We start from the raw sequence: 55750 nt of genomic DNA, 5'->3' as shown, positions 1-55750 counted from the left end.
TCCCCGCTACGTCGTCGAAGACGAGCGTCTTCGTGTTCAGCACGAACTGCGCGTCGGGAAACCGAGACGGCGGCCGCTCCAGGCCGACTTCGTCCAGCCAGAGGTCGTACACCGCGTCGTACGAAAGGAACCCGACGAGTCCGCCTTCGAGATGCTGACGGTCGTGGTCCGGGAAGCCGACCGGGTCGGCGTCCGGCAGCGCTGACCGGAGGCAGTCGACCGTATCGCCGCCGTTCGGGTCGATCAGGTCGGCGTACCGGTCGTCGGTCAGCACGTCGACCGTCGTCTCCTCCGAACCGACCGTGACGGCGGCGACGGGGTCGTACCCCACGAACGAGTAGCGGGCGTGACGGTCGGCGGTCGACGACGTGGGGCGGAACGCCCCGTCCGGGTCGCTAGACGCGGTCTTCCCGGCGCTCTCTAGCAGAAACGAGTACTCCGCTGCCTCGGTGTCGGCCGACCGTCCGGTCAACGCGGCGTAGGCCGAAAGCGGCGACGTGTCGACGTCGAGTTCGGCGGCCGCGCGAACGACGACCGGGCCGTCCGCGTCCGCCATGTCGACGAACGCCTCGCGGTCGACGTTCACGCTTCGGACCCCCGTCTCGCCGGTTCGGATCTCCCGGTCGCGGAGTCGACGAACCCGCTCACTGCGTCGTGGTCCTTGCGCCCCGGTGCGTTCGCTCGCTCGACGCCGCTCGCGACATCGACGGCGTACGGGTCGACGGTCCGGACCGCCGCCGCCACGTTTTCGGGCGTGAGACCGCCGGCAAGAACCAGCGGCGTCTCGAGGTCGGCCGTCGCGTCACGGGTTCGCTCCCAGTCGTGTGTCTCGCCGGTTCCGCCGCCGCCGTCCTCGCTGACGGAGTCGACGAGCAGGGCGTCAGCGACGCCGTCGTACTCGGCGGCGCGTTCCGGTTCCGCGGCGTCGACCGATTTGATCACGTCGGCGTCGACGGCGTCGCCGAGCGCCGCGACGGCCTCGGCCGAGAGGTCGCCGTGTTCCTGTACGGCGTCCGGGCCCACGCGGCCGACCAGTTCGGCCGCCGACTCCCGGTCCTCGACCATCGTCACCAGCACGCTCGTCACGAACGGCGGAACGGCAGCGACGAGTTCCGCAGCGCGGTCGGGCGAAACCTCGCGCGGCGTATCGACGGGAACGTCGCAGATCACTCCGATGGCGTCCGCGCCGGCGTCGACGGCCGCCCGGAGATCCGTCTCGCGGGTGATCCCGCAGATCTTCGCCCGCGTCATTTCGCTACGCCGGCGCAGAGGTCAGCGAGTTTCTCGGCGGCGGCGCCGGAGTCGATAGCCGCTCGCGCGGCGTCGACGCCTGCCTCCAGGCTCTCGGCCTCGCCCGAGACGTAGATCGCCGCGCCGGCGTTCGCCAGTATGATATCCCGTTTCGCGCCCGTCACCTCGCCCTCGACGATGCCGCGCATGTCGGCGGCGTTCTCCTCTGGAGTGCCGCCGGAAACGGCCTCTATCGGGTGGGCGTCGACGCCGAGGTCGGCGGGCGTCAAGGTGTACTCGGTCGTCTCGTCGCCGCGAACCTCGGCGACGGTCGTTTCGGCGTGGACGGCGATCTCGTCCATCCCGGAACCGTGGACGACCATCGCGCGCTCTACGTCCATCTGCGCGAGCGCTCGGGCAAGTACGGGGACGAGGTCGGGGTCGTACACGCCCACGACCTGCGCGTCGGCGCCGGCCGGGTTGGTGAGGGGGCCGAGTACGTTGAACACCGTCCGCACGCCGAGTTCCTTCCGCGGCCCGATCACGGCTTTCATCGCCGGGTGGAACACCGGCGCGAGCATGAACCCGATGCCGTCGGTCTCGATGGCGTCCTTGACCGCCGGAGGTTCGGCTTCGATGTGGACGCCGACCGTCTCCAGAACGTCCGCGCTTCCCGAGGACGAGGAAACGGAGTAGTTGCCGTGCTTGGCGACCGGCACGCCCGCGCCGCTGGCGACGATCGCGCTGGTCGTCGAGACGTTGATCGTGTTGTAGTCGTCGCCGCCCGTTCCGCAGGTGTCGACCAGCGGCGTCCGGTCGGGGTCTATCGTCCGCGCGGCGTCGCGCATCCCTTCCGCGAACCCGGCGATCTCGGCCTCCGTCTCGCCTTTCGCGCGCAGTCCCGCTAGCAACGCGCCGATCTGTGCCTCCGTCGCTCCCTCGAAGACGGCGGTCGCCGCCTCCCGCGCCTCCGCTTTCGTCAGGCCGGTTCCGTCGGTGACTCGTTCGATATGTTCCTGCATGTTAGGGCACCAATGGACTAGTCCGTGTTAGAATGTACAAATGAGTACATCATATTAAGGCTGTCGGCGCGTCCGGAGGGCCGGAACGTTGGCGATCCACATACGGCGGCCCAATTCGAAACCTTCAATTAGGGTCGCCGGATACAAAGAAGTGGAAGCAAGCGCCAGACCGGGTTTGTGGTCTAGTCTGGTTATGACACCTCCTTGACATGGAGGAGGCCGGCAGTTCAAATCTGCCCAAACCCACTTTTCCGAACGCTTTACGACGAGCGAAGCGAGTCATTAGCATTCAGTAGACGCGATCGTAGATTTGAATAGGAGAGTCCCGGCCGCCGAACGAAATGAAGCGAGCCCTTTCTTCAAAGTGCAGGTGTGAGCATCGACTCCACCGAGGACTATCGCGATCCGGAGAAACTCCGAGGCATACGAGCGCTACGACGGCAATCACAGCGGTGGAAAACCTTCACCGCGACACCGAGCAACGGAGCGGAATTGCGGAGGAGCGCCGTCCGAGACCGACGTTGCGCCGACGGTCGAGACCGAAGGCGTTTTGCACACCCCGCGACGACGATATCGCATGGAAAGCGGCGGAGACGGCGAGATGACCCTCGCGTTCGAACTCGCTGCACTGCAGGAACTGGCGAGTCCGTCGGCCGTGTTCGACGGCGCACGCCGGTGGAGCAAGTACGTGGGCGTCGTCTCGGACAAGCCGACGTACGTGGTAACGAACTTCACGCGGAAGGAGCGGATCCGCCAGGACTTCTTCTCGGGCCCCCGCGGGAAAGCCGAGAGCCTGGAGAGCGTGCGAGAGCAGTTCGACACCGACCGCCACGTGTTCGTCGGGGCGACCGACGAGGACAGGGAACTCGCCGAGGAGGTCGACTGGGAGTACCTCACCGTCGAAGACGCAGCCGAAGCCGCCGGGTGGGACCTCGCCGACGAGGTCGAGGAACCCGAGACGGAGACGGACGACCGGGACGACTGGCCCTGAGATGGACGTCGTCGAGACGCTCCGTACCGGGTTCGACCGCACGGCGTCACGGACCGGCGCGGCTCTGATTCTGGCCGCCTTCGTCGCGCAACTCGCCAGTACGGTCGCGCTCCACAGCCAGCCGCCGGAGGCGACTGCGCCCATCAGAGAGGAGTTTCCGGCGCTCGCCCCGCCCGCGGAGTCGCCGCTCGCGTTCCCGCTGTCCGCACTCGGCGCGGCGGCGCTGTCGTTCGCGGCGATGGTCGCCGCGGTCGCCGTTTTCGTCGTCGGGTTCCGGGCGCTCTCCGACGACGGTATTCCCTCACCGAGGACGGTGACGCGCAACGTCGGGTGGGCGACGCTCCACGGGATCGCCGGCTATCTGCTACTGTTGGCGCTCACCAGCGTCGGTATCGTCCTGTTCGTCCTCCCTGGCGTGTTCGTGCTCGTCACCTTCGCCTTCTTCGTCGGGTTCGTAGCACTCGAAGACGACGGCGTCGTGAGCGCGTACCGGGAAAGCTGGGCGCTGACGAGCGGCCGTCGCGTCGGTGTCTCCCTGTTTTTCGGGGTGCTGCTCGTCGTGGTGCTACTTGGCAACACCCTGGCCGGGATCCCGGTGACGCTGCTGTTCGGCGTCTCCGAGATGCTGGGGTGGATCGCGAACGTTGCTGTCAGCGCCGTCACCATGGTCTACACCGCCGCGGTCCTCGCGGTCGGCTTCGTTCAGTTACGCGACGGGGACGAGGACGACGACGAGTTCAGCGACATCGACGACGAACTGTTGCCCTGACGGTCGTCCCGGCCGATATCGCTGTCGTCGCCGCCTTCCCCCGCGCTTTTTTCGCCGGCCGCCGTTGTCTCGTCTATGGCACCGGAGACCGAAGTCGACGTGGAGGTCGAAGTGGAAGTCGACAGCGACGAACTGGAGATAGAGGTCGGCGAGACGACCGAGGCGGAGGCCGAACTTGAGACCGACGGCCTGGAGATAGAGGTAGAGGTGGAAGTCGAAATCGAAGAGGAGGAGTCCGACGCGAGCGGCGACGAGGAGGGGGAATCCGACACGAACGGCGACGAGAAGTACGAGGACCCGGAGGCGACCGGGTTCGACGGGTCGGACGAAGACGAGGACGCCGGCGTTTCGGAGTGATCGATTCGGGGCGCTTTTACCCGTGAACGACCAATCACCGGACATGGCTGAACCGCGCGTACCGGGCGAGTCGCCGGACGGCGACGTGAGCCTCCCGTGCGGGGAGACGATCCGGATCCGCGACCTCGACATGGGTGTACGCGACTTCGACTGCGCCTGCGGAGCGACTCACGCGGTCGTGATGGACGTCCACCCGCCGTCGCGGTTCTTCCCGGAGTTCCTGGTCGAGATACTCCGGGAGACGATAGAGACCGACGAGGACGACATGGGGGAGTTCGGGACGACTCACCTCATGGGGATCGTCATGGAGGAGTTTCCCGACGAGATAGTCAGCGAGGACCTCTCGGAGAACGGGGACGTCGGGTACTCGCTGCTGTGGCTCACCGACTTCGACTCGCGCCGCCTCCACGAGATCGCCGTCGAACTGGTCGTCGAACTGATGGAACACGCGATCAGTCACGCGGACGACGACACCGCGATGACCGAGTTCGAGGAACAGATGCTCGACTTCGATGTCGCGGAGTTCGTCGCCGAGTACCGCCGACAGCGGGATTTCGCGGACGAACACGACACGGCGGTGTAGCGGCGGGAACCGGCGCTGTCACCGCTGACAGACCGCACCCGCCGAAGTGACGGGTGCTAACAGATCGCACCGGCTGACAGTATATGTCATATTACTTGACGGTTGTCTGACGATCTTTTATTACAGGTGACGTGGTAGCGTCGCTCATGCGCTCTCACTGGGGGAAAAGCGAGCACATCAGAGAGGTACTCGCGGAGGTGGATCCGGACGAGGCGATGACGGCGAGCGAGATACGCGAACTGCTGGCAGACCACGGGGTAGACGTCGATAGCTCGCACCGCGTCGCAACAGTGCTCGGCCGGTGGGCCGAACAGGGGGAGATAGACGTGATCCGCGACCGCCCCTACCGGTACCGGTTCGACGACTGGTCCTGACTCCCGTGGCGTTACAGTCCGCCGCCGGCGGACACACGCCGGTGGACGAGTCGGTCTATGGAGCAGAGAGCGACCCGAATTCTCCCGTCGAATACGGTCCCGTTCATCGGCGTCACACTGCCGTTCGCTGTCGGCGGTACCTGACCCGGAGACGCGCCGTGATAACCTTTATTGTGTAACTATACCGATTGATTCGCATGGAATATTGTCCCGAGTGCGGAACCGAAGTGCGGGCCGGCGTGGCGTACTGTCCGGGGTGTGGGACCGACCTCACCGAGTATCGGGAGTGGGAGTCGGCGACCGGCGTCGGGACGGACATCGATGGGCTGGACGACAGATCGGAGACCGACGCGAACGGTTCGGATAGCGGAGTCGCGGCCAACGACCGTGCCGTTTCAGACGAGAACCAGCCCAGTGAACGGCAACGGGACAACCGGGGACAGGACGCGGGACAGCCGACAGCCGGTCGGGAACAGGATACGGGACAGTCGCAACCCGGACGAGGACGTGACGGTCGAGACGGACGCGGTGCCGGTGGGTCCCGAAGGCAACCGCAGAGCGGTCACCCCCGGCAAAACGCACCGGACGAACAGTCCCACGGGGGCGCACGCGACGGTCATACCGCCCCGCCACCCCAGGGGAGCCAGTCTGAACGCGGCCGTCAGGCTGGCGCGCCGGCCGGCACGGACCAGCAGTGGCACGGTCAGGACAGACGTACTCCTACGGGGGCTGATGCCGCCCCAGCCACGGGTGCCGTCAACCGGGGGCCGTCGCTGTTCGACCGGATCAAATCCCTGCCGTTCAAACGGAGCGCGGCCGCGGGCACGGCGCTGTACGTCGTCACGTTTCTGGTGACCTACGTCACGTTCGTCGTGGACGCGCTGGTGATACACTCGGACCACGACCTCTCGGTGTCGACCTTTCTGCCGCTGACGGATATTACGTCGTGGATGTCGCTAGATATGTGGCAGTTCGTCGGCTGGCTACTGTACAGCGGTCACAACGTACCGATAGAGCGGACGGCCGGCGATAGCGCGGAACCCATCGAAGTGCTCGGCGCTGACTTCTGGATGCAGTTTCCCCACGTCCCGCAACTCGTGACGCCCGCGCTGTACACGCTGATCCCGATCGTCGTCCTCGCCGCAGGCGGTCTCGTGTTCGTCAGGCGTCTCGACGCGGACGGGACGGCGGTGTCGGAAACGTCCGACGCGGCACTACTCGGCGGCAGTGTTCTCGTGGGGTACGTGGCGCTTGCCGCCGCCGGAACGTTCCTCGTCGGAATCAGCGACGGCGCTACGTCGTCCGGACCTGTTCTTCAGGACGCCGTCCTCTGGACCGCGCTGTTCGCGGGCGGCGCTGGAGCGGCCGGCGGCGTCGCGGCCCACTCGCTCGGCGACGACGCGTCTGTCGAGACCGCTCCGTCGAGCGACTCGGGATAACGGAACCACTGTTTTCCGCATCCACAGCGCGGCCGTGTTTTCCGACGACGACCGTTCGCGTGGAGCGGCGACCGCGATCCTCGTCTGTTCGAAATTCGAAATTCTATTTCGCCTCTCGTAATCTATCGTGTGGCTTATTACGATGTACGAACTTCGAACAGGTAAGCATGACCGGCCAGACAGAAGACAGAACGATCCTTCTAATCGGAAGTGGGCCGATACAGATAGGACAGGCGGCAGAATTCGACTACTCCGGGGCGCAGGCGTGCCGGGCGCTGCAGGAGGAGGGCGCGCGCGTCGTCCTCGTGAACTCGAACCCGGCGACTATCATGACCGACCCGGAGATGGCGGACGAGGTGTACATCGAACCGATCACGACCGAGGCCATCGCCGAGGTCATCCGGATGGAGGAACCCGACGGCGTCATCGCCGGCCTGGGCGGCCAGACCGGCCTGAACGTCACGGCCGAACTCGCCGAGGAGGGCATCCTCGACGAGTACGACGTCGACATCATGGGCACCCCGCTCGACACCATCTACGCGACGGAGGACCGCGACCTGTTCCGCCAGCGGATGCGCGAGATGGGCGAGCCGGTGGCCAAATCGACGACTATCTCGCTCGACGAGGACGAGTCGGTCTCCGAACTGACCGAGGACGACCTCGAAGAACGCGTCCACGCCGCCGTCGACGAAGTCGGCGGTCTCCCCGTCATCGCACGCACGACGTACACGCTTGGCGGCTCCGGGTCCGGCGTCGTCGAGGAGATGGACGAACTGCTCCAACGCGTCCGGAAAGGCCTGCGCCTCTCGCGTAACAACGAGGTACTCATCACCGAGTCCATCGCCGGCTGGGTCGAACTGGAGTACGAAGTGATGCGCGACGCCGACGACTCCTGTATCATCATCTGCAACATGGAGAACCTCGACCCCATGGGCATCCACACGGGCGAGTCCACGGTCGTCACGCCCTCGCAGGTCATCCCGGACGAGGGCCACCAGGTGATGCGCGACACCGCGCTCGACGTGATCCGCGACCTTGGCATTCAGGGCGGCTGTAACATCCAGTTCGCGTGGCGCGACGACGGCACGCCCGGCGGCGAGTACCGCGTCGTCGAGGTCAACCCCCGCGTCTCCCGCTCCTCTGCGCTCGCCTCCAAGGCGACCGGCTACCCGATAGCCCGCGTCACGGCGAAGGTGGCGCTCGGCAAGCGCCTCCACGAGATCGACAACGAGATCACCGGCGAAACGACCGCCGCCTTCGAACCGGCGATCGACTACGTCGTGACGAAGGTGCCGCGCTGGCCTATCGACAAGTTCCCCGACGTCGACTTCGAACTCACGACGGCGATGAAATCGACAGGGGAAGCGATGGCTATCGGCCGGACGTTCGAGGAGTCGCTGTTGAAGGCGCTTCGCTCCTCCGAGTACGAACCGGACGTCGACTGGGCCGACGTGGACGACGACACCCTCGAAGCCCACTACCTCGAACGGCCGTCGCCCGACCGCCCGTACGCGATGTTCGAAGCGTTCGAGCGCGGCTACACAGTCGAGGAGGTCGTCGACCTGACGGGGATCTACGAGTGGTACGTCGAGCGCTATCAGAACATTTCCGACGCGGCCGTCGCCGCGCAGGACGGCGACTTGGCGTCGGCCACGGAACTCGGCTTCACGAACAGTCAGGTAGCAGCGGGCGTCGACCCGAGCGAGGCCTCCGAGCTACCGCAGACCGACGGCGGACAGGTTGACGAGGTAGAAGCGTCCGCGCCCGACCGCTCGTTCAAACAGGTCGACACATGCGCCGGCGAGTTCGCCGCGTCGACGCCGTACTACTACTCCGCCCGCGAACCCGCCGCGAGCGGAACGTCGACGGGGTACGACGAGGTGCAGGTCGACACGGACGCCGAGAGCGTCGTCGTGGTCGGCGGCGGTCCCATCCGCATCGGGCAGGGCGTCGAGTTCGACTACTGCTCCGTCCACGCCGTTCGCGCGCTGCGCGATCAGGGTATCGACGCCCACGTCGTCAACAACAACCCCGAGACGGTCTCGACCGACTACGACACCTCCGACGGCCTCTTTTTCGAGCCCATAACCGCAGAGGAAGTGGCCGACGTCATCGAGACGACGAGCGCCGACGGGGTGATGGTGCAGTTCGGCGGGCAGACCTCCGTCGACATCGGCGAGCCGCTGGAAGCGGAACTGGAACGCCGCGACCTCGACTGCGATATCATGGGGACGAGCGTCGAGGCAATGGACCTCGCGGAGGACCGCGACCGGTTCAACCGCCTGATGGACGACCTCGGTATCGCCCAACCAGAGGGCGGAACCGCAACGAGCGAGTCGGAGGCCCTGGAACTCGCCCACGAGATAGGCTACCCCGTTCTGGTCCGCCCCTCCTACGTGCTCGGCGGCCGCGCGATGGAGGTCGTCGACGACGACGAGGAACTCGAACGGTACATCGAGGAAGCCGTTCGGGTCAGCCCGGACAAACCGATCCTCGTGGACGACTTCCTGGCCGATGCCATCGAACTCGACGTCGACGCCGTTGCGGACGGCGAGAACGTCGTCATCGGCGGCGTCATGGAACACATCGAGAGCGCGGGCGTCCACTCAGGCGACTCCGCCTGCATGATCCCGCCGCGCTCGTTAGACGACGAGACGATGGCTCGCGTGCGCGAAGTGACCGAAGACATCGCCACCGCACTCGACACCGTCGGACTGCTGAACGTTCAGCTCGCAGTACAGGACGGAGAGGTGTACGTCCTCGAAGCCAACCCGCGCTCCTCACGCACCGTTCCGTTCGTCTCGAAGGCGACTGGCGTTCCCATCGCCAAACTCGCGGCGAAGGTGATGGCCGGAACGACGCTCGACGAACTGGACGTGCAAGAACAGGTGCCCGAGCGGACCAGCGTCAAGGAGGTCGTCCTCCCGTTCGACCGCCTGCCGGGAAGCGACCCGCGCCTCGGCCCGGAGATGAAATCGACCGGCGAAGTCATGGGGACCGCCGACACGTTCGGCAAGGCGTACGACAAGGCCCAGGACTCGACGGGGAAGCCGATCCCGCGCGAGGGGACCGCCGTTGTCGACCTCTCGGCCGACGAGTTCCCCGACCCTGACACCGAGGCGGGCGAGGCGCTCGTCGAGGGCTACACGGACCACTTCTCGCTGTCCGAGGCCGTCGACCTGCAACAGGCCGTCCGTGACGGCGAGGTAGACATCATCATCTCGCGCGACCGCGACCTGCTCGAAGTCGCCGTCGAGGAGGAGATCACCTACTTCTCGACGGAGGCGAGCGCCAAAGCGGCGCTGGAGGCGCTGGACGCGGCCGACGACCCGCTCGACGTCGCGTCGGTCGACAGCCGTCCGAAGACCCGCGCCGACTGGGGCGAGTAACGCCGCGTCTCGCGGTTTTCGCACGTCTGATTTCGTCCGCTGCCGGGGTCAGCGTCGATCGTAACCCCTAACCGTTGGATTAGGGTAACCTAAAACAACATGGGTAGTTCGGAGACGGTCGCGACCCCTACGTCTATCGAGGACCGACGGGGGTGGTTCACTCGGACGCTCGCGCTGTTCTGTCTCGGGTGTACGGCGATCACGGTCGCAAGCGGACTAGCACAGGTGACTTTCGGGGCGTACACGATGAGCGTCAGCGACGCGTGGCGGACGGTGTTCGACCCCGGCGTCGTGTTCAACCTCCGCTTCTGGAACGGGTTCTTGCTCGGGGGCGACCTTCCGGAGATGAGCCCCGAGACCGTCGTCGTCTGGACGTTGCGTCTCCCGCGAGTGTTCGTCGGGATCATCGCCGGCGCGTCGCTGGCGGTCTCCGGAGCGGTGTTTCAGGCGGTGACGCGCAACGAACTTGCCAGTCCCTTCGTCCTCGGGGTGAGTTCAGGGGCCGGGTTCGCCGTGCTAATGACGCTCGTCCTGTTCACCGGGTTGGCCCCGTTCCTCCCGCTCATCGCGGCGGCGGGTGGGGCGGCCGCGTTCCTGCTCGTCTACGCGATCGCCTGGAAGGGCGGGACGAGTCCGGTCCGCCTGGTGCTTGCCGGCGTGGTCGTCAACATGGTGTTCCAGTCGCTCCAGCGCGCGCTGTTTTTCTTCGCCGACGACATCGGCGTCGTCCAGACGGCCATCGCGTGGACCACCGGGTCGCTCACCGGCACGGGCTGGGAGCAGGTCCGGATCGCTATACTGCCGGCGTCGATCGCTATCGTCATTGCGCTGGCGGGTGCCCGGCAGCTGAACGTCCTGTTGCTCGGCGAACAGACGGCGGCCTCGCTCGGGATGCGGGTCGAACGCGTCCGGTTTCTCCTCTCCGGCGTCGCCATCCTTGCGGCGAGCGCCGCCATCGCCGTGGCGGGGATCGTGGGCTTTTTCGGCCTCGTCGTCCCCCACATCGTCCGGAACGTCGTCGGGAGCGACTACCGGCGGCTGATGGTCGGCTGCCTGTTCGCCGGCCCCGCGCTGATGGTGTCCGCTGACGTGGGCGCGCGCCTCGCACTGGACACCGTCCAGATGCCCGTCGGCGTCGTCACGGGGCTGGTCGGCGGCCCGTACTTCCTCTATCTGATGCGGAAACAGCAGTCAATGGGTGAGCTCTGATGGCACGAAAGAACGCGAAAGCGGAACCGGAACAGACTGAGGAGGAGACACGCGTCACCGACGGAGACGGCGCAGTCGTAAAGAGCGCGCTCGTCGGGGACGACCTCGCGCTCAGCTACCCGTCCACCGACGGCACCGTCGTCGACTGCGCCCGCCTCGACATTCCTGAGGGGGCTGTCACGGCGCTCGTGGGACCGAACGGGAGCGGGAAGAGTACGCTACTGAAGGCGCTCTCCGACCGCCTCTCGCCGGACGAGGGGGACGTGCAGGTTCTCGGGGACGACCTCGACTCGTTCGGAAAGAAGGAACTCGCGCGTAAGCTGGGCGTTCTCTCGCAGGAGAACGATTCCTTAGAGAGCATTAGCGTCGAGGACCTGACCTATCACGGCCGTTACCCCTACCGGGGGTTCTTCGACGGCACCACGGCGGAGGACCGGGAAGCGGTCGAGCGCGCGCTCGACCTTGCAGGTATCGACCACCTTCGGGACGCCGAACTCGGACAGCTCAGCGGCGGGCAGAAGCAACTCGCCTGGATCGCCATGGTGTTAGCACAGGAGACTGACGTGCTGTTGCTCGACGAGCCGACGACGTTTCTCGACCTGTATCACCAGTTCCGTGTGTTAGAGACCATCCGCCAGCTAAACGAGCGCGAGGGCGTCACCGTCGCGGTCGTCCTCCACGACATCTCGCAGGCCGCCCGCTTCGCCGACTACCTCGTTGCGATGGACGACGGGGAACTGTACGACTGGGGGCCACCCGAGGAGGTGGTAACCGAGCAGCTACTGGCCGACGTGTTCGGCGTCGAGGCCACAGTCGAATACGAGCCGGAACTGCAGGTGTTGCCCCGGCGAGCGCTCCCCGACGACCGGACGTGACCACCGGGAGATTTCAGAACGCTTAAGAACATTTAGGCCGGCCTAAAAATTGATGACCGACCAACGCAGTTTGACGAGACGGAACGCGCTCCGAGCGACTGTCGCCGCCGCCGGGATCGGTTCGGTGGCTGGTTGTACGACGTACGGCAGCACGGACGACGAAAACGACGACTCCAGCGACGACGGCGACAACAGCTACTCGGTGACGATGGAACCCGTCGGCACCGTCGAGTTCAACGAGGTCCCGGAGACCTGGGTCGCCAACAACGGGAGCTGGGCGGACATGGGCATTGCGCTCGGCGTCGAACCACCCGAGGGCGTCTGGCTCCCGTCGCGGTATCACGCCCAGTACTACGATGAGATCCCGGACGTCAGCGTCGACATCGAGGAGATAACGCGGCTGTCCGACGACGGCGTCGACCCGGAGAAGTTCATCGAACTCGACGGCGATGTCCACGTCATCGACCCGAACTTCCTCATGAATCGGTTCAAATCGTGGGACCAGAGCGACATCGACGATATCGAGGAGACCGTCGCCCCCTTCTTCGGCAACAGCATCTTCTCGACGGGGTACGAGTGGCACGAGGACTACCGGTATCTCTCGCTGTACGAGGCGTTCGGGAAACTCGCGGAAGTGTTCCAGCGGGTCGACCGGTACGAGGCGTTCGTCGACCTCCACGACGAGTTCCAGTCGAGCGTCGAAGAGATCGTCCCGCCCGAAAGCGAGCGTCCCGCGGTCGCGACCATGTGGGCCGGCGGCAACGAGCCCGATGCCTTCTCCCCGTATCTGATCAGCGAGGGGACCAGCTTCAAGCAGTGGCGGGATCTGGGCGTTCGCGATGCCCTCGCCGAGACTGACGTACAGGACTTCCACTCGACTCGCGGCCAAGTCGACTACGAGACGCTGCTCGAAATCGACCCCGACGTGCTCCTGTTCCGCGGTCACGAGGGCCAAACACAGGAGGAGTTCCAGAACACTATCGTCGCGTACATGGAGGACCACAACGTCGCCAGCGAGTTGACTGCCATACAAAACAACGACGTGTACCGCGGCGGTCCGCTGTACCAGGGACCGATCACGAATCTCGTCGTCACCGAGCGCGCCGCGCAGCAGGTGTACGACGTCGAAGCGGAACTGTTCGACCCCCAGCGCGTCGCCGACATCGTCGCCGGAGACCTGTAACGTCTCGCGATTCCACTCCGATTCCGAATTCCGTCTGTACCGAAAGCGCTGCCGACCGAGAAACTGGTACGTGCGACCGCCTCAGTATGCTTCTGACTGTTCGACCGGCCCCCAGATAACGTACTCCTCGCACTCGGGACAGCGAAGCGGCGGCATCTCGTGGACGCTGCCCGAAAGCTGTCTGTTGTCGACGACTACCCCGCAGTTCGCGCACTGTTTCGCCATACGCGATCAGTGCGTACGGGCCGGGTTAATCCGACCACATCGTTGCACTCTGTTCCGTCCGTTTCAGGCAGAACGACCGTCTGGGAACGGCCATATGTAAGGATGGAACCGCAAGAAAATCCGCAAGCACCTTCACCGCCGGAGCGTGTTCGAATCGCCGGAGCAGCGACGGGAAACCGCTGTGAGCGCAGACTACGTCAGTCGTCGGCGGGCGCGGCCTCGATGTGGTGATTGGTCATCGCCAGCACGTCGTCGAAGAAGTCGAGGGAATCGTTGGGTCCCGGGTTCGCCTCGGGGTGGTACTGGCGCGTGATTACGTCCAGTTCGTCGCTGTCTAAGCCCTCCGGCGTGTCGTCGTTGACGTTTCTCTGCGTCACTTCGAGGACATCGCCGGGGTCGCCCACCGTGTAGCCGTGGTTCTGCGTGGTCATTACCACGCGGTTGGTCTCCAGGTCGCGAACCGGCTGGTTGACGCCGCGGTGTCCGAAGTCCATCTTCTCGGTGGTGCCGCCGAGCGCGCGGGCGACGACCTGCTGACCGAGGCAGATGCCGGCGAGGGGAACCTCGCCGACGAACGCGTCGACGAGTTCCTCGGCGGCTTCGAAGTTCGCAGGATCGCCGGGCCCGTTCGAAACGAACAGGAGGTCGGGGTCGACCGCCTCGACGTCCGCTTCGGTCGCGTCGTAGGGGAGTACGTGAACGGTGGCACCGCGAGCAACCAGCGAGTCGACGATAGAACCCTTCGCGCCGCAGTCGACCAGTGCGACGTCCGTTCCGGCGTACTCGCCGTCGGCGTCGCCCTCGTGAACGGTCGCGTTCGCGACGCTGACCTGCGCGCCGATGTCTTTGTGTTCGCTCATCCCGCGACAGGATTCTAGTTCGGCGAGCGCGTCCGCTTCGGTGACGTCCTCGCCGACGGCGATACCGCATTTCATCGCTCCACCTTCGCGGATGTCGGTCACCAGGTCTCGCGTGTCAATGTGGTCGACGGAGGGAACGTCCTCCTCGGTCAGCCACTCCGCGACGTCATCGGTGAGTTCGCGGGCGACGACAGCACGCGGGTGGACACGGTCGGATTCGAAGCGGTCCTCTCGCACACCGTAGTTGCCGATCAGGGGGTAGGAGAAGGTGAGCACCTGCTCCTCGTAGGACGGGTCGGTGAGGCTCTCCTCGTATCCCGTGTACGCTGTCGTGAAAACCAGTTCGCCGCGGGTAGTCCCCGGGGAACGGCCGCGTGCCTCGACCACGCGACCACCTTCGAGCGCTACGTAGGCGTTCATCGTTACGAAGTGCGTACAGGTCCGGGCGTCATAAACCTTGCTTTCGAAGCTATGTTACGAATTTCGTAATCGTCAAGTGAGGGGACACGGTACGTACACATCTCAATGGACAGCCTGGACCAGGAGATACTGAACGTGCTTCGACGCGACGCGCGAACGCCGTACACCGAGATCGCGAACGAGGTCGGAACGTCGGAAGGGACGGTCCGCAACCGCGTCGAACGGATGACCGAGGAGGGAGTCATCGAGCGGTTTACGGTCGCCACCCGGACGGGCAACGTGAAGGCGATGATCGAGGTCAGCGTCGCCGTGGACGTGGACACGACGGCCGTTTCGGAACGGATCGCCGAGTGGGAGGAAGTCGATTTCGTCTGGCAGGTCAGCGGCGAGGAAGACGTCGTTCTCATCGTCGACGCCTCCGACACGCAGGGCGTGAACGAACTGATCACGCAGGCCCGCGAACTGGAGGAAGTCGTCAACACGAAGACGCGGCTGATCCTGAACGAGAAACGGGGGTGAGGCCGGTAGAAATTCTGGCTGGGGCTGTTCACGAAGATTCAGTACGGGTGTCGCCTCTCGAACCTTGATCGGGACGTTTCCCGTGTTTGGTAGGGGCCTTTAATGCGCTTCTCCGGGGATTATATCTACGGATTTCGGCAATCCTGCTGGCTTCGACATCGCAACAGTCCAGACTGGATCGGGTGTGACACTACTGGTATCTGCCGGTATAACCAGATACGGCGAACAGTTCCAGTACACCGCGGCCGAACTGTACGGTCTGAGCGGTGCCGTACTCGTCGTACTCGGCGTCGTCTTCGGACTCGTTCTGGTCGTGAGCGGCTACCGATAGCTCGCGCGCTCGTACGTCGTCACGGCTGGTTTTCCTGTTCGCCGGGCGGCGCGCCGACGCCGGGGGTCAGCCACTCGGGCTTGTCGAGGTAGCCTTTCCACTCGTGGATCTTCCGGTAGGCCGGCCTGAGGAGTCCGTTCGGGAACCCGTGGCCGACCTGCGCCTCGATCCTCCCGTCCCGGATGGCCGCCACGACGCTTTCCGGGGTGAGTTCCGTGGTGTCGACGGTCGTGAAGGCCCGGCCGACCTCGAACGGGTAGTGCGCGTCGCTGCCGCCGGTCATCGGGAGGTCGTGCCCTCTGGCGAGATGCTCGACCCACGGTCGCGTTCTCGGGTGCTTGCCGTTGATTTCGATAGCGTCGAACGGCGCGTCGACGTCCCGAACCGTGCTGTTCCGGTAGGGGTGCGCGATGATCGCCGCACAGTCACGTTCGTGGGCTAAATCGACGGTTTCACGGGGAGTGAGCGTCTCCGGACGCATCTCTTTCGGCGGGTCGGGACCGATAACGAGAACGTGTCCCCGAGTCGTCGTCACCTCGATTCCGGGGATGACCACGAAGTCATCCGGCGTCTCGAACTGCCGATAGTAGTCGTGATTTGTCGTGGCGAGGCCGTGGAGGCCGCGGCGCTTGGCCGCCCAGACCAACATCCGGAACCCGGTCGGATCGTAGAACTCGCCGAGGCGCGGTCGACCGTGGAAAAACCGCGTATGGGAGTGAAGGTCGATGGCGAACACGCTAGCCGTACGACCGCGGTAGCCTTAACTGTCGGTTGGTCCGCTCTCCGGCAGCCCCCGGCCCATTTGCACGTCGACCACGTACGTCCGGTCGAGGGGATCGGAGTGAGTGACACAGAAGCGGCCGACGAACGACGCGTGCTCGTGATGAACCCACAGAGCGGTAGCGCCGACCATGGCCCGGAAATCCACGGCCGGGCCGCCGACCACGGGTTCGACGTGCGGGAGACGGAGGGTGAAGGAGACGCCGCCGATCTGGCGGCCGAGGCGGCCGAGGCGGGAGCCGATGTCATCGCTGCGGCCGGCGGGGACGGGACGCTGAACGAGGTGGTCCGCGGCATTGACCGGGCCGACGCTTTCGAGGACGTGACGTTCTGCGCCGTTCCCGCGGGCACTGGCAACAACTTCGCGGGGAACGTCGGCGTGACGAGCATCGCCGACGCGTTCGACGTGATAGAACGTGGTGAGGAGCGCGTGATCGACCTCGGACGAGCGAACGACGAGCCGTTCATCAACTCCTGTGTCGGCGGCCTCACGGCCGACGCCAGCGTCAACACCAGTTCGGAACTGAAAGAGCGGATCGGCGTCGTCGCGTACGTCGTCAGCACGCTACGAACGCTGCCGGAGTTCGACGCCGTCCCGCTGCAGGTCCAGACGAGCGACGAGATCGCCGAACCCTGGAGCGGCGAGGCGCTGATCGTCTTCGTGGGGAACTGCCGTCGCCCGATGCGAGACGGCCGAACGCAGGCGAACGTCGAGGACGGCCTGTTCGAAGTGACCGTCATCGAGGACGAACCGGCGATAGACCTGGTCGGGGACGCTGTCGGACGACGGCTGTTCGGCGGCGACGCCGTCGACATCGTCCAGCGCCACACGCCCGAACTGACGATCACGACCGACGCCGACGAGTCGATAAATTACAGCCTCGACGGGGAAATGATCTCGGCGGCCGACCTCCATCTCGTCACGGAACGCCGCCGTCTCAAAACCAGAGTGGGCGAAACGTACGACCCTAACCCGGACTGATCCGAAGACTGTTTGACCCACCCAGACAATCTGTCTGCCATGAGTGCCAACGAGGGGACTGCGGACGAGGCAGTCCACGAGAACGCCGGACAGGATGTCATCGGCGTCGACGCGGACGACAACGAGCAAGGACTGGTTAACAGATTAGCGGCCCACACTGGAGACGGTATCCGCCACCGCGCGTTCACCGCTCTCGTCTTCGACGAGGATGGACGGATCCTGCTGGCACAGCGGAGTCCGGACAAGCGTCTCTGGGACACCCACTGGGACGGTACCGTCGCTTCGCATCCGGTCGAGGGCCAGACGCAGAAAGAGGCGACGCGCCAGCGCCTCGAAGAGGAACTCGGGATCACGCCGGACCAGTACGGCGAATTACGTCTGACCGATAAGTTCGAGTACAAGCGGTACTACGAGAACGCCGGCGTCGAACACGAGGTCTGTGCGGTCCTTCAGGTAACACTCAGCGACACGACTCTCGACCCCAACGAAGAGGAGGTCGCCGGCCTCATGTGGGTCCCCTACGAGCGCCTTCACCGGAACCCCCAGTGGTATCGACAGCTCCGTCTCTGCCCCTGGTTCCAGATCGCGATGCGCAGGGACGTAGAGTGACTGAAGGGAACTGATCGACTGGTTTCGGCATCACCTTGTAACCATACATTCGTATTAATCAAACGAACTAAAACGCCTGTACAGTCTGAAAAAACTCAAATTACTTCGGGATAGTAAGACCTCAATGACAGGTTTAATAGTCCGCCGGCCCGTAGGAGAGCGTAGGGAACCATCCCTGATAACCAATGAGTACGACCACGCCGGACACTGGCGCAGAACCGCTCGATCTGACGCGGGCGGAGCGGTGGGTCCTTCACGACGTGATGCTCCGCGAACTCGAAGCGGCGGCAGAAGCAGAGGAATCGCCGCCGTGGTGGGCTCACGCCGTCCTCGAACAGGTCGAAGCGAACGACCTGGCACTGACGTGCTTCGAAGCCTGGCGGATCAAGCGGGCGCTCGAAACGTACGTCAAAGATGCGCCCGAACGGGACCTCAAGCCGACGGCATCCGTTATCGACCAACTGGACGCCGCGTACGAAGCGCCGCCGGCCACGGTTCTGGGGTGACGAACATCCGATTTTCTCGGGTTACAGCGTACACGCCTCGCCTGTGACCCTCTTTTAGGCGACAGGACCTCCTCACGACAGGTAGGAACGCTAATCGTTCGTTTTTCCACGGCTCGGTACGTCTCATCGGCCGAGTAACACCGAATTACCGGGTTCTGACGGCCGTATACGCTGTTACCGATGGTCCGAACTGCATCGTTCAGCGGTCGACCACGCCGACGACACCGGACGAATCGAACTACTGTCAGTGTTACGTCGCAGTTTATCTCCGCGGTCGATCTAAACGTTCGACGGCGTTTATTTTCGTCGTCGTGGACCGTTTCAAGCGCGCATGAGACGAAAAACAACCAAATTCAGTGCCGTTTTTGTAGCCGTCTTGATGGTCCTATCGACGGGGGTAGCAACCGCTGCCGCCGCACCGACAGCCCAAGACGAGTCGCCGAACGTATCGATACAAGATCAGACAACGGCGGGAGATTCGATCCAGATCGAGTCCGCATACGTCCCGGAGGGGGGCTTCGTCGTCCTCCACGAGGGGTCAGTGGACGGTGAGGTCATCGGTGTCTCCGAGTTCCGGCCCGCCGGCGAGCACAACGACTTCCAGATCCAGCTAGACCAGTCGATAGAATCTGACACGACCGTGGTCGCGGTGCTTCACCGGGACACGAACGTTAACCGCGTGTTCGATGGAGTCGACGCGTCGACGGACGACGCGTACACTACCAACGGCGAGGTAGTCACCTCGATGGCAGGCGTAACGGTCGAAACGGAGGAAGACGGAGCTATCGAGGATGAAGAGACTGGGGAAGGGAACGACACGGAGACCGTGACCGAGTTCGAATCGACTGCCAACGTCACCTTCGAGAACCAGAGTTCTGAGGGGACGAGCGTGGTGATCGATTCGGTCAACAGCACGAACGGGACGTTCGTCGCCATCCATGACGCAACCCTGTTAGAAGGGAACGTCATCGGTAGCGTCATCGGCGTCTCCGAGTTCCTCCCCGCCGGCGAGCACGAGAACGTAACAGTCGAACTGTTCGACGTGCCCGGTGCGGAGTTCGAAGAGACGGAGCTGACGGAGAGCCAGACGCTCATCGCGATGCCGCATCAGGACACGGACGACAACCGGAACTACGACTTCGTCGCCTCGAACGGCAGTGAAGACGGCCCGTACGTCAACGAAACCGGTGTACCCGTCACTGACGACGGGTTCGTTCTGGTCGAGGTGCCCGGTGAAGACAACGTGACGGAGGACAACGTTACCGAGAACATCACCGAAGACAACGTCACCGAGAACGTCACTGAAGACAACGTGACGGACAATGTCACCGAGGACAACGTAACTGAAGCCATCACTGAAGAGAACCGGACGGTCGAGAACGTCACTATCGAGAACCTGACCGTCGAAAACCTCACCATCGAGAACGTTACGGTCCAGAATCTCACCGTGGAGAACCTCAGTGTCGAAAACTTCGTCGTCATCATCGACCTTGGAGACGGACCGATGAACTTGACGGACAATATCCCTGCGAACTTGACAGAGAACATTTCCGCGAATCTGACGGATAACATCACCGCAAACCTGACGGACAACGTGACTGAAGACAACGTGACTGACAACGTCACCGAAGACAACGTCACCGAGAACGTCACGGACAACGACAGTGAAGAAGCACCGACTGCGAACGTCACCTTCGACGATCAGATGTCGAACGGGACCGCAGTCAATGTCAACTCGACGAACCTCTCAGACGGGGGTTTCATCGCCATCCACGAGGTGACCGAATCCGACGAGACGACCCCGGCGGACGAGACTGACGACTCAGACGACCGTGACGTCAGTGTCCAACCCGTCGGCGAAGAGGACGACTACGAGATCGGGGCCGTCATCGGTTCCTCGGAGTACCTGACCGCGGGTGCACACGAGAACGTGACGGTCACGCTGAACGAGACGCTTAGCGAGGATCAGCGACTCGTCGCGATGCCGCATCAGGACACCAACGACAACCTCGAGTACGATTTCGTCGCCACGAACGGCAGCGAAGACGGCCCGTACACCTACGAGAACGGCACGCCCGTCACGGACGACGGATTGGTGACAATCGAGGACGACGTAGCGGAGGACAACGCCACTGAAGACAACGTGACTGAAGACAACGTGACTGAAGACAACGTGACTGAAGACAACGTTACCGAGGATAACGTCTCTGAGGACAACGTTACCGAGGATAACGTCACCGAAGACGGCGAAGAACAGCAGATAGCTACTGACGACGCCTTCATCACCATCGAAGTACCCGGAGCGGACAATGTGACGGAGGACAATGCGACGGAAGACAACGTGACGGAAGACAATGTCACTGACGACAACGTCACCAACGTGACACAGGACAACGTGACGGACAACGTCACCGAGGACAATGTCACTAACATGACCGAGTTCGAACCGAACGCCAACGTCACGTTCGAGAACCAGAGTTCTGAGGGGACGAGCGTGGTGATCGATTCGGTCAACAGCACGAACGGGACGTTCGTCGCCATCCACGACGCAACCCTGTTAGAAGGGAACGTCATCGGCAGCGTCATCGGCGTCTCCGAGTTCCTCCCCGCCGGCGAGCACGAGAACGTGACGGTCGAACTGTTCGACGTGCCCGGTGCGGAGTTCGAAGAGACGGAACTGACGGAGAGCCAGACGCTCATCGCGATGGCACACCAGGATACGAACGACAACCTGGTCTACGACTTCGTCACCTCGAACGGTACCGAAGACGGACCCTATCTCGAAGAGACCGGTGAGTTCGTCACCGGCGGTACGAACGAGACGATCAGCAACGAGACGATGGAGAACGCGACGGAAGACAACGTGACTGAGGACAACGTCACTGAAGACAATGTGAAGGAAGACGTCACGGAGGACAACGCTACTGAGGACAACGTCACCGGTGACGCCGCGGTTGAACTGGAAGCCAACGCGACTGTTCAGTTCGACAACCAGACCACGTCTGGCGAGATAGTCGGCATAGAGTCTGTGAATCTCTCCGAGGGAGGCTTCGTCGCGATCCACAACGAGAGCCTACTAGAAGGGGACGCCATCGGCAGCGTCATCGGCGTCTCCGAGTATCTCGAACCCGGCGAACACAGCGACATCCCGGTCAGACTGTTCAACGTCTCCGGCGCGACGTTCGAGAACACGACGCTCGGCGAGAACGAGACGCTGATCGCGATGCCGCACCTCGACACGAACGAGAACGAGACGTACGACTTCGTCGCCACGAACGGCAGTGAAGACGGTCCGTACATCAACGAAACGGACGCTCCCATCATCGACGACGCGATGGTGAGTGTCGAGACGTTCGGAGGAGTGATCGACGACAACGAGACCGACGACAACGAAACCGACGACGAGACTACCGCCAACGAGACGTCCAGCGCCGTTTCGCTGCACGGCTAACGGCCGCTACGACCCGCCGCTTTCTTTTCCGCTGCGTACCGCCGACCAGACCGCGGTCCCGCCGAGTAAAAACGCGGGCAAGAGCGGGAGAACGAGTAGCGCGACCTCCCACGGTAAAGCGGGCGGCCGAACCAAGACGATCGCTGGCACGACCAGAAACGAGACGATGATGACGCCGACCAGCGTCCAGCCCCGCCAGTCGAACTCGCGGCCCTGTTCCGGGCCGGTTTCGACCGTCGCGGAGTTCGTTCCGACCGCTGCAGCGTCGTCGTCGGGGTCGTGGACGTAGCCGCCCGCGTCGTCAGAGCTCACTGTCTGGTTTTACGACCACTTTGCCAAAGCCCTCACGGTTCTCCAGCATCTCGTGGGCGCGAACCGTCCGGCTCATCGGCAAGACATCGCGGATGCGCGGTTCGAACGTTCCGTCCCAGACGAGTTCAAGGACGTCGTCCGCCTCGCCCGGCGTCGCCATCGTCGACCCGATGACCTGCAACTGGTTCCAGAAGATGCGATTGATGTTCGTCTCCGGCGCGGGTCCTGTCGTCGCCCCGCACGTGAGCAGGCGACCGCCCTTGGCGAGACTGGCGAGCGAGTCCGTCCACGTGGCCGCGCCGACGTGGTCGACGACGACGTCGACCCCGCGCTTGCCCGTGAGGTCGCGTATCTCGCTCGCGAAGTCCGCCGTTTCGTAGTTGACGACGTGGTCGGCGCCGCACTCGCGGGCGTATTCGAGTTTCTCGTCGCTGCTGCCGGTCGCGTACACCGTCGCGCCGGCGTGATCGGCGATCTGAACGGCGGCGTGGCCGACGCCGCCGCTGGCACCGAGGACGAGAACGTCCTCGCCCGGCGACACGTCGCCGCGGGAGATGAGCATTCGCCAGGCGGTCTGGAACACCAGCGGCGCGGCCGCGGCCGTCTCCCAGTCGACTCCCTCGGGGACGGGAACGAGATTTCGTTCGGGGATAGCCGCAAACTCGCTGTGAACGCCGGGTTTGTGTTCGCCGATCACGCCGAAGTTCACGCACATCGCGACGTCGCCGTCGCGGCAGTACTCGCACTCGCCGCACCACGTGCCGGCGAGCAGAGCGACGCGGTCGCCGGGTTCGAACCGCGAGACGCCGTCGCCGACAGCGTCGACGACGCCAGCGGCGTCGCTCCCCGGAACGTGGGGCATTTCGAGGTCGATATGGGGGAGACCGCGGCGCGTCCAAACGTCGAGATGGTTCAACGCGCCGGCTTTCACGTCGACCAGGACCTCGTCGTAAGCCGGGTCCGGGTCCGGGAAATCGCCGTACTCGATGACGTCGGTGTCGCCGTGGCCGGTGAATTTGACCGCCTGCATGGGAACTCCGTCGACCGCCGGAGGCAAAACGCTGCCGCTCGACTCCGCCCATCGCTGGGTCGAATTCGGGCCGCCGTGACTCGGGAGACACTTTAGTGGCGTCCGCTGGAAGTGACGGGTATGGTCGATTTCCAGTCACGCGATACGCGACGGGGGGTGGAGGACGACGAACCCGACGAAGAGGCGACGGACTCCGAGTCCGAAACGGAGGAAGCCGAGAGCGAGACAACTGAAGGCGATGACGAAGTCGAAACCACAGCCGAACCGGACGATGAAGCCGAAACCGGGGTAGACGAAGCTGTCGACGAGTCCTCGGAAGCGTCAGAGAGCCAGAATCACTCAGCGGGTCAGTTGGACGATGGGGGATCCGAAAGCCGCGACGACGAGCAGGCCGACCACGGCGGCGACGGACACGGAGACAATAGCGGACATCACGCCGGACACGACCACAGCCACGACCATCACGCCCACGACCTCGACACGCTCGGCGTTGCGGTCGTTACGGTGTCGTCGTCCCGGACGCTCTCTGACGACCCGGCAGGCGACACCATCACTGCGGCGATGGAGGCGGACGACGACGAGGTGGTGACGCGGGAACTGATCCCTGACGAGTATGACAGAATCGAAGGAACGCTCGACAATCTTGTCGGTCGGGGTGATGTCGACGTGATCGTCACGAGCGGAGGTACCGGAGTCACGCCCGACGACGTCACGATAGAAGCGGCAAAACGGCTGTTCGACAAGGAACTCCCCGGGTTTGGCGAGCTGTTTCGACTGTTGTCCTACGACGAGATCGGGACGAGAGTCGTCGGCACGCGGGCGACCGCGGGTATCGTCAACGGGGTTCCGGTCTTCTGTCTCCCGGGGAGCGAGAACGCCGCCCGTCTCGGTGCCGAAACGATCATTTCGGAGGAGGCGGACCACCTCGCGGGGCTGGCGAAGCGCCCGGAAAAGTAATAACATATACGTTACGCAAAACAAGATTGGAAAGCTTCTTCTCGTCGGCGTGGGAGGGTCCGGACGACGATGTACACCGGAGTGGTGGAGACGACAGGCGTACTGCGATCGATCGACCGTACCGACGGGGGTTGTCGGCTGCGTGTAGCGACGGACACAGCCGACCTCGACGTAGAAGACAGCGTCGGCATCGATGGCGTCTGTCTGACCGCCGAACGGGTCGGAGACGGGTGGTTCGAGGCGTTTTGCTCGCGGGAGACCGTGACTCGAACGTACCTCGCCGACCGCTCCGCGGGCGACGAGGTCAACGTCGAGCGGCCGGTCGCTCTCGACGACGCCCTCGACGGTCACGTGGTCAGGGGGACGGTCGACACTGTTACACGGGTCGCGGCTATCGAACCGGACGGCGACGGCTGGCGCTACGAGTTCCGGCTTCCGGACGGGTACGAGCAGTATCTCGTCGAGAAGGGTGCGGTGGCGATAGACGGCATCAGTCTCACCATCGCGGACGTCGGCCGTGAGACGTTCACCGTCGCCGTGGTGCCGACGACGCGCGAGGTGACCACCCTCTCGGAGAAGTCGGTGGGCGATCCGGTCCACTTCGAGGCGGACCTGCTCGCGAAGTACGTCGAGCGACAGTGGACCGTCGCGGACGGGCCGGCGTAACTACCCCGGCATCGGACAGAGGCTCGCGGTCAGGACCGCCGTCTCGTCGCCGTCGTTGCGAGCGCCGTGACCGACGCCCCGCTCGTGGAGGACCACGCCCGGCGCGCTCACCTGCTCTTCCTCGCCGTCTTGCAGGACGGTGACGGTTCCCTCGACGACGTGGAAGACGTTCGTCGAATCGGCGTGTTCGTGCGGGTCGAGCGTCGCGCCCGGCCCGAGCACGAACGCCTTGACGAGTACGTCGTCGGTCACCGCGACTTCGGCGTCGACAACCTCGCCCTCGTCAGCGTCGATCTCAGGATACCGATCGAGTGCCATACGATGACGTACCGCCGCCTCGGAGATATATCTGGCCGTTATGCGTCGCGATGATGTTGTTCTGCTTCGGTTAGAGCGGCGGAACGCTCGTCACCTGGGCAGTCGGCTAGGTGTCCACAGCAAAGGCGGACGGCCCGACAACTGGCAACTCGTGAGGCCCTGTCCAGAGACGGTTCCCGAGTTCTGCTAAAAATGAACTGTATATTACCATTTACCGTTCAGACTATTTCTATTAAATCGTAGGTATTGAACTGTCTCAACACCAATCACGAGAACATATACAACCCGGCATAGAATTTCTTATATACAATAAAATCGCGCAAAAGGAGTTAATCCGATCAAACTACTTCTCGGGTTTAATACCTCGTGCCGACATGTCCCGGATGGAGCATGTTCGACTCAAACCCGAATCGACGAACGGTCCTGAAGGCGATCGGCGGCACGGCCGCAGTCGCTGCGGTACCGACAAGCGTGCAGGCGAGCGATGAAAAGTGGCGTGCAGTCGAGACGCCGACGGAGGGCACTCTCCACGGCACCGAAGCCACGACCAACGGCTACTACGCCGTCGGTGAGGGCGGTATCGTCATCCACCGCACGAACGAAGGATGGAAGAAGGTCCTCGACGGCGGGCCGACCGGCAACGGTAACGACCTGTACGGCTCGGACACGACGGACTACGGCACGCGCATGTGGTTCGTCGGGTCGAGCGGAGTAATCGGAGAGTACGACGTCGAAACGGGCAACCTCGAGGACCACTCCGCACCCAACGACAACACGAACAACTACAACGACGTCGCTGTGACCGGCGAAGGTGGCAGCGCGAACGTGTACGTGGCGGGCGACTCCGGAAAGATCTACTACAGCTTCGAGAACGGCGAGTCCGGCACGTGGGAGTACGTGACGCCCGGAAGCGGTTCCGCGATCCAGTCCATCGACTTCCACGACGACCGCTCCGGCCACGCCGTCGACTCGAACGGCCGCGTCTTCGAGACGACCGATGGCATGACCTGGGAGCCGATCGGTCTGCAGGACGCCAACGTCAACTTCTACGGCGTTGTCTCCCGAAGCGAGACAGCCCATCAGACGGAGTCTGATGACGTCGACAGCGACGGTCGCGACGGCGTTTGGGTCTCCGGCGGCGGCGGTATGGTGTTCCACTACGACGGATCCCAGTGGACCTCGGCCGACACCGGTGACGCCGGCCTGCAGGACGTCACCATCACGTCCGGCGAAGGCTACACCGTCGGCGGCGGAGGGAAACTGTACGAGTACGACGGCGATCAGTGGACGCAGGCCGACACGCCGACCGGCGAGAACCTGAAGGCGGTGCTCCAGAGCACCACCGACATCGCCGTCGGCGCTGGCGGAACGGTACTGGAACACTAAACTGCAGGCGGTCTCACGGTTGGTCCCAGGCTCCTGTCATCCCACTGTCCCCGGCACGCCAGCCGGTTGTCAGAGAGCACCCCTCACCGGGGACAGACGTTGTTTCGGACCGGGCGTAGCAAGCGGCGAAACCGCGTGTTTGGCCGAGGTTCGTGGCCCGCGTCTCACCGACGTGCGGCACCGTCTTGTTCCTGCCACGACACGTCGCCACAACTTATACCGCCGCCCGCATAACAAACCGATATGCCCGGATCAGACCTCAATCGAGGACTCGAAGGTATCACGGTCGCCGAGACGCGACTCAGCTACATCGACGGCGAGTCCGGCGAACTCGTTATCGGCGGGTTCCCGGTCAAGGAACTCGCGGTCGACGCGACGTACGAGGAGAGCGTCTTCCTCCTGTTGAACGACCGCCTTCCTGCCGCCGACGAACTCGCCGAATTCCGCTCCGATCTCGCGAACCGCCGCGAAGTGGGAGACGAGGTTCGGGCGGTCCTCCGGCGGGCCGCCGAGGAGGAAAAGCCCGCGATGGACGCCCTTCGGATGGGCGCTGCGGCGGCGAATCTCGGAACGGGCGAGGAGAACCCGCGGGAGGACGCCCGACGCGTCATCGCCGTACTGCCGACCATCGTTGCGGCGTACTGGCGCTACCGCCAGGGAGCGGAACCGGTCGCGCCCCACGAGGAACTGGGCCACGCGGCAAACTACCTCTACATGCTGACGGGAGAGGAGCCGAGCGACCCACAAGTGCGGGGGCTAGAAACCTATCTCAACACCGTGATAGACCACGGCCTGAACGCGTCGACGTTCAGTGCCCGAACGGTGGTCTCGACCGAATCGGACGTCGTCAGCGCGGCGGCGGCCGCCGTCGGAACGCTCAAAGGTCCACTGCACGGCGGTGCTCCCGGCCCCGTCCTCGACATGCTGGAGGAGGTCCACGAGTCCGGCGACGCCGAGGCGTACGTCCGCGAGACGCTGGAGTCCGGCGAGCGACTGATGGGCTTTGGCCACCGTGTCTACCGCGTCCGGGACCCGCGGGCGGCGGTGCTCTCGACGGCCGCCGAGCGATTCTACGAGGCGGCGGGCGACGACTCCTTCTTCGAGACTGTCCAGGAGTTCGAGAACGTCGCCGTCGACGTTCTGGCCGAGCACAAGCCGGACCGACGGTTGGAGACGAACGTCGAGTTCTACACCGCCGCCCTGCTGCGCGGCGTCGGCGTCCCACGGGACCTGTTCACGGCGACGTTCGGGGTGTCCCGAGTCGGCGGGTGGATGGCGCACTGCCTGGAACAGCTAGACGACAACCGCCTCATCAGACCGCGCTCTCGCTACGTCGGGGAGACGGACCGAACGTGGACCCCCGTCGAGAACCGATAGCAGCCGAACGGAGTGGGACATAACGCCATACAGAACAGTCGAGCAGTCGGAACTGCCCGGCACTTTCGTACTCGGCGGTTACGCAGTACCGCTCAGTTCCTCGGCGACCGCGTCCGGGCCGAGCAGGTCGGGGTCGACTGCGAGGTCGACCTGCGCGCTGGCGAACTCCGGGAACGAGTCCCGCGAGTAGATGACGACGCGGAGGTCGTCGTTGAGGTCTTTCGCGATGGGGACGGCGGTCGCCTGTTCCACGTCCGTCAGGACGAACAGGTCCGCATCGACGATGCCGGCCTCCTCCAGCGCGGGGCGCGTGGCTATCTCCTCGACCGTCGCGACCTCGTTCCCCTCGCCTTCCAGGTTCACAATCAGTCCCTCGTCGTCGTGGCCCGCGAACACTACCTGCATCACTCGTACTCTATGGTGGCCGGCGGCTTGTGTGTCACGTCGTAGACGACCCGTGCGACGTTCTCGTGGGAGCCGGTGATCCGGGACTGGATCCGCTGGAGCGTCTCCCAGTCGATCTCTTGGGCGCGGGCAGTCATGCCGTCCCGCGATTCGACGGAGCGGACGGAGACGACCCAACCGTGGACGCGGTTGTCCCCCTTGACGCCCGTCGCCTTGCCGATGACGGCGGCCAGTGCCTGCCAGGGCTCGTACTCCACCAGTTCCTCCTCGACGACGTGGTTCGCTTCGCGCGCGACCTCGAGTTTCTCCTCGGTGACCTCGCCGATGATCCGCACCGCGAGTCCGGGACCCGGGAACGGCATCCGCTCGGCGACGAGTTCGTCGAGGTCGAGTTCGCGGGCGACCTCGCGGACCTCGTCCTTGTAGAGGTCGCGCATCGGCTCGACGATACCGTCGAAGTCGACCACGTCGGGCAGTCCGCCGACGTTGTGGTGGGACTTGATCGTCCCCTCGCTCTCGATGCGGTCAGGGTAGATGGTCCCCTGTACGAGGTAGTCCGCGTCGACCTCCTTCGCGACGGTCTCGAACTCCCGGATGAACTGCTCGCCGATGATGTGGCGTTTCTCCTCGGGGTCGGTCGTGTCTCCGAGCGCGTCGAGGAACCGGTCCCGGGCGTCGACTATCCGGAGCGAGTCCATGTAGTCGAACGTCTCTCTCAACTGATCGGTCTCGCCTTTCCGCATCAGGCCGGTGTCGACGTAGACGGGTGTCAACTGGTCGCCGATGGCCTCGTACGCCAGCGCGGCGGCCGTCGACGAGTCGACGCCGCCCGACAGCGCGATGACGGCGTTCGCGTCGCCGACCGCGTCGGCTATCTCAGCTATCTTCTCGTCGATGAACGAGTCTACGTCGACCATCAGGCTTCCACCTCCGTTGCCTCGGCCGCGTCGTCGGCACCGTCGACGCCGGCGCGTTCCATCACGGTGTCGACAAGTCCGACAAACGGCGGCGACGCGCGGTCCGGCCGGGAGCGGAACTCGGGGTGGAACTGCGTGCCCAGGAAGTACGGGTGACTGTCGAGTTCGAGTATCTCCATGCGGTTGCCCGCGCGACCCGAGAAGACCAGATCCGTCTCGGCGAAGTCCTCGAAGTAGTTCGGATTGACCTCGTAGCGGTGCCGGTGTCGCTCCGTGCACGCTGAACCGCCGTACACGTCCTCGGCGAGCGTCCCCGGCGTGATGTCGGTCTGGTGTGCGCCGAGACGCATCGTCCCGCCCATGTCAGACACCTCGTACTGCTCCGGGAGGATGTCAATGACGGGGTTGTTCGTCTCCTCGTCCATCTCGGCGCTGTGTGCGTCCTCGTAGCCGAGCACGTTCCGCGCCACTTCGACGACGGCCATCTGGAAGCCGAGGCACAGTCCGAGAAACGGCACGTCGTGTTCGCGAGCGTACTGTATCGCCCGGATCTTCCCTTCGGTGCCGCGGGAGCCGAACCCGCCGGGAACGACGATTCCGTCGGCCGCTTCGAGCCGGCGTCGGTGTTCGCCGCCGTCGGTTTCGTCGATCATCTCGTCGGAGTCGACCCACTGGACGTTCACGTTGACGCCTTTCGCGAGGCCCGCGTGTTTCAGCGCCTCGTTGACGGACATGTACGCGTCCTCCAGGTCGTACTTGCCGACGAGCGCGATGTCGACCTCGCCCTCGCGCTCGCGGGTGACGACCTCGCGCCAGCGGTTGTCGCGGTCGGCCGTCGGCAGCGCATCGTCGGCGAGACCGAGTTCCTGCATGACGTACTCGTCTAAGCCCTCCTCTTCGACCATCAGCGGCACGTGATAGATGTCCTCGACGTCCGGGTTCGAGAAGACGGCGTCCGTCGGAACGTCGCAAAACAGCGCGATCTTCTCTTTCGTGTGCGGTTCGAGTTTATCGTCCGCGCGCCCGACGAGGATGTCCGGCTGGAGCCCGATAGAACGAAGCTCCTTGACGCTGTGTTGGGTCGGTTTGGTCTTCTGTTCGCCGTTTTTCGAGTACGGAACGAGCGTGACGTGAGTGAAGAGGATGTCCCCCTCGTCTTCCTCGTGAGCGAACTGTCGGAGCGCTTCGAGGTACGGCATCCCCTCGATGTCGCCGACGGTACCGCCGACTTCGATGAGACAGACGTCGGTCCCCTCGGCGGCCTCGCGGATGCGCCGCTTGATGTCGGTCGTGACGTGCGGGATTATCTGGACGGTCTTGCCCAGGTAGTCGCCCGCGCGTTCCTTCTCGATGACGTGCTGGTACGTTTTGCCCGTCGTGATGTTGTGGTCGAAGGTCATGTCCTCGTCGAGGAACCGCTCGTAGTTCCCCAGGTCGAGGTCGACCTCACCGCCGTCTTTCAGCACGTACACTTCGCCGTGCTGGTAGGGGTTCATCGTCCCGGCGTCGACGTTGAGGTAGGGGTCAATCTTGACCGCCGTCACGTCGAACCCGGCGTTTTTCAGAAGACGCCCGGTGCTCGCGGCGGTGATCCCTTTCCCGAGACCAGACATCACGCCTCCAGTGACGAAAACGAACTTGTTCCCCAGTGTGGGGTCGTATTCGGATTCAGGATCGGTCGGCATACCGATTGTCCGCAACCGCGACTCAAAACCATTTCGGACCCTTGTCCGAGCGTGATACTTTGCCGTGATACGACGGAACCATCAGGATAGCGTGTAGCGGTCGAAACGAGCGGCAGCGTACAGATACGCGCTGACGGCGACGGCACCACCGACGGTCGCAGTTCCGACACCACCGACCAGTTGGATCTGCTCGGCGGAGTACGTCGGGACGGCGATCCGAAACGCGCTGGGGACAAACAGGAGGAGAAGGCCGACCAGTCCGACGACGCCGACGACGAACGAGTACAGGCCGAGAACGACGAGATTCGGGAGGATCACTTCGCGTGTATCGGAGACGGCCGTCGGTTCGGTCGCCGGGACGAGACAGCCGAGTCCGCTGGCGACCGCGGACGCACACACGGAGAGTACGACGCCGTAGAGAACCAGTGTCAGCGTTTGCCCCGCCGAGATAGGGCCGACGACCCCGAGTGCGGCGACGACGACGACCGTCGGCGAAACCGAGACACACAGTCCCGCGAGGATGCGACCACGGATGATTTCTCGCCCGGAGACGGGGGCGATCAGCAGTTGAGAGTACATCGGTCCTTCGTCTCCGATGGGGTTCAGACAGAACAGCGCCCCGCTGAGCCAGGCGCAGTACACGACCGCGGTCGGCGGCAACAGAAGGAGCACCGTCCGGAGGAACTCGGTGCGCCCCCCGCCGGCCGGGAGAAACCCCGGCAGGATCACCAACCCGGAGTAGAGAACGTGGACGAGACGGTGGGGGTTCCGGGCGGCGCGGACGATCTGGAGCCACGCGACTCGGGACGGTTGGGACCACCCGAACGGAGCGTGCCGGGTTCTCGAACGGTCGGCCGTCGGCTCAGAACAGTCGGGTGCAGTCGTGAACCACACCGCACTCACCGTCCGCCGGAGCGCAGCGACGACAGCCACCGGAAACGCTACTGCGGTCGCAGCGGCCACGGCGACCTGACGACTCGTTGCCGAACCCTGGTCCGCCCCGAGCAAAAACAGGTCGACGTACCCGTTGATCGGAAAACGGGCGGCGGCGAACTCCGCGCCGAACCAGTTTCCGCCCTCGTATCCGGACAGAATGACGACACCGCTCAGCAGGACTGTCCCCCCAAGTACCCATCTCGCGTTCCGGCTGAGGCCGCGAAGGGACGGCATTGCCACGAGACCACAGAGATACCCGCAGGTCACGCAGGCCGTCACGAGGAGACCGACAGTCACGCAACCGGTTACGACGAGAAGCAGGTCTCTGGTTCCCGACGCAAACAGCGTAATGAACACGAAAACGGGCAGTCCGACGGCGACGAGTATCCGGATGCACTCCGCCAGGACGAGACCGACGGCGACGTCGCCGGCCGACGTGGCGACGAGTACGGCGTCGCTTGCGTCCGGATAACCGGTGCTGTAGACCGCCCGAAGGAAGGTGATTCCGAGCGTGAAAACCGCCAGAAGCGACAGCTGTCCGGCGACGAACTCTTCGATCGGAACCGCGACCGACCCGCGTCCGATCCGCTCGCCGAACCTGTACACGTACGTTCCGCCGACGTACCAGAAGGGCGCAGCAAGCACGGTCGTCGCCGCAAACAGCAGGAGTCGCCGGTCGTTTTCGAACGCCCGCCGACACGTCCGTCGCAGTTCCGCGACGGCGACGCGGCGGGCGTCCTCAGATACCACGACTGCTTCCGGTACCCATTCCGCTCTCGTACACCGGTAGCATGATCAGGATCCAGATACCCATGCCGATAATCATCAACGCGTCGTCACCGGTGATCGGCGTGAATATCCCCGTGATAACCGCGGCGATAAGCAATCCGCCACCACCTCCAGCGAGCGTAACCGGTTCGTGGCCGAACACACTGTAGCCGACTGCATAACAGACTATAGCAAGCGCCGCGAGCGCAACGGCCGTGGCGTTCCACTGCGTGAAGTCGGTAAGAGTGAGAGCGTAGAGGACTGCGCCGCTGATGCTCGTTACCACTGCGTTCAAAACGATCAACCGGTTCTCGCTTATCATCTCTACCAACATGGGTTAAGATTGTGTCGTGATGGGGGTAAACTTTGTTCTTAGAAACTTAACACAGATCAAGTCGGTCGTGAGAACATATCGCCTCGTAATCGACCCCGCACCCGAGTTTCGAGATCACGTAGCACGCCGCTTGCGTGAACGTGAAACAGCCGCCTCCGGCGATGATGTTCATGCCGCTGAGGACGCCGCAGATGAACGCAGTCGAAGCCCCGCAACCGATACGACAGATCTGCTCGACGGCCTTCTTACAGCCCCAGCAGCCGATATCCCAGTCGTCGGCCGTGACTGCGTTCGTCTCGCTCGCTGACCCGCTAAAATCCGCCGTGTGCGTCGATGTCGACATCCCGTCGAGCGCGTCGACGGTTTCGGCGGTTATCGTTCCGTCGAGGTCGTCGACCGACTGCGCGTCCGCCGCGTCCGCATCGGGTTTCTCGACGTATTCGAGCGAGGCGACCGTGACGGTGCCGGTGTCAAGCGACCGGCCGATGGTGAGATACGCTTCGTCAGCGTCCGCTCCCTTGATGGGGACTGACGCCAGATCCACCTGTTCCTCGCTATCGACGCGACCGACGAGGATGCCCTCTCTGTCGAGTTCGTGGCCCCGCTCGCGGACCTCTCGCGCGAGGGCATGGAACTCGCTGGTCCGTGACAGGCGGGCGAACGCTCGACGCGCTTCCGCGTCCGTCAGTTCGTCGTACACCGACGTGTCGACCTCGTCCGTGAACTCGTCGGCTGACACCGAAGAGGCACCCAGTGTGACCAACGAGACGGTCGCGGCACCCATCCGGAGGAACTTCCGTCGACCCTGTCCGTCAGATCGATCTCGGATCCGGGACATCGCGTCCCACGTCTCCCCGCATCCGCCGGCGTCGACCTGTTCGTTCAGCTCTTCCGCGACGTCTTCCGCCGTATCGTTCCTATCAGACATGGATTGTGACTCCAGAAGGAAAGATGTGGAGTGATACCGTATAATTAACTTCTGATACTATGATATAGAATGAAACCAAGTCGAACCGTGAAAATATGCAGCGTGCGCGGGATGATCGAAACGCAGTCAGGCGACGGATTGAGAGATTATCTCACGCTTTGAGACGTCCGTCACGGGTCGAACGTCGGCCCATCAGTTTCGGATCACCGACAGGCGACGCGCGCTGCCTCTCGCGGATTCGAACTGTTCGGTCGCCCAGGTTCGGATCTGGGGATCAGAGCCGTCGAGACACCCCTGAATGTGGCCCTGGTCGTCGTACGTAGTGACTAAGACGCGGTCTTCGAGGAGAGCGTACCCCGTCCGTAGCGGCCCGGGGTGGACGAAAAGCGATCTCGCGGGAACGTCCGTGATCCAGTGATCCGTCGAACGGTCGTTTATGACCGGTTCGGTCGTCATCACCGTGATGCTGGTACTGGCTTCGAGGAGGCGGGAGTGTACGTCGTCGAGTATCGGACTCGTAACTGGCGTCATCAGCCGAACGCTGGTAGCAGTTGACTGATCGAGCGTGTCGATGTAATGCGAAAGCGGGGCGTGGGGGTCCTGTTCGGTCGCGGTAACGAGCGTGCTGTCTGCCAGCGATGCCAGCGGCGGCGCGGCGTCCGCGTCGAAATGACGGAGAACGGGTGCGGCTTCAGTCACTCGGTTGACGGTGTTGGCGACGGTTTCGTACTGTTCGAGTATGATCGATCCCGCGGCGGTGAGATGGTACCGACTGTCCCGCTTTGCGATCCAACCGCGTTCCTCGAAATCGGAGATGATCCGTTGCACCGTTGCCCGCGAGATACGGCACCGTTCGACGATGTCGCACGGACGGCCAGGGTGGTTTTTTATCGTACGCAAGAGGGCGGGGCGGTTTTCGGATCGGACCAGGTAGGATAACTGTCCCAGGGCGGACATAGTTGAGTAGTTTCGCCGCAACGTATTATAATTATACTATAAATCACGTAATTAATGGGAGTATTCCGAACTACCGACGCTCACGGACGCGCTCCCCCGTGTTTCAGTTTCGCACAGATTTACCAGCAGAGAGTGTGAGACAGGCGACTACGCGGCCGCTTCGAAGAACTCTCCGACTCGCTCGCCGATCCGGTCGTGTTTTCCGATGAAGAAGTGGTCCGCCGACAGTTCGACCACCTCGTCGCCGCGCTCGCGCGCCCGCTTGACGACAGGTTCCGGGTCTGCTGTGTCGTCGCGCGTCCCGTAGATGACCTGAACCGGGCAGTTCAGGCCGTCGAGTGCGGCCGCCGCGTCCAGGTCGTCGCCGAGTCGCGACGCGGGGGCGAGCACCGATAGGCCAGCAACGTCGCGGTCGACCGTCGCGGCGGCGAGCAGCGCCATGGCCCCGCCGAAACTGAATCCGAACAGCCCCACGTAGTCGTATCGTTCCGCCGCCCAGCGGACAGCATTACGCGCGTCCTCCCGTTCCCCGTACCCCTCGTCCCAGTCGCCGTAGTCGAACCGGAGGCAGTCGAATCCGCGAGACGTGAGCGCATCGCTCACCGCCACGAGCCGGTCGTCGCCGCGGTGTCCGCGGTGTTGCGGGTGCGGCGGGCAGGCGACGACGCAGGCCGTCGCCTCCGCCTCGCCATCCGGCGTATCTATTGTTGCGCGGACGTCCCGTGGGCCGGGGATCAGTACGTCAGTAGAGGACATGTCCGCTTCTAGGGGGAGTCAGGATTTTAAGTCACGCGTTCCCTAAATAACGGTATGGGAATACTCTCGCGGGCCTCCTACGTTATCCGGTCGAAGATGAATTCGCTATTGAACCGGGCTGAGGACCCCACGGAGACGCTTGACTATTCCTACGAGCAGATGCGTGACGAACTCCAGGACGTAAAACGTGGGATCGCCGATCTCACGACGCAGAAAAAACGTCTGGAGATGCAGAAAAACCGGCTCGAGGAGAACGTCGAGAAGCACAACGAACAGGCGCGGCAGGCTGTCAGCCAGGACCGGGACGACCTCGCGCGGCGCGCGCTGGAGAAAAAGAAGGCGAAGATGACCCAGATAGAGGAACTGGAGGCACAGATAGCGGACCTCCAGAACACGCAGGACAACCTCGTCGACAAAAAGGAGTCGCTCCAGCAGCGCATCGAGGAGTTCCGTACCAAGAAAGAGACGATGAAGGCGCGCTACGAGGCCGCGGAGGCCAGCGCACGCGTCTCCGAAGCGATGACCGGTGCCGGCAACGAGATGGAGGACGTCGGCCGCTCCATCGAACGCGCCGAAGAGCGCACAGACGAGATGGAGGCGCGGGCCGCAGCGATGGACGAACTCCAGGACGAGGGCGTGTTCGAAGACGCGCTCTCCGACAAGGACCAACTGGACCGTGAACTCGAAGAGGTCCGCACCGGCGGCGAGGTCGACGCCGAACTGGACACGTTGAAAGCCGAAATGGGCAAGGAAACGTCGCCTGACACCGAAGCGGAACCCGAGGGCGAGGAAGACGTCGAGTTCGAGACCGACACGGGCGAGGAGGTAGACGTAAATGTCGACGAGAGCGAAGTTGAAGAGGAGCTAGAGGACATCAAGAGCGAGGAAAGCTGATAGGGACTGTTGTAACCGTGTGCCGATAGTCGCAGACACCGGTCGGCGAACTACCGAACTGACGTACAACAGTCGCTATGACGGGTCAGTCGCCGTTTCCGCCGGACCGTTCGCTCTCGCGGAGGATGAACGGGCCGATAGCGAGCGTCCGCTTCGCGATAGTGGCGATCCGCAGGATGTAGGCGACCAGGACGAGGAACGGGACGACGGCGGCCGTGACGCCCAGACAGACGAGCAACAGGACGTTATCTACTCCTAACGTCGCCCCGGGGAACGACGAAGCGTCCAGAAACAGGAGCGAGACGATGGAGACGCCGAGCGCCGGGATCGACGTGTAGATCATCGCCCGCGAGAGATCGACTAACTCCCAGCGGAAGTAAAGCGTCTTGAAGTGTTCTCGGGCGGGGCCGAAGAACGTCAACACACGGATGAGGTCGTCGAACGCCTGACGCTGTTCGTCCGAGAGATCGTCCATGTGATCGTGGCGGATCTGCCGTACCCGGAATATTTTCCAACTGTAATTGTAGTTCAGCGCCGCCTCAAGTACGTCGTAGGTGCCGAACTCGACACCGTCTAACTGATCGGTGACAGTGCGGGCGTGGTCTACGAGGTTGTCGGTGTACTCCTCGACTGCATTGCGTAGCTCCGGGTCATCCGAACTGAGGGTCCGTTCTCGCAGCGTCTCGGCCCGGTCGGCCGACGTCGCGACGAGGGCACTGAGAAACGCCGCCGGATCCGGCGGGCTGACATCGCCGAACAGGTCATCCGTGTCCGCACGGAACTCCATCGAACTCGACATCCGCGAGCGCTGAGTCCCGAGCGGACCGAGTTCCGCGGAAAGGACGAGCTGGTTGATCGTGACCACCAGCGTCACGCCGGTGATTATCGAAGTAATGAGCGCCTGAAAGACCGTGTCGGTCGGGTCGGTCCCTCGCATCGTCGCCCGCAGCGGCGTGGCGTCGAGCGTGCCGAGAACCACTAGCACGGCGAACAGTACTGCCGCCATCGCGACGACCAACACTCCCCGGTTCGCGTCGAGCAGGATCCACAGGCGCACCCGGCTATCGCTCCCGCGGCCCCGCATCGTATCCGCCGGTTCGTCTGCCACGGACCGGGGTACGACGAGCAGACAGATATACGTTGAACGAGCGCCGGACAGCGTCGGACCGGACGGAGTGCCCGGGGATTATTCCCGTTCCCGTGGACGCTCACGGTATGAGCGAGCAGCGCTACGAGTACAGAGTCGAAGACGTGTCGATCTATCCCAGTGAGATAGACAGCCGCCGGTTCGAGGAACTGCTCAACGAGAAGGCGACCGACGGCTGGAAACTCGACGAGACGGTCACACTGGGGGAGTCGACGGTGTTGTTCGTCTTCCGCCGCGGAGCGTAGTTCGATGAGCACCGTTATCGTCACGGCGGTCACGTTCGTCCAGACTGTCCCAGACCGCACTCTCGAAGGAACTCGATGACGGCCGGTGACCGCCGCCCTCGCCCGGACGACGGCACCCTTTTGCCGCCCGCTCGGAATGTGGAGCTATGCGCGTGCTGTTCGTCCACTCGGACCGAATCGCGTTCGAGGCTACCGCGAAAGCGGACGAAGCGGCTGAAGAGGCAAAGGAGACGGGACCGAACGGCGACGCGAAACGCGGTACCGTACCGGCTTCGGGGGAACTGGAGGACTGTGTGACGGCGTTCGTCGCCGTCGAACCGCTCGACGGAAGCGACGTGGACGCCGCGGTCGCGGCGGCGAAGAGGGAACTCGGGGATCTCGCGGACAGTCTCAACACGGATCGCATCGCGCTGTACCCGTGTCCGCTCCTGAGCGACGACCGCGCCGACACGACGACCACAGCGACTGTTCTCGGTCGGGTCGAGGCGGCCCTCGACGGCGAGTACGACGTGTTGCGCGCTCCGGTCGGGTGGCACGCGTCGTTCGAGGTGTCCTGCAAAGGGCACCCGCTGTCGACTGGTGTCCGGACAGTCGACCCGGATCGCGGCGCGGACCGGGAGCGGTCGGCGAGCGAGTGGTGCCTGATCACGCCGGACGGGGAGCGACGCGACCCGACAGCGACGAACGCCGATCTCGGCGCGGCGCTTCGGCGCGTCGTCGCCGCCGAGGTGACGGGCGAACGGCCGAACGCCGGCCCCGCCGCCGACGAGGGGCAGTCCGACGCCGAAACGCTGTCCCAGGCGGGACTCGCCGCGGATTCGGGGCCGGGCGCTGGGCGGACCTGGTTGCCGCGAGGGGCGTTCGTCCGGGACCGTCTGACCGCGTACGCGGACGACCTCGTGCGGGAGTTCGGCGGCCTCCCCGTCGAAACTCCCCGGGCCTACGACCTCGACGCGGAGGCGGTACGCGCTCACGCGGCGGCGTTCGGCGGTCGCGGCGGCCGGGTCGATTCCGGGAAGCGTCACCTGTTCCTGCGGCCGGCACACTGTCTCGGTCACTGCTCGCTCCTCGCGACGGCGGATCTCGATGCGTCGGACCTGCCGGTCCGGCTCTACGAGTCGGGCGACGCCTGGAACGCGCCGGGTTCGAGGGACCACCACCGCAGTGTCGACGTCGTGCCCGAGATGCACACCGCCGTCGCGGACACGGGGGAGGCACGCGAGGCGTTCCGCCGGCAGGCGGCCCTCGTTCGGGAAGCGAACGCCGCACTGGAGACGGCGGCGGTGTCGGTTCTCCGAGTGACCGAGGAGTTCCACGCGGGTCACGAGGAGTGGGTCGAGACGCTGGCCGCGGACGGTGACGGCCCGACGCTCGTCGAGGTGGTACCGGACCGGCCGGGGTGCTGGTCCGCGAGGCTCGATCTCGTCGCGACGGACGCCGGCGGTCGGTCCATCGAAACCGGGACCGTCCGACTCGACAGGGAGACGGCGGCGAGGTTCGGCGTCGAGTTCTCCGATGGCTCTCGGACGCGGACGCCGACGCTGCTTCACTGTTCGCCGACGGGCCCGCTTGACGATGCCCTCCGGGCGGTGCTGTCCGGCCCGGAACGCGAGGGGTCGGAACTGCCGACCTGGCTCGCTCCCACGCAGGTCCGGTTGATCCCCGTCGATGGCGACCACCTCGGAACCTGCGACGATGCCGTCGACAGACTGACCGACGCCGGGGTTCGGGCCGACGTGGACGACCGCGACGCTCCGGTCGGCGACCGCCTCGCCCGGGCGGACGACGAGCGAGTACCACACGTCGCCGTCGTCGGCGACCGAGAGCGGAATGGGGAGACGTTACAGGTCACTAACCGCGCGACGGGGAGAGAGCGTACGACGGATGTCGACGAACTCGCGAGGACCGTCCGCGAGGCGACCGCCGCGCATCCGGCGCGGGAGCGATACGGACCGCGCCGCGTCAGCGAAACGCTCGCGTTCGGGGAGTAACATCGTCGAGATGGGACGCGATCCACCGGAACGTCTCTCGTAGCCAGTGAAACAGTTCACGCAGTGATCGCCCGACAGCAGGCGGTCGAATGTGCGATGACTGTCACTGGCTGCCATATTTCGAGCGTTCGATTCCCGGGTGCTGCTCGGTCGAGTTGGCTACATTTATAAGCCCCCGACACATGATTCCGTATACAGGGCGCTGGTAGTGTAGTGGTATCACGTGACCTTGCCATGGTCACAACCGGGGTTCAAATCCCCGCCAGCGCATTTTCGCTGCGAACTACTCCGCTGAGCACCGCGTAGCGTGGGTTCTCACCCTCGTGAGCAGTAAACTCGCCGAGGGATTTGAACTAGACCAGACGCAGTCACGACCGGAGAGGGGAACGTCCGGGGTGGTTTGAATCCCCGCTAACGCGCTCATCTCGACATCACCGTCTCCGCTTCACTTTCACCGCGCATGGATCAGGTGTTTACGATGGCCGCGAGTCAGTCACGTACATGGACGACCGTATTCGGAGACACGCGGAGATCCTCGTAGACCACTGTACGGACATTGAGGCCGGCGACAACGTTCTCGTCCGGGCACCGGCGGAGGCAGACGACCTCGTCGTGGCGCTCTACGAGCAACTCGGCGATCGCGGCGCGCGGCCGGTGACATCGTGGAGCAACAGCCGCGCCGGTTCCGCGTACGCACGAGAAATGGACGTAGAAGACTTCGAGACCAAGGACCACCGACTCGCGGCGATGGAGGAGACGGACGTGGTGATCATGGTGACGGGCTCGGCGAACTCGGCGGAGTCGAGCGACATCGACCCGGAGAAGTCGGCCGCCGCGGGCCGAGCGCGACAGCCCATCCTCCAAGAGCGTCTCGACAAGCGGTGGGTCATTACGCAGTATCCGACGGCCGCCGACGCGCAGAAAGCCGAGATGAGCACCGCCGCGTGGACCGACTTCGTCTACGAGGCCGTCAACAGGGACTGGGAGGCCCAGCGCGAGTTTCAGGACCAGATGGTAGCGGTCCTCGACCCCGCGGAGGAGGTGCGGATCGTAAGCGGTGACGGGACGGATCTCCGGATGAGCGTCGACGGGATGCGGGCGAGCAACGATTACGCGAAGCGAAACCTCCCGGGCGGCGAGGCGTTTACCTCTCCGGTTCCGGATTCGGTCGAGGGCGAGGTGAGGTTCGATATGCCGCTGATCCGTAACGGTCGAGAGATACGGGACGCCCACCTTACCTTCGAAGGCGGTGAAGTTGTGTCTCATTCCGCGGATCAGAACGAGGCCGTGCTGGCGAGCGTCCTCGAAACCGACGACGGCGCGCGTCGGGTTGGCGAACTCGGGATCGGGATGAACCGCGGCATCGACGAGTTTACCTACAACATGCTGTTCGACGAGAAGATGGGCGACACCGTCCACATCGCGCTTGGGAACGCATTGGAGGAGTGCGTTCCCGACGACCGCGAGTTTAACGAGAGCGCGATGCATGTGGACATGCTCGTCGACATGAGCGAGAACTCCCGGATCGAGGTCGACGGTGAAGTCGTCCAGCGAAACGGAACGTTCCGGTTCGAAGAGGGGTTCAAGGGTTGAGATAGCGGCTTCTGGTCCAGCGTTTGCGAGCGAGACAAAAGCTGATACTGGCACGTTCCGGTTCGAGGACGGGATGGGAAGAACACCGAACCACGCCCGAACGGTAACAGCCGCCAGTGTATTTCTCGCTGCGCGTAGTTTCGCCACTATGAGCAGCATCGCGGAGTTGGCTATCCCTCCGGAGGAGTTCATCCTGGCGCACACGCTCGCCGCGGTGCCGGACGCGACAGTTGAGATCGAACGCGTCGCGGCAGCGACCGAGAACCGCGTGACCCCCTACTTCTGGGTACACAGCGACGACCTCGACGCCTTCGACGCCGCCCTCCGCGAGGACGATACCGCGCGGAACCCTGAACAGTTGGAGTCAGACGGGAGCGACCGACTCTACCGGGTCGACTGGCACGCAGAGGACCACGGGATAGTCGAGGTACTCGCTCGGTCCGAGGCGACCGTGCTGAAAGCCGTGGCGAACGACACGTGGCAGGTCCGGATACTGTTCCCGGACGAGGACAGCCTCTCGACGTTTCACGACGGGTGCCGGACCGCTGGGCTGTCGTTCACCGTCGAACGCCTCTACCACCCCGACGACCTCGGAGACACCCACGAACACGGGGTAACGGAGGAGCAGCGAACCGCTCTGGTGGCCGCCTACCGGGCCGGCTACTTTGCCGTACCCCGGAACGCGACACTCGCCGAAGTAGCGGACGACCTAGACATCTCCTCGAACGCGCTGTCGTCGCGGTTGCGACGAGGGAACGCGAACCTCATCGAACGTGTTCTCGTCGACGATCCGCGGTCGACTTAAAAAGGTCGTGAATACTCACAGGCAGTCACTACCTGCACTCCGTGGATAGATACGGTGGCACGATGTCCGACGGACCATACGAAAACGGTGACGCGAGCGACGCCTCACTTCGGCTAAACGAGAGCACTGAGACGCTACATACACGCGACCCCGCGGACTACGAGTCGATGGCCACCGCCGTCGTCTCCGCCGTGAAGACGGCCGTCGGCTGTGAGATGACGGATCTGCCCCCGCTGTACGACACCGTCGAACCGGAAGCGCTCGACCGGCTCGCGGCGGCCGGGACAGTCCGCGTCCGATTTCAGTTCGCCGGATGTGAGGTCGAACTGTCGGAGGACGAGGTTCGCGTCCGCGGACCGTCGGAGAAGTCGTAGGTCTTGGGAGAGAGTTCAGGTCCGTCGGGCACCGGTCCCCGGCCGTTCGAGCGCCGACAGATCTATCCTACCGTCGGGCATCGACACCCCGTCGTACGGATCGCGGTCGAGCAAGAGCGACCCATCGAGGTCCGCGTAGTCGAGTAGCGGCGCGAGGTGAGCACCCGCAGCGATGGACGCGTTACTCTCGATCATACAGCCGAGCATCACCTCCAGCCCGTGGGCGCGAGCCGTGTGTATCATCCGTCGCGCTTCGCGCAGTCCGCCGCATTTCATGAGTTTGATCGTGACGATGTCGGTCCGGTCGGCGACCCGCGGCACGTCGTCGAGCGTCACGCAGGACTCGTCGGCGGCGATCGGCAGCGACGACCGCTCGTAGACGAAGCGCAGTCCCTCAGTGTTCTCCGCGGGAACGGGCTGCTCGACGAACTCCACACCGTACTCGGCCAGGAGTTCCGTCTTTCGGACCGCCTCGCGGGGCGTCCACGCCTCGTTCGCGTCGACCCGTATCCGGGCCTCGGGCGCCGCCGACCGGACGGCGTCGATGACGGCCTCGTCCCGGTCGGTGCCGAGTTTGACCTTCAGGACGCCGTATCCGCGGTCGACCGCGTCCGCGGTCTTCTCGCGCATTCGGTCGACCTCGTCCAGACCGATAGTGAACGACGTTTCGACCGTCCTCTCGGGGTCGAGCCCCCAGTAGCGGTAGAGCGGTTGGTCGGCGCGCTTCGCCGCGAGGTCGTGGAGTGCGATGCTCACCGCACACCGGGCCGCGGGATTGTCGCGGACCGCCTCGCGCATTCGGCGTTCGATCCGCTCTCGCTGGGTCGGGTCCCCGACGTCCTCCACGACGGCCAGCAGGTCCGGAAGGACGGCCGCGACGGTGTCGGCCGTCTCGCCGTAATGTGTCGAGGGTGCCGCACCGCCGACGCCGACCGCGCCCGCGTCGTCCTCGATTCGGACGACCACGTTCTCGGAGGTGGTCTGAGTGCCCCGAGCGATGGTAAACGGGGTTTCGAGCGGCAGCTCCAGTCGCTCGAACGACGCGGAGAGGGTCACAGTACCGCCTCCAGCAGGTCGTCGCGGTCGAACCGCACCAGATCCGTCGCCGGAAGCCCGAGTGCGGTCGAGAACTCGTCGATTGCGGCGCGGGCGGCGTCGTCGCTTTCGACGTCCATCGTGTTCACCGCGCCGGCGACCACTTCGGACTCGTGAACGGGCGCAGCCAGTTCTTCGTAGAGGTCGACGTACGACTGAAACGGCGGCAGGGGGAACGACTCGTAGCCGTGGATCGCGTCGCGGCCGGCGCGGTGACACAGCACCATGCGGTCGGGCATCGACCCGTGGAGTATCCCGCAAGTGACTGCCGAATACGCGGGGTGAACGATGCTCCCCTGGCCTTCGACGAAGAGGTAGTCGTGTTCGTCCCCTTTCTCGACTATCATCTCCTCGACGGCACCGGCCGTGAAGTCGCTTACCACGCGGTCTATCGGATTCCCCCATCCCTCGATCATGATACCGGTCTGGCCCGTCGGGATCACCGCGGCGTCGTGGCCCGCCTCCCGCGCGGCCTCGACCAGTTCCATCGTCGCCGTCATCTTCCCCACCGAGCAGTCGGTACCGACGGTGAGGACGATCTCCGCGTCCACGTCGGCGGCGACACCGTCGGCGACGGTCAGGTCGTCCGGCGGCTTGCGGACGTCCCGGAGGTCGCACCCGTTCTCCGCGGCGAGCCGTGCGAACTCCTCGTCCTCCGAGAGGAAGTAGTGGAGGCCGGAGATGACGTCGCACCCGCGCTCTAGCGCCGCCCGGACGTCGGGCCGCCAGGATGCCTCGAACTCGCCGCCTATCGGCGCGATACCGATGAGAAGGGCATCTACCTCGCCGACGTCGTCCATCGACGCGACGATCGGAGCGTCCTGTACGTCCCCCACGTGGTCGCTCACGCGCTGACCGGCCCGGTCCCGGTCTATCACCGCTCGAACGTCGTCGTCACCGTACCGCAGGACGCCCAGCCCCGTCTTGGCGCGGTCGGGAAACCGCTCGTGTGCAAGAATGGCGATTCGCATAGGGGAACATTGCTCGGGGGGGAATTTATACTGACCGCTGGCGCCAACGAACGTGCTCGGCGGGACGGCGGACCGGTCCCGACAGTACGTCGTCCCTAGAGTTCTCGTCGGCGACAGACAGCGCTCTCCCTGCTCTAACCCCTGGCGGATAAACGGATAGCGTTCGCAAACCGCTCTTTGGGGCTCTCGTACGAGTCATTGGCCGTATTACTTCGGGGATGGATAGACTTGGCCACTATCTCGGAGTCGGTACGGCGTCCGGCACGAACAGCGAAAACGCCGCCCGTCGCCGCTGCTCAGCGTTCAAACCCGGTACAGCGTTGTCGTCCAGAAGTCGTAGAACGCTTCGTCCAGCGCGTCCTCGGGGTCGCCCGTCGCGTCGACGGCGGCGGTCGCCGTCGCGTCGACGTCCACGTCGTCGAACACGGTGTGTTCGCCGACGAGGATCAGTCGGTCAGACTCGCGGTCGGCGATAGCCTCCCGGCACCGCTCGACGTGGTCCGCTATCTGCCCGTCGCGCACGCGCTCGAACCGCCCCTGCGAGAAGCCCCCTTTCGAGTGTTTCGCCTTCACGTCGCTCTCGAACGTCGTCGTCGCGACGCGTTCGCGGCCCTCGTACTCGCCGAGTGCGAACAGGTCGGCCCGGACAACTGCGAGCGCGAACGATCCGGTCGGCAGAAACCATCGCCGGTCGACCCGAAACCCGTCGTCCCAGGTGACGAAGGGGTCTGGTGCGACCGGCGGGACGAGCGCGGCCTCGACGAGGCCGGCGTCGTCAGCGACGACGAGACAGGGTCTCGCCCGGTCGAGCAGCGCTGCGCGGTCGCCGAACGCGTCGCGGACAGCCTCCGGTACTCCGTCGTCGACCATCGCGGTCAGCGCTCCTTCGGGGCCGGTCTCGACGCTCTCTAGCCTGTCGATCACGGCGGCCAGACGGTCGCCACGAAGATCGCTGACGCCGCGAAAGTCGAGCGACCCACCGTCGTCGTCGCCCGCGCGGTCGACCCGGTCTTCGAGTTCCGCGATCCGGTCTTCGAGGCGATTGACGCGCTCTTCGGCGTTCTGACGGGCGGTCACGGCGTCAGCCTTGCGGTCGGACTCCGCTTCGAGTCGCCGTTCGAGATGCGTCTTTTCCTCCTCTAACTCGTTGATGCGGTCTTTCAGTTCCGCCCGGCCCAGCAACTCGTCGAGCATCAAGAGTGTGGCCGCGGCGCGGCCACTTTTAGGTTCCGCCCCTCGTCCGCGTTCACCGCCGCTCGCCACGCGGCCTCATACTGTCGGCTGTAATCCCTGACCCCTGGAGTCCGATTCTCTGTCCGAAGTGACAGCCGACAGTATCAGGTCCCGGCGGGCGGATCAGTGCTCCCGGAGAGGCGGAGTAGTTGCGATGCGCGGTCGGCCTTCGCGAGCAGCACCTCGCGGAGCGACGGCGGGTTTCGAACACCGTCGTCGAGGAGGTCCTCGGGCACGGCGAGCGTGTCGGACGGGACGCCTTCCTCGCCGTGTACCGGGAAGTGTCGGTTGTCGAGTTTCATCACGAGCGGTGTGTCGAGGCGCTCGACGCCCTCGCCAGTCGCGTACAGTTGCTCGTTGACGTGTTCGTGCTGTGCCCGCTGCATGAGCGCACGGTCCCCGTCGACCGGCTCGACGTAGAGCCGTCCGAAGTAGTAGCCGCTGGAGAACTCCTCGAACATGCTATGCTATTACATATCATACCTCGCCGGAGATAAGCCTTCGCCACAGCGTTTATGCGGACGTGCAATCAGTCACGTCGTCGCGTTTGAGTTCGCAGTCGCGCAGTTCGAAGGCAGTTGGTGACCGGACGTGCCAGCGAGCAGCCCCGCGTTTCCGACGCTATCCGGATCCGGTCACCCGTCGGACCCGGCAACACCCGAATCCGTCCGACCAATAGACACGTGTCGTCCGAAACGTCGAATACGGCTTTAGAAGCGTTTTTGAACGCTAAATAGCTGTCCTGAATAGTCTTTACCGGCCATTGAACGGATCAAACGAAAGTTCGGGTTTTTAACCTGTGACCTATAGTTTCGTAGTAATGAACGAGTTCCGTTCGTCGGCGGTCGCTCTCCTCTGTGTCGCCGGACTGCTCGCACTCGCAGGGCCAGTAGCCGGGGCCGCAGTGAATACGGCGGCCGCCGGCCCCGGGGCGGCAGTTGCGGATAACGCGACAAACAGTTCGATGGGCGCGGAGATATCCGCGTTCATGCAGTCGAGCGCGTCAGATACCGACGGTGCGGTCGAGGACGGGATGTTCGATGCCGCGTACGAGAACGGAACGGCCGACGAACGGGAACTGCTGGTCCGAAACCGAACCGACGACCTCCAGGCCGAAATGGCCGACCTCCGGGAGCGCAAACAGCGCCTGCAGGAAAACAGAGAGAACATGAGCCGGGTCGAATATCAGGCGCAATTGAGCCGTATCGTCAGTGACATTCAGTCGCTCGAACAGGCGGCGAACCGGACCGAACCGTTGGCAGAGGAGACCGGAGTAAACGCGACAGCCCTCGAAGAGATCCGGACGAACGCTTCGAACCTCAGCGGCGAGGAGGTTTCCGCGCTGGCCGGACAGTTAGCTGTCGTCCCCGACCACGTCGAGAGAGGACCGCCAGAGGACCGCGGCGCGGACAGCGGAAACGACACTGCGGATTCGTCGGATGACCGGAGCGAGAGAAACGGAAGCGACAGCGCGGGTCCGCCGGAGGACCGCGGCGCGGACAATGAGAACGGGAGTGCAGGTCCGCCGGCTGACCGCGGCGCGGACGGCGGAAACGGCAGTGCGGATCCACCGGGTGACCGTAACGGGGGTACTGGAAACGACAGCGCGGGTCCGCCGGAGGACCGCGGCAACGGTCAAGACTCGTCCGACGACACGAACGCCGACGACGAAGACAGCGATGACGCGAGCGCTGAGGACGGGACCGACGACGACAGCAAGGCCGACGAGGAAACTGACAACCCCGGAGAGGCCGACGATTCCAGAAACGACGAGGGAAACGATACGGCCGGCAATGCAGGGGAAAACGACAGTGACGAAAGCGATAACTCCGGCAATGCAGGGAAAAACGACAACGGCGGAGCCGATAAGGGAAACGACAATTCCGGAAACGAAGGCGAAAACGACAATAACGGAAACGCCGGTGAAAGCGACAACGCCGGAAACGGCGGCCGACTGGCGGTGTGAGCAGTCATCCTTTTGAACGCTCGTCGCCAACGTTTCACTGAATGGATTCTGCCGCACTGCTCGACCTGCTCGGAAACGAAAACCGCAGGCGTATCCTTCGATTGCTGTCGCGCAAGCCCTGCTACGTGACCGAGATAAGCGAGTATCTCGCCGTCAGTCCCAAGGCGGTCATCGAACACTTGCGGAAACTGGAGGAGGCGGGCCTTGTCGAGAGCCACACCGACGACCAGCGGCGGAAGTACTTTCACATCGCCCGGAACCTCCGTCTCGAGGTGAACGTCTCGCCGTACGGGTTCGGAACGAAAAGCGCCTACCCCGCGAGCAAGAGCCTCGATATCACCACCTGCCGGTATCTCTCTATTGACGCGCGATCGGAGTCGGCGAGCGACGATGCGGACGACGGCGACGATGTCGATGACCCGGAAGACCTCGCGGCGGAGCTATCGCGCCTCGAAGACCTGGAGAACGAACTCTCGCTGGCCCAGCGGTGGGTGCAGGGCCGGATGACCGACCTTCTGGACCGCATCGCTGAGGTCACCGACGACGACGTGAACAGTCGACTTTCGGCGGATATCCTGCGCTGTCTCGGCAACGGACCGCTGACTGTCACCGAAATCGGCGAGGAGGTCGACGCGCCGCCGGAACTCGTCGAGGAGACGCTCGCGGCGATGGCCGAGAGCGGCCTGGTGCGACGGACGAACGACGAGTGGACGCTGGCTTAGATGTCGCGAGTCAGGCCGTCGCGGAGGTCGCGGCCGAAATAGAGGCCCACCACCGCCGCCAGGCCGCCGACGACGGCACTGACGGCGACGAGCGGGAGACCGACCCCCGCGATGGTCAGAACCGCGTTCCGGAGCAGGGACGCCAGGCCGCCGACTACGACGCCCGCCAGGCCGACCTCTCCGTACCGCCGCTCGCCGCTCGCCAGGCCGAACGCGAAGGCGACCAGAAGCATCCCGGCCGGCCTGCCGAACAGGGGTATCGCCGTTCCGCCGCCGACGAGACCGACGGTAAGCAGTATCGCGGAGAGGAGAAACGCCTGCGGCGAGAACCACTGTTCTAGCCCCCCTTCTTCCTCGTCCGAACCAGTCGCCCCCGTACGGAGTCCGTCGGATTCGAAGGTGTCGCCGAGCGATTCGTCGACGCTGACTTCCTCGCTCGACCGGGATATCTGGTCCGTGCGTTCGCTCATGGGATTACGTTGTGTCCCGACCGGCAAGGAATTTTCCCTCGGGCCGGATCGGAAAACGAACGCCGCTACACCGGCAAGAGAACGTACAGGGCGGGGACGAGCGCCGAGACGGCCGCGGCGTAGACGAGCGCTGAGACTGACCAGTCTCGACGGATCCCCCCCTCTCGCCGGTCGTACTCGCTCAGCAGGTCCGGACCGACCTGCGGTAACGCCAGGGTGACGAACAGAACCCAGATAGCGGCGGCGGCGAGAAACGCCACCGCGAGTCGGGAGACCGCCACCCAACCGAGGAAGAGAACGTGCGTCGTTCGGACGCCGTCGATGGCGACCAGAACCAGTTCGATCCCGACCGCAGCTGCGATCCCGCCGAGGTACTGGACGGTATGGGTCGCGGCGGGGACGGCGTTCCGGGGGACGCCCGGCCAGAGAGCAATGAGGGTCACCCGCGGCGGAACCTCCCCCTCAGGGAGCACGCTCATCAACATGTTCGCGATCGCGGCCGCGCCGAACCCGGCCAACACCGCGACTGCGATGCGGACTGACACCGGCCGGAACTCGGCTCCCGTCGCGTGAGCGACCGCGTCGAAGCTCATGTCCGGTAGAAAGCGCCGCCCGGGGCTTAAACGCTCCGAGAACGCAATCGATCACTCGGCCGAGATCAGTCCCCCGCTCCCAACCGAGTCGCCGACCAGAACGCAACGCTTGAAGTGCCGCGGAACGAACCACAGGCAAGATGAACGCAGGCGACCGCGTCCGCGTCGAACGCGCGGACCAGACCCACGAGGGCGTGTTGCTCCCGTCCACGACGGCGGACCACCTCGTCGTCAAACTCGACGGCGGATACAACGTCGGCGTCGACCGCGAGGGCGCGGAAGTTGAGGTTCTCGAATCCGACGTGTACGACATCGAGGACGAGGACGCGGCGGAGTCCTCCGGCGTCGAATTCGACGAGGACCTGCCTACGATCTCGCTTATCAGCACCGGCGGCACCATCGCGTCGACAGTCGACTACCGTACCGGGGCCGTGACGGCGCAGTTCGACGCCGAGGACGTTCTCCGGGCGGTGCCGGACCTGGCCGGCATGGCGAACTACCGCGGCCGGGTCGTCGCCAACATCCTCTCGGAGAACATGACGCCGGACGTGTGGCGGGAACTCGCCGAGGCAGTCCACGAGGAGATAGAGGCGGGCGCGGACGGCGTCGTGGTCATGCACGGGACCGACACGATGCAGTTCACCGCGTCGGCGCTCTCGTTCATGCTCGACACACCCGTTCCGGTCGTCTTCACGGGCAGTCAGCGCTCGGCGGACCGGCCGTCCAGCGACAACGTGATGAACGCCGTCTGTGCCGTCGAGGCCGCGAAAGGCGACGCCGCGGAGGTGATGGTCTGCATGCACGAGAGCGAGAGCGACGACGCCTGCGCGCTCCACCGCGGCACTCGCGTCCGGAAGAACCACACCTCGCGCCGCGACGCCTTCGAGACTGTCGGCGCGAAACCGCTGGGCCGCGTCGACTACGAGTCCCGAGAGGTGTCGTTCCGGCGCGAGTACCGCGAACGCGGGTCGGCCGACCTCTCGCTCGCACCGGACCTCGACCCCGACGTCGAACACCTCAAGTTCACGCCCGGAATGGACCCCGCGTACCTCGACGTCGCCGAGGGGAAGTCCGGCCTCGTGATCGAGGGGACCGGCCTCGGCCACGTCCACACTGACCTCGTCCCGCGGATCGAGAAACTGGTCGACGGTGGGACGACGGTCGTCATGACCAGCCAGTGTCTCGAAGGGCGGGTGTGCGACCGCGTGTACGACACCGGGCGCGACCTGCTGGAGGCGGGCGTCGTCGAGGCCGGTGACACCTTGCCGGGTACCGCGAAGGTGAAACTGATGTGGGCGCTCGCGAACACGTCCGACCCGGAGACGACGATGCGAGAACCGCTCGAAGGCGAACTCACGGAGCGCTCGGTTCCATGGGAGTGAACGACGCGAACGCGTCGTCGGAGGGAATCCGTCTCCGCCCGGCGACCGCCGAGGACTACGACGACGTGGTTTCGTTCACCCGGGACACCTGGAGCGACCGCGACGGGAGCGATTACATCCCCGACATCTACCACGACTGGATCGAGGGACCAGACGGCGGCGACCGACAGCGCACGTTCGTCGCCGAAGTCGACGGCACCGTCGTCGGCATCGCCCAGGCCGTCCGCCTGTCGGACCACGAGATCTGGTGTCAGGGCATGCGGATCGCACCCGACCACCGGGGCGAGGGGATCGCCGATGCCGTCACCTGGGAACTGTTCGACTGGGGCCGCGAGGGGGGAGCCGTCGTCGCGCGTAACATGGTGTTCTCGTGGAACGTCGCTGGCCTCGGCCACTCCCGCGCCGCCGGGTTCTCGCCCGCGACGGAGTTTCGGTGGGCGCTCCCCGAACCGGACGGGAACGCGGACCCCGAGGCGACTGCTACCGGCGACTCAGATGTTTCCGTAACGGCCAGCCCCGACGCCGCCTGGTCGTACTGGGCCGACAGCGACGCCCGCGAACACCTGCGAGGACTGGTACTCTCGCCCGAGGAAACGTGGGCGACGCAGGAACTCACCCGCGAGGTTCTCCGGCGCGCCGCGGAAGAGAATGCGGTGTTCGCCGTCCAGAACGACGGAACTCGAGCGATGGCCTTCCGCGTCCGCGACTACGAACGGGAGAACGAGCAGGGCGAAACCGAACGCTGGGCCGAATACGGCGTCGGTGCGTGGGACGACGTTCCCGCCGCTCGCGCGCTGTTCGCCGCGATACGGCGCGACGCGGGGGAACTCGGCGTCGACCGGACGCGCGTCCTGATCCCCGAAACCGCCCGGTACGTCAGCGACGTCGCCGCGACCCGGACCGCGGTGTCTGACGACCCGGACTTCGTGATGGCCGCGGACCTGACCGCGGACTACGGTAGCGGTGACTGACCGCTGACGACGGTGGCAGCACTGGACGCGGCGATGCTCCGAGCGATCTCCGTCGTTACCCGCCGCTGACCGGGGGGAACAGCGCGAGTTCGTCGCCCGCTTCCAGTTCCTCGTTGAGGCCGTCGCCCTCGACCAGCACGTTAGTGCCGTTCCGGAGCACGTTGATGTGGTCGCGCAGGTCGCCGTCGTCGGCGAGCACGCGCTCTTCTAACGCCGGGTTCTCCGCGAGAAGCGCGTCGAGCGCCTCGCCCACGGTGTCGGCGTCGTCTTCGACGGGGACGTGTTTCCCCCCGGCACGCTCCGCGAGATCGGCGAAGAGCTTCCACTCCATACCCGTGGTTGACCGGCGCGTTAGGAAGTAATTTCCGCATCCGGCGATCCGGCGGCGGCCTCGAACCGGCGGAGGTCTCCCGGGTGTGCGACCGTGTACACCGCGTCACCGGCGGCGAGGAGCCGGGTGCGATCGGGGACGACGACGACCTCGCCGGTAGCCGGTTTCACCGCGACGATGCTGACGGAGAGCGCCCCGATCGGCTGTCCCACGAGAGCACTCTCCTCGCGCACCGACACCACGCCCATCGTCTCGTCCGCGGCCCGCAACAGCGACGCGAACTCGCGGCCCTCCGACGTCGACGCCGGGAGCGTGACGAGCCGGTAGGCCTCGTCCGCGTCGAACTTCGTCGCCTCAGCTTCGCCGACGGCGAGCGTCGCGACGTCGCCGACGGCGGCCCGGAGTTCGGCGGTCGCCACGCGAGCGGGCGCCTCGCCGTCGCGATACACCTGCACGGCGTCCCCGGGCGAGGCGCTGAATGCGGGATCGGCGCGGACGGCGACGGCGGCAGTTCCCGGCGTGAGCGTCGGCCCGAGCCCGGCGGCGCGACTGCCGAGCGCGAGGTAGTTGACTGTGCCGTCGGCGGTGACGGCCAGGTCGACGTGACCGACGCCGTAGTCGTCGGTCAGGCGGGTTCGGATGCGGTCCTGCAGCTCCGTGACCGTCAGCCGCCTGGGGAACAGGAACGTCGATCCGGCGATGTCGGTTTTCGTCTCGTCGGGAACCGGGTCGTACCCGTCGATGTCCGCTACGTCCTCCGGAAGTTCGACGCGGACGACGCGGCCGGCGGTCCTGACGAGTTGGCTCACCTCTGCGTCTATGTTCCGCGCCCCGGAGACCGACAGCGAGTCCGTCGCCAGTCGGTCGCCACCTCGCCTGCCGAGGTCGGACGCGACGCCGCCGGCGACGAACGCCGCGATGGTGAACACGGCCACCTCCGGGTCGAGCAGGTCAGACCGGCCGACTATCGCCTCCTGGAGCGCGGCGTCGGTGTTGAGCCACCCCCCGACGACCGAGAGGCCGAGCAGTACGGCCAGGCCCTCGGGGACCTGTTGGTGGCCGTACCAGCGGTAGGCGAACGCCGTCGTCGCGGCTACGCTACCGGCTAGCACCGAGAACACGAGAATGCGAGTGCCCGCCGAAACCAGCGTCTCGACCGGCGGGATCATCGAGGGGTCCCTCCCAACCGGTCCAGCGCTTCGCTCGTCCCGACGGCATACAGTTCGTCGCCCGCGGCGAGCGACACCGTCGCGTCGGGCGAGAACTGCCACCGTTCGGACGCGTCGGCCGCCTGGTCCGTCCCGCGTTTGACGGCCAGCACGGCGACGCCGTCCGTTTCCCGGACGTCGGCTTCGCCGAGCGTTCGTCCCACGAGATCGCTGTCCGAAGCGACCGTCAGCCGACGGATACGCGCACCGGCCCCGCGGAGTAGGGAAACGAGTTCGTACTCGCCGCGGACGCCCCGGGCGAGGACGACGACATCTCCCCGGGACGCCCGGAGCAAGGTCGAAGCCGCCTCTCTACGGACCGCGACTGTCACCCTGCCCTCGCCGCCGGTGGTCGTCGGGGCGACGGGACGCGCCGCGACCGCGGCCGCTTCGGCACCGCCGTCCGTCGTGACCGTCGGCTCCGGCGACTCGGCGTCCGGGGTCGACCTCGCGCTGAGTACCGTCCCCTCGACGGCACCGTTCTCGGTGACGACTCGAACGCGGTCACCGCGAGCGATACCCGTCGGGACGAGCGCGCTCACCGAGACGGCGCGGTGGCCGGCGGGGACCCGGGCCGAGAGGCCGCCCGACGGCGGTGCGGCGCTGATCGTCGCTCGACCCCGACTGTTAATCGAGACGACGGCGTCGGCCAGGTCGTGTTCGGACTGGAGGCGCTCCGTCAGCCGACGCTCCAGTTCCGCAAGCGGAACGTCCGCGGGGAACTGCCAGGACCCCTCGCGGATCGCCGCGCGAACGTCCGCCTGAAGCGGGGGGTTCCCCTCCATGTCGTCGATCTGCCCGGTCGGAGTGATCGTCACCTGTCCGATCCCGCCGACGAACTCGACCACGTCCGTCGAGAGCGTGTTGGGCCGGAACGACCGCAGCGAGAACCGCTTCGGGAGTGTCGTGCCGAGTTTGTCACCCTGGCTGTGGGCGTACAGCGACAGCATCATCACGACGGTGACGGCGACGAGTAACCGCGGCGACTGCTTTATCGTCGGGTCAATGAGACCGAGAAGCCCCCCGTTGACGCCCGCCACCGCGACGGCGAGGACGACGACCCCGAGGCCGGGGAGCGTAACCCCGGTGAAGTACTTGAAGACGAAGCCGAGGCCGCCGGAGACGAGAGCGGGGAAGATCCCGGTGAGCAACCCCAGATAGATGCCGAGAAGAACCTCGACCGGCAACGTTGGCATGAGACGTGCATGGGAAGCGACTATTAAATCGGTGTCGACTGGCTCCCGGCATACCGGAGGCCGTCACTGGGGCCGGAGGCGGGTACTAACACGGATACCGACGGCATTTATGCGCGGCCGGCGTGAGTAATGGGTATGGTCGAAGGTAGGGGCCGTCTCGGAGTGCGGATGACGGTGTTGCTGGTGATGGCGGTGGCCGTTCTCTCGGTCGTCACCGGTGTCGCCAACATCACGTCGACGACGGTGTTCGGCCCTATCGGCGAGTACGTTCCGCCGTCCGTCCAGCGACTCGCCGGATTCACCGGCGCGCTCACTGGGTTTCTCATGCTTGCGAGCGCGCTCGGTCTGCGGCGGGGACTGCGCGCTGCCTGGTACTCCACCGTCGTCTTGCTCCCCGTGACTGCCGGCCAGGGACTCGTCCAGTCGAGCGAACTGTCGTTTCCGCTGGTCATTCTCTCGATAGCAGCGCTACCGGTCGTTGTCGTCAACTACCGCCGGTTCGACAGGGGGCTAACGCTGTCGACCTCGCAGCTCGCGGCGGGTATCGCGCTCGCCAGCGTGATGGTGTACGGGACGACCGGAACGTACGCGCTCCGCGAGGATTTCAACGGCGTCTCGACGGCGCTCGACGCGTTCTACTACACCATCGTCACCGCGAGCACCGTGGGGTACGGCGACGTGACTGCGGCCTCACAGACCGCGAAGCTGTTTTCGATATCCGTCGTCA

The 55750-nt window shown here is 64.8% G+C and carries 58 protein-coding genes, 2 tRNA genes and 2 pseudogenes (2 of these 62 only partly in view); 34 read left to right on the top strand and 28 right to left on the bottom strand.

Annotated elements, in window-relative coordinates; translation table 11 throughout:
• The 3 genes in view from trpE to trpD are tightly spaced (at most 26 nt apart) and all read right to left on the bottom strand, a layout consistent with a single transcriptional unit that may run on beyond the window.
• Positions 1–556: the 5' end (the start) of an anthranilate synthase component I gene (gene trpE / locus EYW42_RS13030; RefSeq protein ID WP_135535895.1), read on the bottom strand. Its footprint begins 1121 nt before the window's first position; 556 of the gene's 1677 nt are visible here — the first part of the coding sequence; its start codon is at positions 554–556; its stop codon lies beyond the left edge, outside the window.
• A gap of 26 nt (positions 557–582) precedes the next feature.
• Positions 583–1251: a phosphoribosylanthranilate isomerase gene (locus EYW42_RS13025; RefSeq protein ID WP_135535730.1), complete on the bottom strand. Its 669-nt coding sequence runs from the start codon at positions 1249–1251 to the stop codon at positions 583–585.
• Positions 1248–2252: an anthranilate phosphoribosyltransferase gene (gene trpD / locus EYW42_RS13020; RefSeq protein WP_135535729.1), complete on the bottom strand. Its 1005-nt coding sequence runs from the start codon at positions 2250–2252 to the stop codon at positions 1248–1250. Before trpD ends, EYW42_RS13025 begins: the two co-directional genes overlap by 4 nt.
• Positions 2253–2423: 171 nt before the next feature.
• Here trpD and EYW42_RS13015 point away from each other — a divergent pair.
• From EYW42_RS13015 to EYW42_RS12965, 11 genes are all read left to right on the top strand, one after another.
• Positions 2424–2498 (top strand) — tRNA-Val (locus EYW42_RS13015).
• 331 nt (positions 2499–2829) lie between these two features.
• A complete protein-coding gene (locus EYW42_RS13010; RefSeq protein WP_135535728.1) occupies positions 2830–3243 on the top strand; it encodes a DUF7124 domain-containing protein in 414 nt (137 codons plus the stop codon).
• A 1-nt stretch (position 3244) separates the two neighbouring features.
• Positions 3245–4012: a hypothetical protein gene (locus EYW42_RS13005; RefSeq protein ID WP_135535727.1), complete on the top strand. Its 768-nt coding sequence runs from the start codon at positions 3245–3247 to the stop codon at positions 4010–4012.
• Between the two features lie 75 nt (positions 4013–4087).
• Positions 4088–4369: a hypothetical protein gene (locus EYW42_RS13000; protein ID WP_135535726.1), complete on the top strand. Its 282-nt coding sequence runs from the start codon at positions 4088–4090 to the stop codon at positions 4367–4369.
• Between the two features lie 43 nt (positions 4370–4412).
• Entirely contained in the window at positions 4413–4952 is a 540-nt protein-coding gene (locus tag EYW42_RS12995; protein ID WP_135535725.1) for a DUF5815 family protein, read from the top strand.
• A 146-nt stretch (positions 4953–5098) separates the two neighbouring features.
• Positions 5099–5326 (top strand): DEK C-terminal domain-containing protein, encoded by a 228-nt coding sequence (locus tag EYW42_RS12990; RefSeq protein WP_135535724.1) that lies wholly within the window; start codon positions 5099–5101, stop codon positions 5324–5326.
• Positions 5327–5523: 197 nt separating this feature from the next.
• Entirely contained in the window at positions 5524–6765 is a 1242-nt protein-coding gene (locus EYW42_RS12985; protein ID WP_135535723.1) for a zinc ribbon domain-containing protein, read from the top strand.
• Positions 6766–6932: 167 nt separating this feature from the next.
• Positions 6933–10154 carry a carbamoyl-phosphate synthase large subunit gene (gene carB / locus EYW42_RS12980; protein ID WP_135535722.1) on the top strand — a complete coding sequence of 1074 codons (3222 nt, stop codon included), beginning with the start codon at positions 6933–6935 and terminating at the stop codon, positions 10152–10154.
• A gap of 99 nt (positions 10155–10253) precedes the next feature.
• On the top strand, positions 10254–11363 hold the full coding sequence (locus EYW42_RS12975; protein WP_135535721.1) for a FecCD family ABC transporter permease: 1110 nt from the start codon (positions 10254–10256) through the stop codon (positions 11361–11363).
• Entirely contained in the window at positions 11363–12238 is an 876-nt protein-coding gene (locus EYW42_RS12970; protein ID WP_135535720.1) for an ABC transporter ATP-binding protein, read from the top strand. Before EYW42_RS12975 ends, EYW42_RS12970 begins: the two co-directional genes overlap by 1 nt.
• 52 nt (positions 12239–12290) lie before the next feature.
• Entirely contained in the window at positions 12291–13421 is a 1131-nt protein-coding gene (locus EYW42_RS12965; protein WP_135535719.1) for an ABC transporter substrate-binding protein, read from the top strand.
• A gap of 81 nt (positions 13422–13502) precedes the next feature.
• Here EYW42_RS12965 and EYW42_RS19505 read toward each other — a convergent pair whose 3' ends face one another.
• Positions 13503–13646 carry a hypothetical protein gene (locus tag EYW42_RS19505; RefSeq protein WP_161972948.1) on the bottom strand — a complete coding sequence of 48 codons (144 nt, stop codon included), beginning with the start codon at positions 13644–13646 and terminating at the stop codon, positions 13503–13505.
• A gap of 197 nt (positions 13647–13843) precedes the next feature.
• Complete coding sequence (carA, locus tag EYW42_RS12960; RefSeq protein ID WP_135535718.1) at positions 13844–14926, bottom strand: glutamine-hydrolyzing carbamoyl-phosphate synthase small subunit; 1083 nt, start codon at positions 14924–14926, stop codon at positions 13844–13846.
• Between the two features lie 105 nt (positions 14927–15031).
• On the opposite strand from carA, the gene EYW42_RS12955 reads away from it, so the two are divergent.
• Both EYW42_RS12955 and EYW42_RS19870 read left to right on the top strand, forming a co-directional pair.
• Positions 15032–15445 (top strand): Lrp/AsnC family transcriptional regulator, encoded by a 414-nt coding sequence (locus EYW42_RS12955; RefSeq protein ID WP_135535717.1) that lies wholly within the window; start codon positions 15032–15034, stop codon positions 15443–15445.
• A gap of 184 nt (positions 15446–15629) precedes the next feature.
• Positions 15630–15776, top strand: coding sequence for a hypothetical protein (locus EYW42_RS19870; RefSeq protein WP_202613898.1), 147 nt, complete (start codon positions 15630–15632; stop codon positions 15774–15776).
• Positions 15777–15795: 19 nt separating this feature from the next.
• Here the strand turns inward: EYW42_RS19870 and EYW42_RS12950 are convergent, their stop codons facing one another.
• The gene (locus tag EYW42_RS12950; RefSeq protein WP_135535716.1) at positions 15796–16512 is read right to left on the bottom strand and encodes a CehA/McbA family metallohydrolase; all 717 of its coding nucleotides are present in this window, start codon (positions 16510–16512) and stop codon (positions 15796–15798) included.
• Between the two features lie 105 nt (positions 16513–16617).
• On the opposite strand from EYW42_RS12950, the gene EYW42_RS12945 reads away from it, so the two are divergent.
• From EYW42_RS12945 to EYW42_RS20705, 4 genes and pseudogenes are all read left to right on the top strand, one after another.
• Positions 16618–17538: a diacylglycerol/lipid kinase family protein gene (locus tag EYW42_RS12945; RefSeq protein ID WP_237561329.1), complete on the top strand. Its 921-nt coding sequence runs from the start codon at positions 16618–16620 to the stop codon at positions 17536–17538.
• Between the two features lie 39 nt (positions 17539–17577).
• Positions 17578–18147, top strand: a complete 570-nt coding sequence (locus tag EYW42_RS12940; RefSeq protein WP_135535714.1) for an NUDIX hydrolase — start codon at positions 17578–17580, stop codon at positions 18145–18147.
• A 185-nt stretch (positions 18148–18332) separates the two neighbouring features.
• The gene (locus EYW42_RS12935; RefSeq protein ID WP_135535713.1) at positions 18333–18653 is read left to right on the top strand and encodes a DUF7853 family protein; all 321 of its coding nucleotides are present in this window, start codon (positions 18333–18335) and stop codon (positions 18651–18653) included.
• Positions 18654–18984: 331 nt separating this feature from the next.
• Positions 18985–20736: pseudogene (locus tag EYW42_RS20705) on the top strand (DUF7282 domain-containing protein); the annotation flags it as partial.
• An 84-nt stretch (positions 20737–20820) separates the two neighbouring features.
• Here the strand turns inward: EYW42_RS20705 and EYW42_RS20700 are convergent.
• Positions 20821–21198: pseudogene (locus EYW42_RS20700) on the bottom strand (hypothetical protein); the annotation flags it as partial.
• Between EYW42_RS20700 and EYW42_RS20695 the strand changes: the two are divergent.
• Positions 21085–22104 carry a DUF7282 domain-containing protein gene (locus EYW42_RS20695; protein ID WP_449271873.1) on the top strand — a complete coding sequence of 340 codons (1020 nt, stop codon included), beginning with the start codon at positions 21085–21087 and terminating at the stop codon, positions 22102–22104. The pseudogene EYW42_RS20700 and the gene EYW42_RS20695 sit on opposite strands and share 114 nt — an antisense overlap.
• Before the next feature lie 6 nt (positions 22105–22110).
• Here the strand turns inward: EYW42_RS20695 and EYW42_RS12925 are convergent, their stop codons facing one another.
• A complete protein-coding gene (locus tag EYW42_RS12925; RefSeq protein WP_135535711.1) occupies positions 22111–22416 on the bottom strand; it encodes a hypothetical protein in 306 nt (101 codons plus the stop codon).
• Positions 22406–23446, bottom strand: a complete 1041-nt coding sequence (locus EYW42_RS12920; protein WP_135535710.1) for a zinc-binding dehydrogenase — start codon at positions 23444–23446, stop codon at positions 22406–22408. Before EYW42_RS12920 ends, EYW42_RS12925 begins: the two co-directional genes overlap by 11 nt.
• A gap of 351 nt (positions 23447–23797) precedes the next feature.
• Between EYW42_RS12920 and EYW42_RS12915 the strand changes: the two genes are divergently transcribed.
• Both EYW42_RS12915 and EYW42_RS12910 read left to right on the top strand, forming a co-directional pair.
• Complete coding sequence (locus EYW42_RS12915; protein WP_237561337.1) at positions 23798–24403, top strand: MogA/MoaB family molybdenum cofactor biosynthesis protein; 606 nt, start codon at positions 23798–23800, stop codon at positions 24401–24403.
• Positions 24404–24472: 69 nt separating this feature from the next.
• Positions 24473–25069: a riboflavin synthase gene (locus EYW42_RS12910; RefSeq protein WP_135535708.1), complete on the top strand. Its 597-nt coding sequence runs from the start codon at positions 24473–24475 to the stop codon at positions 25067–25069.
• Here EYW42_RS12910 and EYW42_RS12905 read toward each other — a convergent pair whose 3' ends face one another.
• Complete coding sequence (locus tag EYW42_RS12905; protein ID WP_135535707.1) at positions 25070–25387, bottom strand: cupin domain-containing protein; 318 nt, start codon at positions 25385–25387, stop codon at positions 25070–25072.
• A 390-nt stretch (positions 25388–25777) separates the two neighbouring features.
• Here EYW42_RS12905 and EYW42_RS12900 point away from each other — a divergent pair, with 390 nt between their 5' ends.
• Both EYW42_RS12900 and EYW42_RS12895 read left to right on the top strand, forming a co-directional pair.
• Complete coding sequence (locus EYW42_RS12900) at positions 25778–26773, top strand: WD40/YVTN/BNR-like repeat-containing protein (protein ID WP_135535706.1); 996 nt, start codon at positions 25778–25780, stop codon at positions 26771–26773.
• Positions 26774–27016: 243 nt separating this feature from the next.
• Positions 27017–28150, top strand: coding sequence for a citrate synthase (locus EYW42_RS12895; protein WP_135535705.1), 1134 nt, complete (start codon positions 27017–27019; stop codon positions 28148–28150).
• 78 nt (positions 28151–28228) lie between these two features.
• Here EYW42_RS12895 and EYW42_RS12890 read toward each other — a convergent pair whose 3' ends face one another.
• The 8 genes from EYW42_RS12890 to EYW42_RS12855 all read right to left on the bottom strand — a co-directional run bounded on the left by EYW42_RS12890 (position 28229) and on the right by EYW42_RS12855 (position 35836).
• Positions 28229–28555 (bottom strand): DUF7126 family protein, encoded by a 327-nt coding sequence (locus EYW42_RS12890; protein WP_135535704.1) that lies wholly within the window; start codon positions 28553–28555, stop codon positions 28229–28231.
• Positions 28555–29472, bottom strand: coding sequence for a glutamine-hydrolyzing GMP synthase (gene guaA, locus EYW42_RS12885; RefSeq protein ID WP_135535703.1), 918 nt, complete (start codon positions 29470–29472; stop codon positions 28555–28557). The genes EYW42_RS12890 and guaA overlap by 1 nt, the downstream gene beginning before the upstream one ends.
• The gene (locus EYW42_RS12880; RefSeq protein WP_135535702.1) at positions 29472–31157 is read right to left on the bottom strand and encodes a CTP synthase; all 1686 of its coding nucleotides are present in this window, start codon (positions 31155–31157) and stop codon (positions 29472–29474) included. Before EYW42_RS12880 ends, guaA begins: the two co-directional genes overlap by 1 nt.
• Positions 31158–31238: 81 nt before the next feature.
• A complete protein-coding gene (locus tag EYW42_RS12875) occupies positions 31239–32843 on the bottom strand; it encodes a hypothetical protein (RefSeq protein ID WP_135535701.1) in 1605 nt (534 codons plus the stop codon).
• The gene (locus EYW42_RS12870; RefSeq protein ID WP_135535700.1) at positions 32833–33195 is read right to left on the bottom strand and encodes a hypothetical protein; all 363 of its coding nucleotides are present in this window, start codon (positions 33193–33195) and stop codon (positions 32833–32835) included. The genes EYW42_RS12875 and EYW42_RS12870 overlap by 11 nt, the downstream gene beginning before the upstream one ends.
• 46 nt (positions 33196–33241) lie before the next feature.
• Entirely contained in the window at positions 33242–34123 is an 882-nt protein-coding gene (locus tag EYW42_RS12865) for a halocin C8-like domain-containing protein (RefSeq protein WP_135535699.1), read from the bottom strand.
• A 192-nt stretch (positions 34124–34315) separates the two neighbouring features.
• On the bottom strand, positions 34316–35080 hold the full coding sequence (locus EYW42_RS12860) for a helix-turn-helix transcriptional regulator (RefSeq protein ID WP_135535698.1): 765 nt from the start codon (positions 35078–35080) through the stop codon (positions 34316–34318).
• Between the two features lie 147 nt (positions 35081–35227).
• On the bottom strand, positions 35228–35836 hold the full coding sequence (locus tag EYW42_RS12855; protein WP_135535697.1) for a CocE/NonD family hydrolase: 609 nt from the start codon (positions 35834–35836) through the stop codon (positions 35228–35230).
• A 54-nt stretch (positions 35837–35890) separates the two neighbouring features.
• On the opposite strand from EYW42_RS12855, the gene EYW42_RS12850 reads away from it, so the two are divergent.
• Positions 35891–36730 carry a PspA/IM30 family protein gene (locus tag EYW42_RS12850; RefSeq protein ID WP_135535696.1) on the top strand — a complete coding sequence of 280 codons (840 nt, stop codon included), beginning with the start codon at positions 35891–35893 and terminating at the stop codon, positions 36728–36730.
• 85 nt (positions 36731–36815) lie between these two features.
• On the opposite strand, the gene EYW42_RS12845 is transcribed toward EYW42_RS12850, so the two are convergent.
• Complete coding sequence (locus tag EYW42_RS12845) at positions 36816–37838, bottom strand: hypothetical protein (protein ID WP_237561327.1); 1023 nt, start codon at positions 37836–37838, stop codon at positions 36816–36818.
• 107 nt (positions 37839–37945) lie between these two features.
• On the opposite strand from EYW42_RS12845, the gene EYW42_RS19500 reads away from it, so the two are divergent.
• From EYW42_RS19500 to EYW42_RS12820, 6 genes are all read left to right on the top strand, one after another.
• The gene (locus EYW42_RS19500) at positions 37946–38122 is read left to right on the top strand and encodes a hypothetical protein (protein ID WP_161972947.1); all 177 of its coding nucleotides are present in this window, start codon (positions 37946–37948) and stop codon (positions 38120–38122) included.
• Positions 38123–38268: 146 nt separating this feature from the next.
• Positions 38269–40113, top strand: a complete 1845-nt coding sequence (locus EYW42_RS12840; RefSeq protein ID WP_135535695.1) for a threonyl-tRNA synthetase editing domain-containing protein — start codon at positions 38269–38271, stop codon at positions 40111–40113.
• Positions 40114–40312: 199 nt separating this feature from the next.
• Positions 40313–40383 (top strand) — tRNA-Gly (locus EYW42_RS12835).
• A gap of 231 nt (positions 40384–40614) precedes the next feature.
• Entirely contained in the window at positions 40615–41706 is a 1092-nt protein-coding gene (locus tag EYW42_RS12830) for an aminopeptidase (protein ID WP_135535694.1), read from the top strand.
• Positions 41707–41854: 148 nt separating this feature from the next.
• Positions 41855–42511: a helix-turn-helix domain-containing protein gene (locus EYW42_RS12825; protein ID WP_161972946.1), complete on the top strand. Its 657-nt coding sequence runs from the start codon at positions 41855–41857 to the stop codon at positions 42509–42511.
• 62 nt (positions 42512–42573) lie between these two features.
• Positions 42574–42885, top strand: coding sequence for a HalOD1 output domain-containing protein (locus tag EYW42_RS12820; RefSeq protein ID WP_135535692.1), 312 nt, complete (start codon positions 42574–42576; stop codon positions 42883–42885).
• Between the two features lie 15 nt (positions 42886–42900).
• Here EYW42_RS12820 and EYW42_RS12815 read toward each other — a convergent pair whose 3' ends face one another.
• The 4 genes from EYW42_RS12815 to EYW42_RS12800 all read right to left on the bottom strand — a co-directional run bounded on the left by EYW42_RS12815 (position 42901) and on the right by EYW42_RS12800 (position 46645).
• Entirely contained in the window at positions 42901–43941 is a 1041-nt protein-coding gene (locus EYW42_RS12815) for a dipeptide epimerase (protein ID WP_135535691.1), read from the bottom strand.
• Positions 43938–44951 carry a DUF1611 domain-containing protein gene (locus EYW42_RS12810; protein WP_135535690.1) on the bottom strand — a complete coding sequence of 338 codons (1014 nt, stop codon included), beginning with the start codon at positions 44949–44951 and terminating at the stop codon, positions 43938–43940. Before EYW42_RS12810 ends, EYW42_RS12815 begins: the two co-directional genes overlap by 4 nt.
• A gap of 303 nt (positions 44952–45254) precedes the next feature.
• Positions 45255–46145, bottom strand: a complete 891-nt coding sequence (locus tag EYW42_RS12805) for a Vms1/Ankzf1 family peptidyl-tRNA hydrolase (RefSeq protein WP_135535689.1) — start codon at positions 46143–46145, stop codon at positions 45255–45257.
• Positions 46146–46288: 143 nt separating this feature from the next.
• Complete coding sequence (locus tag EYW42_RS12800; protein WP_135535688.1) at positions 46289–46645, bottom strand: DUF5802 family protein; 357 nt, start codon at positions 46643–46645, stop codon at positions 46289–46291.
• Positions 46646–47004: 359 nt separating this feature from the next.
• Here EYW42_RS12800 and EYW42_RS12795 point away from each other — a divergent pair, with 359 nt between their 5' ends.
• Positions 47005–48150 (top strand): hypothetical protein, encoded by a 1146-nt coding sequence (locus EYW42_RS12795; RefSeq protein ID WP_135535687.1) that lies wholly within the window; start codon positions 47005–47007, stop codon positions 48148–48150.
• A 41-nt stretch (positions 48151–48191) separates the two neighbouring features.
• Positions 48192–48872, top strand: coding sequence for an ArsR family transcriptional regulator (locus tag EYW42_RS12790; protein WP_135535686.1), 681 nt, complete (start codon positions 48192–48194; stop codon positions 48870–48872).
• Here the strand turns inward: EYW42_RS12790 and EYW42_RS12785 are convergent.
• Entirely contained in the window at positions 48869–49342 is a 474-nt protein-coding gene (locus EYW42_RS12785; protein ID WP_135535685.1) for a DUF456 domain-containing protein, read from the bottom strand. The genes EYW42_RS12790 and EYW42_RS12785 overlap by 4 nt on opposite strands.
• Positions 49343–49407: 65 nt before the next feature.
• On the bottom strand, positions 49408–49935 hold the full coding sequence (locus tag EYW42_RS12780; protein WP_135535684.1) for a hypothetical protein: 528 nt from the start codon (positions 49933–49935) through the stop codon (positions 49408–49410).
• 140 nt (positions 49936–50075) lie between these two features.
• Here EYW42_RS12780 and gatD point away from each other — a divergent pair, with 140 nt between their 5' ends.
• Together gatD and EYW42_RS12770 are read left to right on the top strand one after the other, a co-directional pair.
• Positions 50076–51317, top strand: a complete 1242-nt coding sequence (gene gatD, locus EYW42_RS12775; RefSeq protein ID WP_135535683.1) for a Glu-tRNA(Gln) amidotransferase subunit GatD — start codon at positions 50076–50078, stop codon at positions 51315–51317.
• A complete protein-coding gene (locus EYW42_RS12770; RefSeq protein ID WP_135535682.1) occupies positions 51308–52288 on the top strand; it encodes a GNAT family N-acetyltransferase in 981 nt (326 codons plus the stop codon). Before gatD ends, EYW42_RS12770 begins: the two co-directional genes overlap by 10 nt.
• Before the next feature lie 55 nt (positions 52289–52343).
• Here EYW42_RS12770 and EYW42_RS12765 read toward each other — a convergent pair whose 3' ends face one another.
• Genes EYW42_RS12765 through EYW42_RS12755 form a run of 3 tightly spaced genes read right to left on the bottom strand, consistent with a single transcriptional unit; the run spans position 52344 to position 55023 of the window.
• The gene (locus EYW42_RS12765) at positions 52344–52619 is read right to left on the bottom strand and encodes a ubiquitin-like small modifier protein 1 (protein WP_135535681.1); all 276 of its coding nucleotides are present in this window, start codon (positions 52617–52619) and stop codon (positions 52344–52346) included.
• A 20-nt stretch (positions 52620–52639) separates the two neighbouring features.
• Positions 52640–53788 (bottom strand): potassium transporter TrkA, encoded by a 1149-nt coding sequence (locus EYW42_RS12760; RefSeq protein WP_135535680.1) that lies wholly within the window; start codon positions 53786–53788, stop codon positions 52640–52642.
• Positions 53785–55023 carry a potassium channel family protein gene (locus EYW42_RS12755; protein WP_135535679.1) on the bottom strand — a complete coding sequence of 413 codons (1239 nt, stop codon included), beginning with the start codon at positions 55021–55023 and terminating at the stop codon, positions 53785–53787. The genes EYW42_RS12760 and EYW42_RS12755 overlap by 4 nt, the downstream gene beginning before the upstream one ends.
• A gap of 135 nt (positions 55024–55158) precedes the next feature.
• Here EYW42_RS12755 and EYW42_RS12750 point away from each other — a divergent pair, with 135 nt between their 5' ends.
• Positions 55159–55750, top strand: partial view of an NAD-binding protein gene (locus tag EYW42_RS12750; protein WP_135535678.1) — the 5' portion only. 560 nt of this gene lie beyond the right edge of the window; 592 of the gene's 1152 nt are visible here — the first part of the coding sequence; it begins with the start codon at positions 55159–55161; its stop codon lies beyond the right edge, outside the window.

This window comes from Halostella pelagica (assembly GCF_004762015.1).
Classification (GTDB): Archaea; Halobacteriota; Halobacteria; order Halobacteriales; family Natronoarchaeaceae; genus Halostella; species Halostella pelagica.
Note: the sequence above shows the minus strand (reverse complement) of the source record. Positions and strands in the feature narration are given on the sequence as shown.

Bases quoted from the DNA above. Each gene is read 5' to 3' on its own strand.
- EYW42_RS13025 (WP_135535730.1), bottom strand. From the start codon at position 1,251: ATGACGCGGGCGAAGATCTGCGGGATCACCCGCGAGACGGATCTCCGG.
- trpD (WP_135535729.1), bottom strand. From the start codon at position 2,252: ATGCAGGAACATATCGAACGAGTCACCGACGGAACCGGCCTGACGAAA.
- EYW42_RS13010 (WP_135535728.1), top strand. From the start codon at position 2,830: ATGGAAAGCGGCGGAGACGGCGAGATGACCCTCGCGTTCGAACTCGCT.
- EYW42_RS13005 (WP_135535727.1), top strand. From the start codon at position 3,245: ATGGACGTCGTCGAGACGCTCCGTACCGGGTTCGACCGCACGGCGTCA.
- EYW42_RS13000 (WP_135535726.1), top strand. From the start codon at position 4,088: ATGGCACCGGAGACCGAAGTCGACGTGGAGGTCGAAGTGGAAGTCGAC.
- EYW42_RS12995 (WP_135535725.1), top strand. From the start codon at position 4,413: ATGGCTGAACCGCGCGTACCGGGCGAGTCGCCGGACGGCGACGTGAGC.
- EYW42_RS12990 (WP_135535724.1), top strand. From the start codon at position 5,099: ATGCGCTCTCACTGGGGGAAAAGCGAGCACATCAGAGAGGTACTCGCG.
- EYW42_RS12985 (WP_135535723.1), top strand. From the start codon at position 5,524: ATGGAATATTGTCCCGAGTGCGGAACCGAAGTGCGGGCCGGCGTGGCG.
- carB (WP_135535722.1), top strand. From the start codon at position 6,933: ATGACCGGCCAGACAGAAGACAGAACGATCCTTCTAATCGGAAGTGGG.
- EYW42_RS12975 (WP_135535721.1), top strand. From the start codon at position 10,254: ATGGGTAGTTCGGAGACGGTCGCGACCCCTACGTCTATCGAGGACCGA.
- EYW42_RS12970 (WP_135535720.1), top strand. From the start codon at position 11,363: ATGGCACGAAAGAACGCGAAAGCGGAACCGGAACAGACTGAGGAGGAG.
- EYW42_RS12965 (WP_135535719.1), top strand. From the start codon at position 12,291: ATGACCGACCAACGCAGTTTGACGAGACGGAACGCGCTCCGAGCGACT.
- EYW42_RS19505 (WP_161972948.1), bottom strand. From the start codon at position 13,646: ATGGCGAAACAGTGCGCGAACTGCGGGGTAGTCGTCGACAACAGACAG.
- carA (WP_135535718.1), bottom strand. From the start codon at position 14,926: ATGAACGCCTACGTAGCGCTCGAAGGTGGTCGCGTGGTCGAGGCACGC.
- EYW42_RS12955 (WP_135535717.1), top strand. From the start codon at position 15,032: ATGGACAGCCTGGACCAGGAGATACTGAACGTGCTTCGACGCGACGCG.
- EYW42_RS12940 (WP_135535714.1), top strand. From the start codon at position 17,578: ATGAGTGCCAACGAGGGGACTGCGGACGAGGCAGTCCACGAGAACGCC.
- EYW42_RS12935 (WP_135535713.1), top strand. From the start codon at position 18,333: ATGAGTACGACCACGCCGGACACTGGCGCAGAACCGCTCGATCTGACG.
- EYW42_RS20695 (WP_449271873.1), top strand. From the start codon at position 21,085: ATGACCGAGTTCGAACCGAACGCCAACGTCACGTTCGAGAACCAGAGT.
- EYW42_RS12920 (WP_135535710.1), bottom strand. From the start codon at position 23,446: ATGCAGGCGGTCAAATTCACCGGCCACGGCGACACCGACGTCATCGAG.
- EYW42_RS12910 (WP_135535708.1), top strand. From the start codon at position 24,473: ATGTACACCGGAGTGGTGGAGACGACAGGCGTACTGCGATCGATCGAC.
- EYW42_RS12905 (WP_135535707.1), bottom strand. From the start codon at position 25,387: ATGGCACTCGATCGGTATCCTGAGATCGACGCTGACGAGGGCGAGGTT.
- EYW42_RS12900 (WP_135535706.1), top strand. From the start codon at position 25,778: ATGTTCGACTCAAACCCGAATCGACGAACGGTCCTGAAGGCGATCGGC.
- EYW42_RS12895 (WP_135535705.1), top strand. From the start codon at position 27,017: ATGCCCGGATCAGACCTCAATCGAGGACTCGAAGGTATCACGGTCGCC.
- EYW42_RS12890 (WP_135535704.1), bottom strand. From the start codon at position 28,555: ATGCAGGTAGTGTTCGCGGGCCACGACGACGAGGGACTGATTGTGAAC.
- guaA (WP_135535703.1), bottom strand. From the start codon at position 29,472: ATGGTCGACGTAGACTCGTTCATCGACGAGAAGATAGCTGAGATAGCC.
- EYW42_RS12880 (WP_135535702.1), bottom strand. From the start codon at position 31,157: ATGCCGACCGATCCTGAATCCGAATACGACCCCACACTGGGGAACAAG.
- EYW42_RS12870 (WP_135535700.1), bottom strand. From the start codon at position 33,195: ATGTTGGTAGAGATGATAAGCGAGAACCGGTTGATCGTTTTGAACGCA.
- EYW42_RS12865 (WP_135535699.1), bottom strand. From the start codon at position 34,123: ATGTCTGATAGGAACGATACGGCGGAAGACGTCGCGGAAGAGCTGAAC.
- EYW42_RS12860 (WP_135535698.1), bottom strand. From the start codon at position 35,080: ATGTCCGCCCTGGGACAGTTATCCTACCTGGTCCGATCCGAAAACCGC.
- EYW42_RS12855 (WP_135535697.1), bottom strand. From the start codon at position 35,836: ATGTCCTCTACTGACGTACTGATCCCCGGCCCACGGGACGTCCGCGCA.
- EYW42_RS12850 (WP_135535696.1), top strand. From the start codon at position 35,891: ATGGGAATACTCTCGCGGGCCTCCTACGTTATCCGGTCGAAGATGAAT.
- EYW42_RS19500 (WP_161972947.1), top strand. From the start codon at position 37,946: ATGAGCGAGCAGCGCTACGAGTACAGAGTCGAAGACGTGTCGATCTAT.
- EYW42_RS12840 (WP_135535695.1), top strand. From the start codon at position 38,269: ATGCGCGTGCTGTTCGTCCACTCGGACCGAATCGCGTTCGAGGCTACC.
- EYW42_RS12830 (WP_135535694.1), top strand. From the start codon at position 40,615: ATGGACGACCGTATTCGGAGACACGCGGAGATCCTCGTAGACCACTGT.
- EYW42_RS12825 (WP_161972946.1), top strand. From the start codon at position 41,855: ATGAGCAGCATCGCGGAGTTGGCTATCCCTCCGGAGGAGTTCATCCTG.
- EYW42_RS12820 (WP_135535692.1), top strand. From the start codon at position 42,574: ATGTCCGACGGACCATACGAAAACGGTGACGCGAGCGACGCCTCACTT.
- EYW42_RS12810 (WP_135535690.1), bottom strand. From the start codon at position 44,951: ATGCGAATCGCCATTCTTGCACACGAGCGGTTTCCCGACCGCGCCAAG.
- EYW42_RS12805 (WP_135535689.1), bottom strand. From the start codon at position 46,145: ATGCTCGACGAGTTGCTGGGCCGGGCGGAACTGAAAGACCGCATCAAC.
- EYW42_RS12800 (WP_135535688.1), bottom strand. From the start codon at position 46,645: ATGTTCGAGGAGTTCTCCAGCGGCTACTACTTCGGACGGCTCTACGTC.
- EYW42_RS12795 (WP_135535687.1), top strand. From the start codon at position 47,005: ATGAACGAGTTCCGTTCGTCGGCGGTCGCTCTCCTCTGTGTCGCCGGA.
- EYW42_RS12790 (WP_135535686.1), top strand. From the start codon at position 48,192: ATGGATTCTGCCGCACTGCTCGACCTGCTCGGAAACGAAAACCGCAGG.
- EYW42_RS12785 (WP_135535685.1), bottom strand. From the start codon at position 49,342: ATGAGCGAACGCACGGACCAGATATCCCGGTCGAGCGAGGAAGTCAGC.
- EYW42_RS12780 (WP_135535684.1), bottom strand. From the start codon at position 49,935: ATGAGCTTCGACGCGGTCGCTCACGCGACGGGAGCCGAGTTCCGGCCG.
- gatD (WP_135535683.1), top strand. From the start codon at position 50,076: ATGAACGCAGGCGACCGCGTCCGCGTCGAACGCGCGGACCAGACCCAC.
- EYW42_RS12770 (WP_135535682.1), top strand. From the start codon at position 51,308: ATGGGAGTGAACGACGCGAACGCGTCGTCGGAGGGAATCCGTCTCCGC.
- EYW42_RS12765 (WP_135535681.1), bottom strand. From the start codon at position 52,619: ATGGAGTGGAAGCTCTTCGCCGATCTCGCGGAGCGTGCCGGGGGGAAA.
- EYW42_RS12760 (WP_135535680.1), bottom strand. From the start codon at position 53,788: ATGATCCCGCCGGTCGAGACGCTGGTTTCGGCGGGCACTCGCATTCTC.
- EYW42_RS12755 (WP_135535679.1), bottom strand. From the start codon at position 55,023: ATGCCAACGTTGCCGGTCGAGGTTCTTCTCGGCATCTATCTGGGGTTG.